Origin of the sequence: Variovorax sp. S12S4 (assembly GCF_023195515.1) — a bacterium.
Lineage (GTDB): Bacteria > Pseudomonadota > Gammaproteobacteria > Burkholderiales > Burkholderiaceae_C > Variovorax.
The window spans coordinates 723,251-778,823 of record NZ_JALPKR020000002.1; the positions used below are offsets into that span (position 1 = coordinate 723,251).

Below are 55,573 nucleotides of genomic sequence, written 5' to 3' on the forward strand. Positions count from 1 at the left end.
CTGCAGTTGGCCGACCTGCACCGTGTTGGTGGAGCCGGCCTGCGTGATCGACACGATGCCGTCGCGGCCCACCGTGAGGCTGGTGGCATTGGCAGGCAGCGTGATGGCCGGCTGCACCGGAAAGCCGCTGGCCGTGACCAGCTGGCCGTCGCGGTCGGTCTGGAAGGAACCGTCGCGCGTGTACGAGGTGGTGCCATCGGGCATCAGCACCTGGAAGAAGCCGCCGCCGTTGATGGCAACGTCCGTGGGCTTGTCGGTCTTGGTGAGGTTGCCCTGCGAGTGGATGCGCTCGGTGGCGACCACATGCACGCCGGTGCCCACCTGCAAGCCCGAAGGCAGGCGGGTCTGGTCCGAAGTCTGGCCGCCGACCTGGCGCAGGTTCTGGTACATCAGGTCCTCGAACACGGCACGGCTTCGCTTGAAGCCCGTGGTGCCGACGTTGGCGAGGTTGTTCGACACCACGTCGAGTTGGGTCTGTTGTGCATCGAGACCGGTCTTGGCGATGTAGAGCGAGCGCATCATGGTGAAAATTCCTTGGGAGTTATGTAGGGCGCAGGCTTCAGCCGTACGCCAGCAGCTTGTTGGCCGACTGCGCGTTGTCGTCCGCGGTGCGCATCGACTTCATCTGCATTTCGAAGCTGCGGGCGTTGGCGATCATGGCCACCATGGCCTCGACGCCGTTGACGTTGCTGCCTTCGACGGCACCGGTGGTCACCGTGACGGCGGCATCGGCTTCGGCGGGCGGCAGGCCCTCGCGCATGCGAAACAGGCCGTCGGCGCCGCGCACCAGATCGACCGTAGGCGGGTTGACCAGCTTCAGCCGGCCCACTTCGGCAATGCCGATGGCCGGATCGCCGGCGCCGCGCGCCGTAACCAGGCCGTTGGCGGCAATGGATACGGCGGAGCCGGGCGGCACCACGAGTGCGCCGGCATCGCCGAGCACTGCGCGCCCGCCCATGGTGGTGAGCTGGCCTTCGGCGTTCACCTGCAGGTTGCCCACGCGGGTGTAGGCTTCGCCGCCGTCAGGCGTCTGCACCACGAGCCAGCCGTCGCCGTGCACCGCCACATCGAGTGCGCGGCCGGTTTCGGTCAGCGGACCATGGCTGAAGTCGGCACCCGGCGTGGTGGCCACCACGTAGGAGCGCGTCGACGCTTCCGGGCCGCCGTCGGTCACGGGCACTGCGCGAAAGCTGTTGATCTGCGCGCGGAATCCGGGCGTGGAGGCGTTCGCCATGTTGTTGGCGACGGAGGCTTGCTGCTCCATCGCCTGCTTGGCGCCGCTCATCGCGACATACAGCATGCGGTCCATAAGCTACTCAGCGGATGTTGATCAGCGTCTGGACGACCTGGTCCTGCGTCTTCACCGTCTGCGCGTTGGCCTGGTAGCTGCGCTGCGCGACGATGAGGTTGACGAGCTCGGAGGTCAGGTCGACGTTGGAGGCCTCGAGCGCGCCCGAAGCAAGCGAACCCTGCTTGGTGCCCGCACCCGGCGTGCCGGTGAGCGGCTGGCCCGAGGCCAGCGTTTCGGCCCAGACGTTCTCGCCCTTGGGCTCCAGGCCGTTGGGGTTGGCGAACGAGGTCAGCACGACCTGCCCCATCAGCGTGGTCTGTTCGTTGGAGAACTTGCCGGTGATGGTGCCGTCGGGGTTGATGGAGAACGAGGTCAGCGTGCCGGAGGTGTAGCCGTCCTGCTTGAGCGCGTTGATTTCGTTGGCGTTGCCGAACTGCGTGGTGCCCGACAGGTCCACCGTGGCATTGAGCGCCACCGAGCCGTTGCCGAAGTTCATCGTCGGCAGGGTGATCGAGCCGCCCGCCGGCGTGAGCAGGTTGCCGTTGCCGTCGAAGGTCATCGTGGAGATCGGCGCGCCGCCGTTGAGCGCGGCGCCGTCGGCCGCGCCGTACACGTTCCAGGCATTGGCGCCGGTTTTCACGAAGAAGACGCCGAGCTCATGCGGGCTGCCGAGCGAATCGAAGATCGGTCCGAGCGCGTTCGAATAGTTGAAGGTGTCCGAATCGGTGGGAGAGAACGGCGTCTTGGTGGGCACCGTGCCGCGCATGTCCAGGTTGAAGCGGGCTTCGATGGCGGTGGTGGCCTTCGGGTTCATGGCGGTGGTCTGAACCTGCAGCGGGCCCGGCGTGCCGCCGTCGAGGCCGCCCGTGGCGGAAACGCCATAGCCGGTGAGGCGCAGGCCGGCGGCATTGACGATGAAGCCGTCCTTGTCGCGCGTGAACTGGCCATTGCGCGAATACATCACCTCGCCGCTCGGGCTGCTGAGCCGGAAGAAGCCGTCGCCGTTGAGGATGGCGATGTCCAGCGGCCGGCTGCTGGTTTGCACCGAGCCCTGGGTGAAGTTCTGCACGATGCCCGACACCGCAACGCCGAGGCCGACGCGCGAGCCCGCATACACGTCCTGGAACGTTGCCGCGCCCGATTTGAAGCCGACGGTGTTGGAGTTGGCGATGTTGTTGCCGATGACGTCCAGGTTGGCGGCGGCTGCGGACAAGCCGCTGATACCTTGGGAAAAGCCCATGATCGAATCCTTGTTTCAGTGCGAGGAAAAAATGGAAGCGGCTCGCGGCGCCAAGGCCGCTGCCAATGAAAAACACATGCGGGAGGTACTCAGAGGAACATGCGCACATCGGCCAGGCCGATGCTGTTGCCCGACATCAGCTCGAGGGTGATGCCGTCGGCGCCTTGCTTGACTGCCGCCACTTGCGAGAAGACCAGCGAGGTGGCTTTCACGTCGGTGCCGTTGTTGCTGGCCGAAACCGTGAAGGTGTACGAACCGGGCGCTGCCACGGTGCCGTCGTCGGCCTTGCCGTCCCAGCTCACGGCGTTGACTCCTTCGGTCATCGAGCCGAGCGACATGGTGCGCACCGTGTGGCCGGCGGCATTGACGATCTTCACTTCGACCTCGCCGGCCGTGCCGGGCAGCTGCACCGCAAAGGGCACGGCCGCCGGCTCTTCGCCGGCCTTCGGTTCGGTGGTGCCGATGGTGTTGCCGGGCGACAGCACGTTGTAGCCGATGAGAGACGCCGCCTGCAGCACCTGGTTGGCACCGGTCTGGTTGACCAGGCCGTTCAGCGCCGTGTTGAGCCGCTCGATGCCGCTCACGGTGCTCATCTGCGCGAGCTGGGAGGTGAGCTCCGCGTTCTCCATCGGGTTGAGCGGGTCCTGGTTGTTGAGCTGCGTCACCAGCAGCTTCAGGAAGCGCTGTTCGCTGTCCACCTCGGAGGTATTGCCCGCGCTGGATGCGGCGGTGGCTGCGTTGAGCCCGGAGATGGAGGAAGTGTCGGAAATGGCCATGGCTTGTGTGTGGGTGTACGGGTTACTGGCCGATGCTCAGCGTCTTGACCATGAGGGTCTTGGCGGTGTTCAGCACCTCGACGTTGGCCTGGTAGTTGCGCGAGGCGGAGATCATGTTGGTCATCTCCTCGACCACGTTGACGTTGGGCATCGACACGTAGCCTTCGGGGTTCGCATGCGGGTTCTTCGGGTCGAAGACCATCTTCAGCGGCGAGGCGTCTTCAACGACGCGCGCGACCTTGACGCCGCCGATGTCCTGCTGCCCGGAGGCGGAAGACCACTTCGAACACGACCTGCTTGGCGCGGTAGGGCTTGCCGTCGGGACCGGCCACGCTTTCGGCGTTGGCGAGGTTGCTCGCGGTCACGTTCATGCGCTGCGACTGCGCGGACATGGCGGAGCCCGCCACGCTGAAGATGTTCATGGATGCGCTGGGATGCGGCATGCGTAGCTCTCCTGTGCTTATTGCGCCGCGGCGAGCAGCGACTTGATCTTGGCGCTGACGACCGTGAGGTTGGTCTCGTAGCGCAGCGCGTTGTCGGCGAAGTTGATGCGCTCGGCATCCATCTCGACGGTGTTGCCGTCGATGCTGGGCTGGCTCGGCACGCGGTACAGCAGGTCGCGGTCGGGCATCGAGGAGGCCTGGCCCTGGATGTGGCGCGACGAGGTAGCGGCCATCTGCACCGACTGCCCTCCGCGCCCCTGCTCTACCGCCTGCGTGAGGCGGCTGGCGAAGTCGAAGTCACGCGCCTTGTAGTTGGGCGTGTCCGCGTGTGCGATGTTGGCGGCCAGCACTTCCTGGCGCTGTGTCCGAAGATTGAGTGCTTCGCGGTTGAAGCGCAGTGCCGCGTCCAGCTTGTCGATCATGTGTTTCCATCATTTGTGGCATCGCGTCCCTGGCGGGCATGGCGACTGATGGAAAGCGAGTCTATGCATGCACTGCTTTCGCAATGGGCCGAACAAAGGGGCATTTGGGGTGCACTTCGAATCTTCGGATCGGGTGCGTCTTCCTAGAATTGCCAGGCACCCATGATGGAAAAACCCCACTCCCACAAGCGCCTCCTGAAGATCGTGCTGCCAGCCTTGGCGGCAGGATTTGCGGCGGCCACATCCGTTGCCGCGGCGCCACTTGAAGGCGACGCGCGCGCCGCCGTGGACAAGTTGCTGCAGGCGCAGACCGCCGGGTTGCCGGGCAAGGTCGGCATCCGCGTGGAGGCTCCGGGCTCCGGCCCGCTGCCGCCCTGCGATGCGCTCGAGGCTTTTCTGCCTCGCGGCGCGGCGGCCTGGGGCCGCGTGTCGGTCGGCCTGCGCTGCCATTCGGACCAGAAGCCATGGACCCGCTTCGTGCTGGCCCACGTCGCGGTCGAAGGGCGCTACTTCGTCGCGCTGCGGAACATCGAAACCGGAAAGGCCCTGGCCGCGGGCGACTTTGCCGCGCGCAACGGCGATCTCACCGCCCTGCCCCGCTCCGTCGTCACGGACGCCGCGGAGCTCGAAGGCGTGGTGGCGGCCAACCGCATTGCATCGGGGGCGCCGCTGCGGCGCGAACTGGTGCGCGGCGTGGCCGTGATCCAGCAGGGCCAGACGGTGAAGGTCGTTGCCGAGGGACCGGGCTACAGTGTCAGTACCGAAGCCCGGGCGATGACCAGCGCCGGGGCGGGCTCCACAGTGCGGGCCAAGACCCTGGACGGCCGCCTGGTCAGCGGCGTGGCCGACGAGGAAGGCCAGATCCGGCTGGCGCAGTAGCCGAATTCACCGCGCAATGCGCCAAGCCCTAAAGTTTTGGCCCGACCTGCCGATACACAAGGCAGCCCTTTGAGGAACCATCTTGAAAATCGATCCATCCGCCCCTTCGGCCACCCTGCTCACCCGAACCAGCAAGGGCGCATCGTCATCGCCAGCCAGCGGCACCGAGGCCGTCCAGGGCGGCAAGGACGTGGTGCAGCTCTCGTCGGGCCAGGTGCATTCGCTGCCCGACGCGCCCAACGCCGACTTCGACGCTGCGCGCGTGGCGGCCATCCGCGAGGACATCCGGGCCGGGCGCTATGAAATTCATCCCGAGCGGATCGCCCGCGGCCTGCTGAGCAGCGTGCGCGAACTGCTGCACGAAAACGGAAAGCTGTGAGCACCATGCTGGTTCACCTGCTGGCGGAGAAGTCCTGCGTGGAGGAATTCCTGGCCCTGCTCGACCAGGAAGCGGACGCTATGAAGAACGGCCGCTTCGCGGAGCTGCCCCAGCTGACCGAACGCAAGACAGGCCTGCTCGACCGCATGGCGGCACTCGACCAGGCCCGCGAGTCGGCCCAGGTCGCGCGCGGATTCGAACCCGGCCGCACGGGCGCCGATGCGGCCGCGGCTGCCGACGGCGAAGCGTCGATCGCCGCGTGGACGGCACTGGTCGAGCTTGCGGAGCAAGCCAGGGCGGACAACCGCCGCAACGGTTCGATGGTGTACAGCCAGCTGGATTTCACGCAGAACGCACTGCACTACCTGCAGGCCAGCGCCCAGCCTTTCTACGGGCCGGACGGCATCCGCAAATCCGCAAGCGGCACGGGAACCCGGCTGGCGGTCGGCTAGCCAGGGACACCAGGCAGCGGCCGCCTCGAGCGGCTCAGCCCTTGCGGGGTTTGCCCGACTTGGGCGCCTCGAACAATTCCGAAAAGAACGATGGGCCCACCTCGCCGGGCGGGTTCGCGGGCGGGCTCGGAGGGCTCGCCTCGCCGGGCGCAAGCTCCTGGAAGTCCGACGACGCGAAGTGCGGCGGAACGTAGACCCCGTGCTCGTCGCGCCTGACCAGGCCGCGGCGTTCCAGGTCCCGCATGGTCTTGTTGACCTGCATCCTGGAAAGCCCTGAATAAGAAGCGATGACCGACTGGGTGATGCGCTTGTCGTAGCCGCCGCCGGTGCCCGGGGCCAGCACCGTGAGCTCATGCAGGATGCGGCTGATAAGCCGCTCGGACGAGGCCGAGGAAATCTGCCGGATCTGCCTGCGCAGCACCGTGGTGCGCTTCATCACCACTTCGAGCAGCCCCATGGTCACGGCAGGGTGCCGCTCGCACAGGGCGCGCAGCTCCAGCGTGGGCACAAGGTAGAGAGAGGTGGGCAATGCCGCAATCAGCATGGCGCCGGGCTGGTAGCGCTCCTCGATGGGGGCGGCATTCAGGAAGAGATCGTCCTGGCGGATGAAGTCGGTGGTGACATCGCCGCTGTCTTCGCTGCCTTGCACCACCACCCGCAGCAGGCCGGTGGCAACGCAGTACACACGGTCGGTCCAGTCATCCGCACCCAGCACGACCTCGTTTCGGCGGTAGGAACGAAGTTCGATGCGCTGGACAAACGCTGCCCGTTCTTCCTGGGGAACGCTGGCAATAAGAGGATGCAAATACATCTATACCGTCCGTGGGCCGTCTTGCCAATGCATGCTCAAGGCAGTTTGCCCAAAATCGTTCTCAAGTGTGAAAAATTACCACTCCAATTAATATATTAACCTAAGTAACATCTTGACACGCAACGCGTAACAATTGTTTCCCTACTGACCTATTTCCGCCAACTTTTCGAGACTGTCCACTGACTTGTAGCGCAGGCCGCGACAAGCACTGCGTAGGTGAGCATCGCGCCATCGCGACCAGAAAAGACCAGCCCGCCCACAAGCGCCAGCACCCCCACGCCGAAGTTGATTGCCCCCTGGACCCACCAGGATGGCGCACCTGCCGCCCGGCGGCCGAAAACCCGGCCCGCCAGCGCGCACATGAACCCGACGGCCAGGGCAGGCGCCACGAAGTTGAGCAGGTGGTTGAGTAGATCCAAGAGGGACATGGAGGGGGAAAGTAAAGGGAGGAGTCGAGGCGAGGACCGCCAGATAAAGCCAAGGGCGCCCGCGGCGCCCTTTCGTGTTGCTGGTTATGCGGCAAACCCCTCGGCAGCCGCGCAGCTCCTGCTGATTTTATAATCAGGAGATATGTCAGTCTGGACCCTCGGGTTGAACCACACGACCGCGCCGCTCGATCTGCGCGGTCGTTTCGCGTTCGCGCTCGATCAGTTGGCCCCCACGCTGCAGAGTTTGCGCAGTTCGTTCGCCTCCGGCCGCCATCCGCAGGTCGAGGCCGCGATCATCTCGACCTGCAACCGCACCGAGATCTATTGCGCCGCCGAGCACGCCGCGCTCGACCACACGGTCGGCTGGCTGGCGGAAAACGGCGGCGTGGCACCGGCGCTGCTGCGCTCGCACTCCTACACGCTGCACGACGACGAAGCTGCGCGCCATGCGTTCCGCGTGGCCAGCGGGCTCGACTCCATGGTGCTGGGCGAAGCGCAGATCCTCGGCCAGATGAAAGATGCCGTGCGCGCGGCCGAAACCGCCGGCGCACTCGGCAGCACGCTCAACCAGCTGTTCCAGCGTTCCTTCGCGGTCGCGAAAGAAGTGCGTACCGCCACCGAGATCGGCGCGCATTCCATCAGCATGGCGGCTGCCGCGGTCCGGCTGGCCGGGCAGCTCTTCGAAGACCTGCACCAGACGCGCGTGCTGTTCGTGGGCGCGGGCGAAATGATCGACCTGGCCGCGACGCACTTCGCGGCCAAGGACCCGAAGTCCATTGCCATTGCCAACCGCACGCTGGAGCGCGGTGAAAAGCTGGCTTCGCGCTTCGGCGGCGAGGCGATGCGGCTGGCCGACCTGCCGAGCCGGCTTGCGGAATTCGACATCGTGGTGAGCTGCACCGCGAGCACGCTGCCCATCATCGGCCTGGGCGCCGTGGAGCGCGCGCTGAAGGCCCGCAAGCACCGCCCGATGTTCATGGTCGACCTGGCGGTGCCGCGCGACATCGAGCCCGAAGTGAAAGCGCTCGAAGACATCTATCTCTACACCGTGGACGATCTCGCCCAGGTGGTGCAGCAGGGCCAGGCCAACCGGCAGGCGGCGGTGGCGCAGGCCGAGGTCATCATCGACGCCGGCGTGCAAAGCTTCATGCACTGGCTACGCCAGCGCGGCACGGTGCCGCTCATTCAGCAGCTCAACGCCCAGACCGACGAGTGGCGCGCCGCCGAGATGGCCCGCGCGCGCAAGCTGCTGGCCAAGGGCGAATCGGTCGATGCGGTGCTCGAGGCCATGTCGCGCGGTCTCACGCAGAAGATGCTGCACGGCGCGCTGGCCGAACTGCATGCGGGCGACGCGGCTTCGCGCGAGCAGACGGCCCAGACGATTTCGCGGCTCTTCCTGCGCAAAGAGCGTTAGCGACGCTTGCCGCCGCCGGCCCGGCCTGGTTGCCGCGGCCATCCCGCGCCTTGCCGCCGCGAGCCGCGCTCCCTCCTTCTTTTTCGGCCCCTCTCGACGTGAAACCTTTTCTGCGCCACCAACTCGAGCGCTACGCGCAGCGCCTCGGCGAACTCGACTTCCTGCTGTCGCGCGAAGACATCATGAGCGACATGGCGCAGTACCGCACCATCTCGCGCGAGCATGCCGAAATCACGCAGATTGCGGGCCGCTTCGAACGCTACAAGCAGCGCGAAGCCGACATTGCCGGCGCGCGCGAAATGCTCGACGACCCCGACATGGCCGAGATGGCGCGGGAAGAAATCGCGGGTGCCGAGGCCGAGCTGACCCAACTCGAGGAAGAACTGCAGCGCCTGCTGCTGCCCAAGGACCCGGACGATGCGCGCAACGCATTCCTCGAAATCCGTGCCGGCACTGGCGGTGACGAATCGGCGCTGTTCGCTGGCGACCTGCTGCGCATGTACACGCGCTATTGCGAGCGCGCCGGCTGGCGCTGCGAGGTGGTGAGCGAGAGCGAAAGCGAGCTCGGCGGCTACAAGGAAGTGGTGATCCGCATCGTCGGCGACGACGTGTTCGGGCACCTGCGCTTCGAGTCGGGCGGCCACCGCGTGCAGCGCGTGCCGGCCACCGAAACCCAAGGCCGCATCCACACCAGCGCCTGCACGGTGGCCGTGCTGGCCGAGCCCGACGAAACGGTGGCGGTGCAGATCAACCCGGCCGACCTGCGCATCGATACCTACCGCGCTAGCGGCGCCGGCGGCCAGCACATCAACAAGACCGATTCGGCGGTGCGCATCACGCACATTCCGACCGGCATCGTGGCCGAGTGCCAGGACGACCGCAGCCAGCACCGCAACAAGGCCAAGGCGCTGCAGGTGCTCTCCGCGCGCATCCAGGAGAAGGAGCGCAGCGAGCGCGCCGCCAAGGATGCGGCCATGCGCAAGGGCCTGATCGGCAGCGGCGACCGCTCGGACCGCATTCGCACCTACAACTTTCCGCAGGGCCGGCTCACCGACCACCGCATCAATCTCACGCTCTACAAGCTGCTGGCGATCATGGAGGGCGACCTCGGCGACGTGCTGGACGCCCTGCGCGCGGCGCGCGAGGCCGAGCAGCTGGCCGAGCTCGAATCGAGCCTGCCGGCGTGACGATGACGACTGCCACCGCGCCGTCCACCGTGGCGCAGGCGCTGGCTGCGGCGGTGGCGCTGGGCATCGACAGGCTCGATGCCCAGTTGCTGCTGCTCCATGCGCTGGGCCGCGCGCCGCACGACCGCGCGTGGCTGCTGGCGCACGACACCGATGCGATGTCCGATGCGGCGTGGTCCATGCTCTCGGAACGGCTGTCGCGCCGGCGGAAGGGCGAGCCGGTGGCCTACCTGCTCGGCGAAAAGGAATTTCACGGCCTCTCGCTGCAAGTGGACGCGCGGGTGCTGGTGCCGCGCCCCGACACCGAAACGCTGGTCGAGTGGGCCCTGGAATGCCTCGAAGGCCGTGATGCCCCGCGCGTGCTCGACCTGGGCACCGGCAGCGGGGCCATCGCGCTGGCGCTGCAGCATGCGCGGCCGGACGCGCAGGTCGACGCGGTCGATGCCAGCGCCGACGCACTGGCCGTCGCCCAGGCCAATGCCGAGCGCCTCGGCCTTCCGGTGCGGTTCAGCCAGGCGAACTGGCTGGAGGGCGCGGCCCACGGCTACACGGTCATTGCCAGCAATCCGCCTTACATCGCCATCGACGATCCGCATCTGCCCGCGCTGCGGCACGAGCCCCCGGCCGCGCTGGTTGCAGGGGCCGACGGGCTCGACGACATCCGCCAGATCGTGCAGAACGCGCCCTCACACCTCGCAGAAGGCGGCTGGCTGCTGCTGGAACACGGCCATGACCAGGCCGCGGCCGTGCGCCAGTTGCTGGAAACACGCGGTTTCGCGGAAGTCCAAAGCCGCGATGACCTTGCCGGCATCGCGCGCTGTTCCGGCGGAATCTGGCGCCCGGTGAAATAATCCCCTCAAGCCCACTTTTTCAGGAGTCCCCATGTCCGACGCTCAACAACGCATCGACGATCTCGTCAAGACCAACGACCTCGTGCTCTTCATGAAGGGCAACGCGAGCTTTCCGATGTGCGGCTTTTCCGGCCGTGCCATCCAGATCCTCAAGGCGGTCGGCGTCGACACCAAGACGCTCAAGACGGTCAACGTGCTCGAAGACGACGGCATCCGCCAGGGCATCAAGGAATACAGCAACTGGCCGACGATTCCCCAGCTCTACGTGAAGGGCGAATTCGTGGGCGGCTCGGACATCATGATGGAGATGTACGAATCGGGCGAGCTGCAGCAAGTGCTGGGCGGCAGCAACCCCGCCTGATTCTTTTCAGGCCCGCCATGAGCCACGACCACGACGGCCACTCGCACGATGGCGCTCCGGCGCCGGCGTGGAAGCACGACGGCGTGCGCGTGGTCGCGGCCAACCAGCTCGACGTCAACACGGCCCAGACGCCCGGCATGAACCGGGCGGCAGCCATCAACTTTGCCCGCGTCGGTGCGCAGAAGCTGTGGGCCGGCACCGTCACCATCCATGCCGATGCCAAGACCGGCGCGCATCACCACGGGCCTCTCGAATCGGTGATCTATGTCGTGCGCGGCCGCGCGCGCATGCGCTGGGGAGAAAAGCTCGAGTTCACGGCCGAAGCCGGACCGGGCGACTTCATCTACGTGCCGCCCTACGTGCCGCACCAGGAAATCAACGCCAGCGCGACCGAGCCGCTCGAGTGCGTGCTGTGCCGCAGCGACGGCGAGGCCGTGGCCGTCAATCTCGACATCGAGCCGGTGGAAAAACCGGAATCGGTGCTCTGGGTCGATCCGACGCACCCGCACGGCGGGATGTAGGCTCTCCCCGGCTGCGCGCACTGCGTGTCGCTTCTCCCTTCCCCTTTCCGGGGGCAACACCGGCGGCCCGGCAAAGCCGGTTCCGCAGTGTTCGCTGGAACGTGCCCGGGCCATGGCACCATGGCACTCTTCGAAGTGCCACCATGACCCTGACCCAAAGCCTGCTCATCATCGTCTTTCTGATCGCGATGAGCGCATTCTTCTCACTTGCCGAGATCACTCTTGCCGCGTCGCGGCGCCTGCGCCTGCGCCAGATGGCCGACGACGGCGACCCGCGGGCCGAGCGCGTGCTGCGCGTGCAGGAGCAGCCGGGCCACTACTTCACGGTGGTGCAGATCGGCCTCAACGCGGTGGCCATTCTCGGCGGCGTGGTGGGTGAGGGCTCGCTCAGCCCGTACTTCGCGCGCTTCTTCGAGAACTGGATGAGTGTGGAAGCCTCGGCGAACGTGGCTTTCCTGTGCTCGTTCGTGATCGTCATCGCGGTGTTCCTGGTTTTCGCCGACCTGTTTCCCAAGCGGCTGGGCATGAGCAACCCGGAGCACATCGCCGTGCGCATGGTCGGGCCGATGCTGCTGCTGATCACGGCGTTCAAGCCGCTGGTGTGGCTGTTCACCCGTTCGACTGACATGCTCTTCAAGGTGCTGGGCATGCCGCTCGTGCGCGACGACAAGATCACCTCGGCCGACATCCTGGCCATGACCGAGGCCGGCGCGCGCGCGGGCGTGCTCGCGGTGCGCGAGCAACAGGTGATCGCCAATGTGTTCGAACTGGACACGCGCCTGGTGAGCAGCGTAATGACGGTGCGCGACAACATCGCCTGGTTTCTGCACGACGACCCGGAGTCGGTGCTGCGCGCGCGCATCGTGGCCGAGCCTTTCTCTGCCTACCCGGTGTGCGACGGCGACATCGACCACGTGCTCGGGTATGTCGATGCGAAGGACATGTTCCAGCGCGTGCTGAGCGGGCAGCCGCTGGCCTTCGACAAGGGGCTGCCGCTGCACAAGGCGTTGGTCATCCCCGACCGGCTGTCGCTCACCGAAGTGCTCGAGCAGTTCCAGCAGGCGCATGAAGACTTCGCGATCATCGTCAACGAGTACAGCCTGGTGGTGGGCGTGATCACGCTGAACGACGTGATGAGCACGGTGATGGGCGATCTGGTGTCGCTGCCGGACGAAGAGCAGATCGTGAAGCGCGACGAGAATTCGTGGCTGATCGACGGCGTGACACCGATCCAGGATGTGCAGCGTGCCTTGCACATCGACGAGCTGCCGCATTCGGACGAATACGAAACCCTGGCGGGCTTCCTGATGGTGATGCTGCGCCGCGTGCCCAAGCGCACCGACAGCGTGAGCTGGGGCGGCTACACCTTCGAGGTGATGGACGTCGACAGCTACCGCATCGACCAGGTGATGGTCACACGCACTTAGCTCGCCCCCAGTCTTCGCGCAGTGATCAGGCGGCTGCGCGGTCTCTCTCCACGAAGGTCCAGAGGCGCTGGTTGGCAAACACGGCGTTGGGGTACGGCGACTTGCCGCGGCTGCCGTTGTAGCGGCCGAGGGTCATGTACAGGTCGCCCTTCTCGCGGTCGAGATAGTGGCGCAGGATGACGCAGCCGAAGCGCAGGTTGGTCTGCATGTGGAACAGCTTGGCGGGGTCGCTGTCGCCGATCACGCGGGTCCAGAACGGCATGACCTGCATGTAGCCCCGCGCACCGGCGCTGGACACCGCGAACTTGCGGAAGTTGCTCTCGACCTGGATGAGCCCCAGCACCAGGCTCACGTCGAGGCCGGAGCGCTTGGCTTCATACCAGACGGTCTGCAGGAACTCCTTGCGCGTGGGCCAGTCGGCAATCTTCTTCTTGAGGCGCTCGCTCATTTCGCCGAGCCAGCGCAGATAGTTCAAGCGGGCTTCGGTGCTCGAAAACTCGGGAACCGGCGGCGCCTTGTTGTGGATGGCCGAACTCAGCGCGGTGCGCACCGAGTCGATCAGCGGCTCTTCGATCTGCGCGCCGGCGTGGGCGGCCTGCGGCAGCGACAGCGCCGCCAAGGCACCCGCCGCCGCGGCGACGCCCAGGCACTGGCGTCGCGAGAGGCCGCCCTCCACGCTCATTTCGCGAGCTTGCCGGTGATGAACTCGGCGATGCCGGCGGCCGGCACCTTGGTGGCCGCGGTGTCGCGTCGATGCTGGTATTCCAGCTGGCCTTCCTTGAGGCCGCGGTCGGAAATGACCACGCGGTGCGGCACGCCGATCAGCTCCCAGTCGGCGAACATCGCGCCCGGGCGTTCGCCCCGGTCGTCAAGCAGCACGTCGACACCGGCTGCGAGCAGCTGCTCGTAGAGTGCCTCGGCGGCTACCTTGACCTCGGGGCTGCGGTCCATGCCGATGGGGCAGACCACCACGGTGAACGGCGCCAGCGCGTCCGGCCAGATGATGCCGCGCTCGTCGTGGTTCTGCTCGATGGCGGCGGCGGGCAGGCGCGTGATGCCGATGCCGTAGCAGCCCATCTCGAGAAACTGCGGCTTACCGGCTTCGTCAAGATAGGTGGCGCTCATGTCCTTGCTGTACTTGGTGCCGAGCACGAACACGTGGCCGACCTCGATGCCGCGCTCGATGGCGAGCACGCCCTTGCCGTCGGGTGAAGCGTCGCCCGCCACCACGTTGCGCAGGTCGGCCACGAGCTCGGGCTCGGGCAGGTCGCGGCCCCAGTTGACGCCGGTCATGTGAAAGTCGATCTCATTGGCGCCGGTGATCCAGTCGGCCATGACGGCAACTTCGCGGTCTGCCACGAGCTTGACGGCCTTCTTGAGGTTCAGCGGGCCCAGGTAGCCGGGCTTGCAGCCGAAGTGGTCTTCGATCTCGGCCAGGGTCGCGAAGCGGAAGCCCTTGTCCAGGCCCGGCACCTTGCTGACCTTGATCTCGTTCATGTCGTGGTCGCCGCGCAGGAGCAGCAGCCACACCTGCGAGCCCTTCAGGTTGCCGGCCTCGTCGACGATGTCGGTTGCCAGCACCAGCGACTTGACCGTGGTCGAGAGCGGCACGCCGAGCAGCTCGGCCACGTCGGCGCAGGTGCTCTTGCCGGGGGTGGACGTTTTCTCGAGCGACTTGGCCGCGGCCGGGCGCGGGCCGGCCGGGGGCAGCGCCTCGGCCTTTTCCATGTTGGCGGCGTAATTGCTCTCGGGGCAATAGACGATGGCGTCTTCGCCGGTGGCGGCAATCACCTGGAACTCTTCGCTCAGGTCGCCGCCAATGGCGCCGCTGTCGGCCGCCACGGCACGGTAGCGCAGGCCAAAGCGGTCGAAGATGCGGCGATACGCATCGGCCATGACCTGGTAGCTGGCCTTGGCGGCGTCCAGGTCGCGGTCGAAGCTGTAGGCGTCCTTCATGATGAACTCGCGGCCACGCATGAGGCCGAAGCGCGGACGGCGCTCATCACGGAACTTGGTCTGGATCTGATAGAAATTCTTCGGCAGCTGCTTGTAGCTGCGGATTTCCTGGCGCGCGATGTCGGTCACCACTTCTTCGCTGGTCGGCTGAATCACGAAGTCGCGGTCATGCCGGTCCTTGATGCGCAGCAGCTCGGGGCCCATCTTGTCGAAGCGGCCGGTCTCCTGCCAGAACTCGGCCGGCTGCACCACGGGCATCGTGAGCTCGACGGCGCCGGCGCGGTTCATTTCCTCGCGCACGATGGCCTCGACCTTGCGGATCACACGCAGGCCCATGGGCATGTACGTATAGATGCCGGTGCCGAGCTTCTTGATCATGCCGGCGCGCATCATGAGCCGATGGCTCGCGACTTCGGCGTCGGCCGGCGCTTCCTTGAGGGTGGAGACAAAAAATCGGGAAGCTTTCATCGGGGATCGCGCTGGTGGATTCAAAGTCGTAGGGAAAACAGGCGCCGGGAGAGACCTCCGGGAACCCGTGAGCCTCGAACTGGCCGCTTGCCGAGCGCAACCCGGCATGCATAATCGACTCAGTTCAAAAATTGGGGTTTGATTATGCTCGACCGGGACGGCTTCAGGCCCAACGTCGGCATCATCCTGCTCAACCAGAGAAACCAGGTTTTCTGGGGCAAACGCATTCGCACGCATTCCTGGCAGTTTCCGCAAGGCGGCATAGACCGCGGGGAAAGTCCCGAACAAGCCATGTTCCGGGAACTGCACGAGGAAGTCGGGCTCCATCCGGAGCACGTGCGCATCGTGGCCCGTACCCGTGACTGGTTGCGCTACGAGGTGCCGGATCGGTTCATTCGCCGTGACGCACGGGGCCACTACAAGGGCCAGAAGCAAATCTGGTATTTGCTGCAATTGATCGGTCACGACTGGGACTTGAACCTGCGTGCGACCGACCACCCCGAGTTCGACGCCTGGCGATGGCACGATTACTGGGTGCCGCTCGATGTGGTCGTCGAATTCAAACGCGGCGTCTACGAGATGGCACTGACCGAGCTCGCTCGCTACCTGCCGCGGCAGGATTTCCGCAACCGTTTTCTGCGCAGCAATGTGCGCGCGCGAGAGTTCGAGCGCCACACGCCAGACGGCGGCGCGCCCGCGGGCCTGGACCTGCCGCCCGGCGGCAGTTTCGATCCGCATCCCGACATTCCTTCAGTGAGCGATGAACCTTCTTCTCCCGACAACAAAGCGCCTTTCCTTCCGTCGCAACGCTGAACGCGCCCTGCTTCTCCTGTGCGTGGCCGTGCTTGCCGGATGCGCATCGGGCAAGCACGACACCGACAACCCCGACTGGGCGCAGTCCGGCATGCCGCCGCCGCCCAAGCGGACCGAGGCGGACACCGAGTGGGCGGAAACCACGGCGCCACCGCCGCCCGCATTCAGCGAGAGCCGTCTGCTGCCGATCGAGATGCCTCCCTACATGACGCTGAAGTTCGGCGTCGATCCGAACACCATCGCCATCACGCCGGACGGCATCGTGCGCTACGTGGTGGTGGCGCAGAACCGCAACGGCGGGGGCGCCAACGCGTTCTACGAAGGCGTGCGCTGTTCGACCGCGGAGATGAAGAGCTATGCCCGCTACAACAACGGGACCTGGCAGGAAACCAAGACGCCCGAGTGGAAGCGCATCGACGACCTGAACTCGCGCTACGCGAAGGCACTGTCGACCCAGGCGCTGTGCCGCGGCAATGCGCCGCGCAATTCGGTCGGGGACATGGTGCGAAACCTGCGCAATCCGGTTCGCGAAGTTCAGTGAAACAGTAACGGGGCCTTGGGCCCCGTTTTTCATCAGCTCGGCATCAACACCATGTTGTCGCGGTGCACCATCTCTGGCTCCGCAACATAGCCCAGCAAGCGCTCGAACTCCGATGAGGGCTTGCGGCACAGCAGGCGGGCTTCGACGCTCGAGTAGTTCGCCAGGCCGCGGGCCAGCTCGACGCCGTCGGTGTCGCGCACGGCAATCACATCGCCGCGCGAAAACTCACCCGAGACGCCCGTCATGCCGATGGGCAGCAGGCTCTTGCCTTCTGCGCGCACCTTGCCCGCGGCGCCGGCATCGACGGTCACGGAGCCGCGCAGCTGCAGGTGGTCGGCCATCCAGCGCTTGCGGGCCTGGTGCTTGGCCGTCTGTGCAACCAGCAGCGTGCCAATCGGTTCACCGCGTGCCAGGCGCAGCAGGGCGTCGGGTTCGCGGCCCCAGGCAATCACGGTGGAAGCGCCGGAGCCGGCGGCGCGCTTGGCCGCCAGGATCTTCGTGATCATGCCGCCGCGGCCGAGGCTGGAGCCCGCTCCGCCCGCCATGGCTTCGAGCGCGGGATCGCCCGCCGCCGCCTCGTGCACGAACTTGGCGTCCGGGTCCTTGCGCGGATCGGCGGTGAAGAGGCCCTTCTGGTCGGTGAGGATGACGAGCGCATCGGCCTCGACCAGGTTGGCGACGAGTGCGCCGAGCGTGTCGTTGTCGCCGAACTTGATCTCGTCGTTGACGACGGTGTCGTTCTCGTTGATGACCGGCACCACGCCGAGCCTCAGCAGCGTGACGAGCGTAGAGCGTGCATTGAGATAGCGCTCGCGGTCGGCGAGGTCGGCATGGGTCAGCAGCACCTGCGCGCTGCCCATTTCGTTCTCGCGCAGCTTGGTCTCGTACATCTGGGCCAGGCCCATCTGCCCGACGGCGGCGGCCGCCTGGAGCTCGTGCACCTCGTGCGGCCGGGTGCGCCAGCCAAGGCGTTTCATGCCTTCGGCAATGGCGCCGCTCGACACCATCACGACCTCTCGCCCATCGCGCACCAGCGCCGCAAGCTGGCGGCACCATTCGCCGATGGCGCCCTCGTCCAAGCCCCGTCCTTCGTTGGTAACGAGGCTCGAGCCCACCTTGACGACGATTCGGCGGGCGTCCCGCAATGCAGTGGATCCGGAATTCGAGGTCATTTGAGGCTGTGGCGGTCGGTCTTGAAAGCTGCTTGTTCTGCTATGTGTGGAAAGCTGGTGTTGCATCGGCCTCGAAGCGGGCATCGGATGCCCGGCGAGGCCGCGCGGCTCTCAGTTTGGATCGGGCGGCAATTCGGTGAAGCGCGGATCGACCTCGGCCGGAACCTGTTCAGCTACCTGCTGCGCCTTGATGTGCTGATACACCGCCTGCACCAGATGCTCGCAGCCCTCGCGCGTGAGCGCGGAGATCTCGAACACCGGACCCTTGAAGCGCATGCGCTTCACGAAGTCCTTGATGCGAGCCGCGCGCTCGTCGCCGGGCACCATGTCGAGCTTGTTGAGCACGAGCCAGCGCGGCTTCTCGTAGAGCGCGGTGTCGTACTTCTTCAGCTCGCCGACGATGGCCTTGGCCTGCGCCACGGGATCGACGGACTCGTCGAACGGTGCAAGATCGATCACGTGCAGCAGCAGGCGGGTCCGCTGGAGGTGACGCAGGAACAGGTGGCCCAGGCCGGCCCCTTCCGAAGCGCCTTCGATCAGGCCGGGAAGGTCCGCCACCACGAAACTCTGCTCCGGGCCCACGCGAACCACGCCGAGATTCGGATGCAGCGTGGTGAAGGGATAGTCCGCAATGCGCGGGCGGGCGTTCGAGATGGCGCTGATCAGCGTCGACTTGCCCGCATTGGGCATACCGAGCAGGCCGACGTCGGCAAGCACCTTGAGTTCGAGCTTGAGGCTTTTCTTTTCGCCGGGCCAGCCAGGCGTTTTCTGGCGGGGAGCGCGGTTGATGGCGCTCTTGAAGCGCATGTTCCCGAAGCCGCCGTCGCCACCCTTGGCAATGGTGATGACTTCGCCTTCTTTCAGCAGCTCATACAGCACTTCGCCGGTTTCGGCATCGCTGATGATGGTGCCGACGGGCATCTTCAGGACGATGTCGTCGCCGGCCGCGCCGAACATGTCGGAGCCCATGCCGTGCTCGCCGCGCTTGGCCTCGTGGCGGCGCGAATAGCGGAAGTCGACCAGGGTGTTGAGGTTGGAATCGGCCACCGCGTAGACATGGCCGCCGCGGCCGCCGTCGCCGCCGTTGGGGCCGCCGAATTCCTTGTATTTTTCATGACGGAACGACACGCAGCCGTTGCCGCCATCGCCAGCGGCGATGTCGATGAAGGCTTCGTCGACGAACTTCATGGGGTATCCAGTGTACAAATGAAGAAGCCCCGGCAAAGCGGGGCTTCGAGCTGATCGAAGTGACCTGGGCTTATGCCGGGGTCACGTTGACCATGTGCTTGTTCAGTGCGCCCTTGACGCCGAACGACACGTGGCCGTCGACCAGTGCGAACAGCGTGTGGTCCTTGCCCACGCCGACGTTCACGCCGGGGTGGAACTGGGTGCCGCGCTGGCGCACGATGATCGAGCCTGCGCTGATCAGTTCGCCGCCGAAGGCCTTCACACCGAGCATCTTGGGCTTGGAATCGCGCCCGTTTCGCGTTGAGCCGCCGCCTTTTTTCTGTGCCATGGAATCTGCTCCTTAGCCGGCGATCGCGCCGATTTGCAGTTCGGTGAACTGCTGGCGATGGCCTTGACGTTTCTGATAGTGCTTACGACGGCGCATCTTGAAGATGCGAACCTTGTCGTGCTTGCCGTGCGACAGTACCGTGACTGTCACCGTTGCGCCGGACACCAGGGGCGTACCGACCTTGATTTCGCTGCCGTTGCCGACTGCGAGAACCTGATCGATCACGATTTCCTGGCCTACATCCGCAGCAATCTGTTCTACTTTAATTTTTTCGCCGGAAGCAACGCGATACTGCTTGCCGCCGGTTTTTATGACCGCGTACATGTGAACCTCTTGGGAAATGAGCTCTACGGCGAATTCCGCAGAGCCCTAGATTCTAGCACGGTTTGCACGCGCTAACATGGTTTGGGCCCAGGCGGGCCTCGGACGGCCGCCGGCTCGTCCCTATAATCTGCGCCTTCCGGCCTTGTGCCGCCGCTACCTTCCGTACTCAGACGCGCCGCGCGCAAACGCCTTGCCAGTTCACGCCGCCGATACCTCCCCCACCGCCACCGTGCTGGATTTGATCGCCGGCGACATGGTCGAAGTCGACCGTGTGATTGCGCGGCGCCTCGATACGGGCGTGCCCCTGGTCAGCCAGGTTTCCAAGTACATCATCTCCGCAGGGGGAAAGCGGCTGCGCCCGGCACTGCTGCTGCTCATGTCGGGAGCCCTTGGGTACACCGGCGAGCAGCGCTTCAACCTGGCGGCGGTGGTGGAGTTCATCCACACCGCCACGCTGCTGCACGACGACGTGGTCGATGAATCGACCCTGCGGCGCGGGCGCCCCACGGCCAACGAATCGTTCGGGAACCCGGCCAGCGTGCTGGTCGGCGACTTCCTGTACTCGCGCGCTTTCCAGATGATGTTGGATGCGAACAACATGCGCATCATGCAAATTCTGGCCGAAGCGACCAACGTGATCGCCGAAGGCGAAGTGTTGCAGTTGATGAACATGCATGACGCCTCGCTGGACGAAGCCGCCTATCTGCGCGTGATCCGCTCCAAGACCGCCAAGCTTTTCGAAGCCAGCACGCGGCTTGCCGCCGTTCTGGCCAGCGCCACGCCCGAAGTCGAGGAGGCCTGCGCCACCTACGGCCAAGCGCTGGGCACGGCGTTCCAGGTCATCGACGACGTGCTCGACTATGCCGGGGATGCGCATGAAACAGGCAAGAACGTGGGCGACGACCTTCGTGAAGGCAAGACCACGCTGCCACTGATCTTCGCCATGCGGCGCGGCAACGCCGAGCAGGCCGCACTGGTGCGCGCGGCAATCCAGGCAGGCGACACGGCCCAACTGGGCAAGATCGTGGAAATCGTCCATAGCACGGGGGCGCTGGAAGCATCGCGTGCCGCCGCCGCCGACGAAGCGAAACGTGCGATTCACGCACTGCGCGACTTTCCGTCCAATTTGCACGCCGACGGTTTGCTACAATTGGCGGCTCAGTTGCTTGAGCGACGTGCCTGAACACCTCACAAGAGTTGGCAAGGACGACTTCTCTCTTTTTGCAACCAATCGGGGTGTAGCTTAGCCTGGTAGAGCGCTACGTTCGGGACGTAGAGGCCGGAGGTTCGAATCCTCTCACCCCGACCAGTCTCTTAGGCTGGCACCAATAATGCCCGTGCCTGTTGCTGTGTAGCGATTTACAGGACGCGGGTGTTCAGCGATGATCGTGAAGCATTTTTTCACATCTTTTGCAATTCGCTGAATGGCTGCCGCCGAACTTCCTGTTAAAGAAAACACGCAAATCGCCCTTCCGGGCCTTGCGCGCGCATTGGTTTCGGCCGGCAAACTCCCTGCAAAGACAGCGGAAGACATCTATCAGAAGTCGCTGAGCAGCCGAACCAGCTTCATTGCCGAACTGACCGGCAGCGGCGCCGTCTCGGCCGCCGACCTGGCCCACACGCTTTCTTCCGCCTTCGGCGCCCCGTTGCTCGACCTGGACGCAATCGACCACCAGCGGCTGCCCAAGGACCTGCTCGACCCGAAGCTGTGCCTTGCATACCGCATCGTGGTGCTCAGCAAGCGCAACAACCGTCTCATCGTTGCAACCGCGGATCCCTCCGACCAGCAGGCGGTGGAAAAGATCAAGTTCGCGTCGCAAATGGGCGTGGACTGGGTCATTGCCGAATACGACAAGCTGTCGCGAATGATCGAGGCCGCCGCTGTCAGCGCGTCGGAAACCCTCAACAATATCGTCGGCGGCGGGGATTTCGAGTTCGACGACGTCACGGCCGATACCTCGGGCGATACGAACGAGCAGGCGGCCATCGCCGAAGTCGAGGATGCCCCGGTCGTCCGGTTCCTGCACAAGATGCTGCTCGACGGCGTCAGCATGCGCGCATCGGACATTCACTTCGAACCCTACGAGCACAACTACCGGGTGCGCTTTCGCATCGACGGCGAACTGCGCGAGATCGCCAGCCCGCCGACGCTCATCAAGGACAAGCTGGCCTCGCGGATCAAGGTCATCTCCCGGCTCGACATCTCCGAAAAACGCATTCCGCAAGACGGGCGCATGAAGCTCAAGATCGGCCCGGACCGCGTGATCGACTTCCGCGTGAGCACCCTGCCCACGCTGTTCGGCGAGAAGATCGTGATCCGTATCCTGGATCCGAGCAGCGCGCGCCTGGGCATCGATGCGCTCGGTTACGACGCGGATGAAAAGGAACGGCTGCTGAATGCAATCGGCCGTCCCTACGGCATGGTGCTGGTGACGGGCCCTACGGGCTCCGGAAAAACGGTGTCGCTCTACACCTGCCTGAACCTGCTGAACCAGCCGGGCGTCAACATCGCCACGGCAGAAGACCCGTCTGAAATCAACCTGCCCGGGGTGAACCAGGTCAACGTCAACGAACGTGCCGGACTCACGTTCGCCGCCGCGCTGCGCGCCTTTCTCCGGCAGGATCCCGACATCATCATGGTCGGTGAAATCCGGGACCTCGAAACGGCCGACATCTCGATCAAGGCCGCGCAAACGGGCCACCTGGTGCTTTCGACGCTGCACACGAACGACGCGCCGACCACGCTCACGCGCATGCGGAACATGGGCATCGCACCGTTCAATATTGCGTCGAGCGTCATCCTGATCACTGCGCAGCGGCTGGCCCGCCGCTTGTGCCATCTCTGCCGTGCGCCGGCCGACGTGCCGCGCCAGGCCTTGCTCGACGCCGGCTTCAAGGAAGAAGAGCTCGATGGCTCCTGGAAGCCCTATCGCCCGGTCGGCTGCTCCGCGTGCAACGGCGGCTACAAGGGTCGCGTCGGCATCTACCAGGTGATGCCGATCTCCGAAGCCATCCAGGCCATCATCCTGCGCGACGGCAGCGCATTGGACATTGCGCGCCAGTCCGAAGCCGAGGGCGTTCGCTCGCTGCGGCAGTCGGGGCTCAGAAAAGTCATGCAAGGGCTCACCTCACTCGAAGAAGTGGTGGCGGTCACCAACGAATAACGAACACACCGTAAGAAATCGGAGATCGAATGGCAACAGTGGCATCCAAGCGCACTTCAAACACACTCAAGGAATCTGTCTACGAGTGGGAAGGCAAGGACCGCAACGGCAAGCTGGTGCGCGGCGAACTCCGTGCCGCCGGCGAGAACCAGGTGCAGGCCGCATTGCGCCGCCAGGGCGTTCTTGCATCCAAGATCAAGAAGCGCCGCATGCGCTCGGGCAAGACGATCAAGCCCAAGGACATCGCGATCTTCACGCGCCAGCTGGCAACAATGATGAAAGCAGGCGTTCCGTTGCTGCAGTCGTTCGACATCGTGGGCCGGGGCAACGCGAATCCCAGCGTTGCCAAGCTGCTGAACGACATCCGCAGCGACGTGGAGACCGGAACCTCGCTTTCGGCGGCCTTCCGCAAGTTTCCGAAGTATTTCGACAACCTCTATTGCAACCTGGTGGAGGCCGGCGAAGCCGCCGGTATCCTGGAAGACCTGCTGGACCGTCTTGCCACCTACATGGAAAAGACCGAGGCGATCAAGTCCAAGATCAAGTCAGCGTTGATGTATCCCACATCGGTGGTGGTCGTGGCGTTTGTGGTGGTCGCCATCATCATGATCTTCGTAATCCCGGCGTTCAAGCAGGTGTTCACTTCCTTCGGTGCGGACCTTCCCGCACCCACGCTCTTCGTGATGGCAATGAGCGAATTCTTCGTCTCGTACTGGTGGCTGATCTTCGGCGGAATTGGCGGCGGCATTTACTTCTTCCTGCAGGCCTGGAAGCGCAACGAAAAAGTGCAGCGGGTGATGGACCGCGCATTGCTGCGCGTTCCGATCTTCGGAACTCTCATTGAAAAATCCTGCGTGGCCCGCTGGACCCGGACCCTGGCCACCATGTTTGCCGCCGGCGTTCCGCTCGTCGAAGCGCTCGACTCAGTGGGTGGCGCCTCGGGCAACACCGTTTACGGAGACGCCACGGCCAAGATCCAGCAAGAGGTCTCGACCGGCACCAGCCTCACCACGGCCATGACCAACGTCAACCTGTTCCCCTCGATGGTGATCCAGATGACGGCCATCGGTGAAGAATCCGGCTCCATCGACCACATGCTGGGCAAGGCCGCCGACTTCTACGAGTCCGAGGTGGACGACATGGTGGCCGGCCTCTCGAGCCTGATGGAGCCCATCATCATCGTGTTCCTGGGCACGATCATCGGCGGCATCGTGGTGTCGATGTACCTGCCTATCTTCAAGCTGGGCCAAGTGGTTTGATGCTGGTTTCGCGGGAGTTCGATGCCGCTTTGGCGGGCGTGCTGGGCCTATTGGTCGGCAGCTTCCTCAACGTGGTGATCTACCGTACCCCGGTGATGATGTACCGCAGTTGGCTAGCGGACGCTGTGGCCAATCTCATGTCGTCCAAGGATGCGCCTTCGCTCTGGACGCTGGTGTTCGGGCCTAAATCAGCGCCTCCCGCAGGGCTCGAAGCAGCGGCCGACAAGGCCGCCTTGGCCATCGAGAACCTGCCGCCTTTCAACCTGGCTCAGCCGGCTTCGCGCTGCGGGGCTTGCGGGCACAAGATCCGGTGGTACCAGAACATTCCGGTGCTGAGCTACCTGGTGCTGCGGGGGCGTTGCGCCGCCTGCAAGACGTTCATCAGCCCGCGCTATCCGCTGGTCGAACTGATCACGGGTGCGCTCTTCGCCCTTTGCGCCTATCGCTTCGGCCTGACACCCACCGGCGCACTCTGGGCAGCGTTCGCGGCGCTGCTGGTGTGCCAGTTCCTGATCGATTTCGATACGCAGTTCCTGCCGGACACCCTCAACTACCCGCTGCTCTGGCTGGGACTCATCGGCGCGGCCATGGGGTGGACTGGCGTTGCATTGAGTTCAGCGGTCTGGGGCGCCGTGTTCGGCTACCTGAGCCTCTGGCTTGTGTACCATGGCTATCGCCTGGCCACAGGCAAGGAAGGCATGGGATATGGCGACTTCAAACTGCTGGCTGCTTTGGGCGCATGGCTCGGGGCCGACTACCTCATCGCCATCGTCCTGGTTTCTTCGCTGGTGGGCGCGGTGATCGGCCTCACGCTGCGGCTTGTCGGCAAGCTGGCGCACAAAGACATTCCGATGGCGTTCGGCCCCTTCCTCGCCGGTGCGGGCCTGGTCTGCCTCGTCGCGGGCCCTGACGTCGTGCGGCAGTGGATTCCTTTCGCCTTCCCGCTCGGCCCATTCATCCGTTGAAAAAGCGCGTGATGCGGCGCATCGGGTTGACGGGCGGAATCGGGAGCGGAAAAAGCACTGTCGCGGCGTTGCTGGTCGCCGAGGGCGCTGTGCTCGTCGACACCGACGCCATCGCGCGCCGCATTGCTGAACCAGGGGGATTGCGATGCCCGCCATCGAAGCCGCCTTCGGCCACTCCGTGATTGCGCCGGATGGCGGCCTCGATCGCGCCGGCATGCGGCAGCTCGTGTTCGCCGACAGCGGCGCCAGGAAGCGCCTCGAGTCGATCCTCCACCCGCTGATCGGCGCCGAAACGGAACGCATGGCCACGGCCGCAGGGCAGGCCCCCGTCGTCTTCGACGTTCCGCTCCTGGTCGAATCCGGCCGGTGGCGCGCCAACGTCGACAGGGTGCTCGTGATCGATGCGACCGAGGACACGCAGCTGCGCCGCGTCATCGCGCGCTCGGGCTGGACGCCTGACGCCGTGCGCGCCGTGATCGCCCAACAGGCTCCGCGCAAGCTGCGCAGAGAGGCCGCGGATGCGGTCATTTTCAACGAGTCGCTCTCCCTGGAGGAACTCGGCCGAGAGGTACGGAGTCTCTGGAAGCTGTGGGCTTCGCCCGGCACGCGATAATTCGAGACTTGCCGCAGCAGCGGCTGCACAACGATCAAGACAGAGAAGGCGCCACCGGGGTGCCATTCCCCGCGATGCTTTTCAACTCGTATCCCTTTATTTTTGTCTTCTTTCCGCTGGTCCTGATCGGTTTCTTCCTGATCGGCAAGCGCAATGCCCGGCCCGCCGCCGGATTTCTCGCCCTGGCATCGCTGTTCTTCTACGGCTGGTGGAGCGTCAAGGCCCTTCCGCTGCTGCTGACGTCGATCTGCATCAACTATTGGTTCGGCCTGCGCCTGACGCCCGCCCCAGGGCGCGACGAGCGCAAGCGAAAGTCCCTGCTGATCATTGCGCTGGTGGTCAACCTCGGCGTGCTCGCGATCTTCAAGTACGCCAATTTCTTCGTTTCGAACGTGAACGACGGACTGGCCGCGGCGGGCCTCTCGCAGATCCCGCTGCTGCACATCGTGCTGCCGATCGGCATCTCGTTCTATACCTTTACCCAGATCGCCTTCCTGGTCGACTGCTGGCAGGGCAAGGTGCATGAGCGCAGCTTCATTCACTACGTGCTGTTCGTCACCTACTTTCCGCACCTGATCGCCGGCCCGGTGCTGCATCACGCGCAGATGATGCCGCAGTTCGGCAACCCGGCTACCTACCGGGTGAACGCGCGCAACATCGCGCTCGGCTTGGGCATCTTCACTTTCGGCCTGGCCAAGAAGATGCTGATTGCCGACCCGCTCGGGCAGTACGCGGACATGATGTTCAAGGGCGTTCACGAGGGTGTGTTGCCCTCGCTGTACACCGCATGGCTCGGTGTGCTTGCGTATACGCTGCAGATCTATTTCGACTTCTCGGGCTATTCGGACATGGCGGTCGGCCTGTCGCTGTGCATGGGCGTGCAGCTGCCGCTCAACTTCCGCTCACCGTACAAGTCGACCAACATCATCGAGTTCTGGCGCCGCTGGCACATCTCGCTCTCGAATTTTCTGCGCGACTATCTCTACGTGCCGCTCGGCGGCAACCGGAAGGGCCCGGCCCGGCGCTACCTGAACCTGTTCCTCACCATGCTGCTGGGCGGCCTGTGGCATGGCGCCGCATGGACCTTCGTGATCTGGGGCGCGCTGCACGGCCTCTTCCTCATGGTCAACCATCTCTGGAACGCCACGGTCCGGCGCGGCAAGACAAGCTCGTCGCGCCTCGGCCGCGCGCTCGGGTGGTTCATCACCTTCCTGTGCGTGATGATTGCGTGGGTGGTGTTCCGCGCCGACAGCATGACGGCCGCCATCGAGATCTACAAGGGCATGCTGGGCATGCACGGTGTGATTCCCAGCGCTTTCGGCGAGTTCAAGGTGCCGTTCCGCAAGCCCGAGTTCTTCCAGACCATGCTGGCCGGCCTCGTCATCTGCCTGGCGCTGCCCCCGACCATCACGCTCGACCGCTGGATTCCATCCGTCGCCGCGCTGGCCGGGCGCCCCGCGCTCAACCGCATTGCAACAGCGCTGACGGCGTTGGGATGCGTTTTCCTCTTCGGCCTGTGCGTGTCGAAATTCGGCAACTACAGTCCCTTCCTCTATTTCCAGTTCTGACATGGAAGACACGAAACCGGCCCGCATGTGGCTCGCCATCTTCGCAGCAGGCTTTCTCGTCTGCTGCGTGCTGCTGGTCATCAGCCTGCTGTCCCCGATTCCCTATGGCGACCTGACTCGCATCGGGCGAATTTCCGAGCGCGAATTCGGGTGGCGCCATCCGCCCCCGCCCATTCCGGACGCCAACATCAAGGCTTTTCCGATCCAGGAAGCCGATGTGCTCGTGATCGGCGACAGCTTTTCTGTCCGCTATGCCTGGCAGTCGGAGCTGGTCGGCGCCGGCTACCGCGTTGCGACCACGCATTGGGACAAGACCGGGCCGATGTGCAGCGACTTTTCGGACTGGGTGCGCAAGTCCGGCTTCAAGGGCAGGGTTGTCATCATCGAAAGCATCGAGCGCCTGCTCCAGGGGCGCATCGAGGAGTCCAAGGAATGCGCAAGCATGAAGCGCCCGTTCGTGCCTTCGCCTCCTCCGTTCGAAAACCCGTCCAAGCCTGCTCTTACCGGCTTTCGTCTGAATTGGGACGCGGAACTGCTGAGAGGCTGGCTGACCTATCGCAATACCCGAGCCATTGAACGCTCCGAGAGCTGGACCAACACACCCGACCGCTGGGGCCCTCTCATCGATGCACGCACGGTGCCCGACGGCTGCAAGCAATTCAGCCACGTCGCCTGCAACAAATTGCTCATGACCGCGGAAGACCGGTTGATGGACCCGCTCACCGCGGACTCCGCCACCTTCATGGCAAAGTTCACCGAAAAAATGGCGCCATCCCTGCGCGTCATCTGGATGGTCGTGCCCAACAAGAGCACGGTGTACCTTGACCAGAACCATGCCGCCGCGTTCCGCAGCACGTTCAACGACCTGAAGATCGGGCCGGATCTTTTTACACTGTCCGAGCAGAACCGCTTCAAAATCACGGACTTGTATCCTGCCAACGAAACGCACGTCTCCACCGCCGGCTATCTGCTCTTCGGTCAGCGTATGCTGGAGGCTGTACGTGAAGTGCAGCCCACCCCGGCGGCCGCGAAATCGCCTTGAACTCGTCCCTCACATGAACCCGAACGCGTGATCCTCTACGAGTACCCATTCAACGAGCGCATCCGGACCTACCTGAGGCTGGAGCATCTGTTCCGCCGCCTCGGCGAACTGGTGCCCGCCGAATCCGCGCTCTCCCATCATTTCGCCCTGGTCACGATTTTCGAGATCATGGACGTTGCCGCGCGCGCCGACCTCAAGGCCGACGTGATGCGCGATCTCGAAAAGCACAAGAACGTCTTCAACAGCTACCGTGGCAACCCGGCGATCGCCGAGGCGGCGCTGGACCAGGTCGTCACCCAACTCGAGCGCAATTTTGCGGCGCTCAACAGCGTCTCCGGCAAGGCCGGCCAGGCGCTGACCGAAAACGAGTGGCTCATGAGCATCCGCAGCCGTGCCGGCATTCCGGGCGGCACTTGCGAGTTCGACCTGCCCGCGTACTACGCCTGGCAGCACCGCAGCACGGCAAGCCGGCGCACGGACCTGGAGCGCTGGTCGGGCACGCTCGCGCCGCTCGCCGAATCGATCTACCTGCTCCTCAAGCTGCTGCGCGAGGCCGACGTGCCCTACAAGGTGATCGCCACCCACGGGCAGTTTCAGCAGAACCTCCCGCAGGGGCGCAGCTTCCAGCTGCTGCGCCTGCGGATCGACTCCGGCACTCGGGCTGGTGCCCGAAATCAGCGGCAACCGGCTCATGGTTTCGGTGCGAATGATGCGCCACGAGGCCGACGACCGCCTGCACCAGAGCACGGAAGACGCCGCCTTCGAACTCACGCTCTGCGCCTGAGCGCAGCAGCGCGCCAAGACACACACGCCATGAGCAACGGCAGGACCCACAACGACATCGGCGAGCGGATCGTCCGCTGCCCGGCCTGCGGCGGCGACAGCATCTACGCCGCCAGCAACCCCTATCGGCCCTTTTGCAGCGCGCGTTGCAAAGGCATCGACCTCGGCGCATGGGCCAACGAAGAATTCAGGATGCCCGCCGAAGAGCCGCCGGACGACGAACCCTTCGGCGATCCAAAGCTGAAGCAGTAGCTGGCTGCGGCGGCCGCCGCGCTATTTCTTCAGCGCTGCGCTGCCGTCGCTCAGCAACGCGCGGTCCATGTAAGTCGCGAAGGAGCGCGTGTACTTGGGCCGCAGATGGCCGGCGTCCTTGTATGCGGGAGCGCCATCGGGCATGGTGCGCAGGCACTGGCCATCGGCCGTGCACAGGTTGGCGACCGCATCAATCACCTCCACGCCGCTCGCAATGCCTATCTGCCGCAGCTTGTCGTTCAGTTCGCGCTGGTCCTGCAGTATCGGCAGCGTCGGCATCGAGCTCGTCACCTTCATGGATGCGAGCCGGCTGCCTTCCAGCAGACGCTTCGGCTCGAAATCGGGGCTCACGGGAATGTCGAGCAGCAAATAGACCTTCTTGCCCTTGCTCGACAGTTCGCGCAGCAGCTGGCCGAGCGAGTCGAATGCCAGCGCCATGCCGTCGCCGCCGCGGAACTGATGCGCCGCGCCGCTCGCATCACGGAAGTAATAGCCCGGCGCGCCGCCGGCGATGAAGTAGCAGTTCCAGCACCCGCCGATCACCACCGTGTCGATCTCGGGGCTGCGGGCAAATTCCAGCACCGCGGTGCGCCGCTCGGCGCAGCCTATGTTCGCGTCGGCATAAACACCGGGAATCGGCGGGCAAGACCCCTGCGTCGCGAAGTAGATGGTGTTGGCCTTGTCGGGCACCGTGCGCGCGAGCTCCTCAGCGCGAGGACCATATTGCTGCACATGGCTGTCGCCGATCAGCAGGCTCTTGCGTGGACCCTTGCCCACCCGGTAGAGCAGATGCCGCCCGATTTCGTAGTTCTTGAAATCGTCGTAGTAGCCCACGTCCGCGGCTGCCTCCGATATCTGCTGCAGACGAATGTCGTGATGGCGCGGCTGCAGCACGCCAGAGAACACCACCAGGCCCAAGACCACGAGCGCAATGCCCAAGCCAGCAAGCCAGCGCAGCAGACCGGGGCTGGTGCGCGTACGCGTGTAGCGCTCGACGAACCGATAGGTCAACCAGGCCAGCACCACGCTCGCGACGACCGCCCCCGCGCGTACTGGCAGCGACGGCATTCCATCGCTCAGGATGCGCGCATAAGCGAGCAGCGGCCAATGCCACAGATAGAGCGGATAGCTGATGAGCCCGATCCACACCATCACGCGGTTCGAGAGCAGGTACTTGTTCAGGAAGCCCGTGGGGCCGGCCGCAATGCAACTCACCGCCCCCAGCGTGGGCAGCAACGCCCACCAGCCGGGAAAGGCCTTGTCGCCGCGGATCATCACAAGCCCCAGTCCGAGCAGGCCCACACCGACGAAGGACTGCACATGGCTGCGCAAGCGGCTCGGCGCAGCGGGCTTCAGACGCATGCACGCGAGAATGCCGCCCACCATCAGCTCCCAGAAGCGCGAAGCCGGCGAATAGAAAGCCGCGGTGCGAAACGGATGGATCGTGAGCACATTGACGAGAAATGACACCACCGCAATCGCGAGGATCACGCGGATCATCGGCCAGCGGCGGCGCTAAGCCACGCCCAGCAGCACTGGCCAGAAAATGTAGAACTGCTCTTCGATGCCAAGCGACCACAGATGCAGCAGCGGTTTGGTTTCCGCAGCGGTATCGAAATAGCCCGCATCCGCCCAGAACACGAAATTGGCAAAGAAGGCCGCGCCACCCGTGACCTGCTTGCCCAGCTGCGCGAACTCGTCGGACAGCAGCATGTACCAGCCGAAGCACAAGGTGGCCAAGAGCACCAGGATCAGGGCTGGGAAGATGCGCCGGATACGCCGGGCGTAGAAGTCGCGATAGCTGAAGTCGCCGGCCACCTGGCTCTGCAGGAGGATGGTCGAGATCAGGAAGCCCGAGATCACGAAGAAGATGTCGACACCGATGAAACCGCCGGGCAGCACACCCGGAAACGCGTGATAGATCACCACGGAGGCCACGGCAATGGCACGCAGGCCGTCTATGTCCGGTCGGTACTTGGGATGTAGCATCTATTGGAGTCGTTGAACGCGCTGTGGCGGTTCTGATTGTTTTGGGCAGGCCTACGCGGCCGACCCGGCGGCATGAGGAAGTCCGCGCTCCTCGGCCAGCCATTCAAGCACCGGCATCGCGCCGGGCAGCACGGGCGTCACGTCCAGCGGCAGCTGCTGCCAGCGCATTTCCTGCCCTTCGCGCATTTCGAATTCACCGCTCCAGGCCGTCACCTTGCACCAGTGCAGCCGCACCAGCGCATGCGGGTAGTCGTGCTCGGTGATCTTCCAGACCTCGGCACCCCCGATGGTGATGCCGAGTTCTTCCTGCAGCTCGCGCCGCAGCGCCTGCTCGACCGTTTCGCCCGCCTCGATCTTGCCGCCCGGAAACTCCCAGAAGCCGGCGTATGCCTTGCCCTCGGGACGAGTCGACAGCAGCAGCGCGTCGTCGGCCACGCGGATCAGCACGCCGACGGCCACCTCGGTGTGCTTGCGGCCCCCGGGTTGCGGCTGCGCGCTCATGCGCTGGCCCGTCCGGCGTAGTCGCGCGCGAACTGGTAGGCCACGCGGCCGCTGCGCGAGCCGCGCTCGAGCGCCCAGACCAGCGCCTCGGGGCGTGCCGCCTCGATGGCAGCCTGGCCCACACCGAAGGACGACAGCCACTGCGCAACGATGGCCAGGTATTCGTTCTGGCTGAATGGGTAGAAGCTGACCCATAGGCCGAAGCGCTCCGACAGCGAAATCTTCTCTTCGATCACCTCGCCCGGATGCACTTCGCCGTCCTCGGTGTGGGTGTACGAAAGGTTGTCCTTCATGTATTCGGGCAGCAGGTGGCGCCGGTTGCTGGTCGCGTAGATCAGCACGTTGGGCGTGGCCGCCGCAATCGAGCCATCCAGGATCGACTTCAGCGCCTTGTAGCCCGGCTCGCCTTCGTCAAAGCTCAGGTCGTCGCTGAACACGATGAATTTCTCGGGCCGCTGCGACACCACCTCGACGATGTCCGGCAGGTCGGTCAGTTCGGCCTTGTCGACTTCGATCAGGCGCAGCCCCTGCGGCGCATAGGCCTGGAGGCATGCGCGAATGAGCGACGACTTGCCCGTGCCGCGCGCGCCGGTCAGCAGCACGTTGTTGGCCGGCTTGCCTTCGACGAACTGGCGCGTGTTGCGCTCGATCTTTTCCTTCTGGACGTCGATTTCCTTCAGTGAATCGAGCGCCATTGCGGCCACGTGCTTCACCGGCTCGAGCACGCCATGGCCCGAGCTGCGGCGCCGATAGCGCCAAGCGATCGACGCGTTCCAGTCGGCAGGTGCAGCCAGCGGCTGCGGCAAGATCGATTCGATGCGGCCGATCAGCTGCTCGGCGCGCTCGATCAGCTTCTGGAACTGCTCATTCATGACCTGTAGTCGGCGTTGATGGTCACGTAGTCGTGGCTCAGGTCGCAGGTCCACACCGTTTCGCTCGCGTTGCCGCGGCCCAGGCCGATGCGCACCGTGATCTCGCTCTGCTTCATCACGCGCTGGCCGTCTTCTTCGCGGTACGACGGGTTGCGCCCGCCTTTCACCGCCACGTGCACGTCGTCCAGGAACAAGTCGATGCCTGTCTGATCCAGGTCGGCAATGCCGGCATAGCCCACGGCCGCCAGGATGCGACCCAGGTTCGGGTCGCTCGCAAAGAAAGCGGTCTTCACCAGCGGCGAATGCGCCACGGCATAAGCCACTTGCCTGCACTCTTCCGGATTGCGGCCGCCCTCAACCTGGATGGTGATGAACTTGGTGGCGCCTTCGCCGTCGCGCACGATGGCCTGAGCCAATTGGCGCGCCACGTTCTGCATGGCAGCCACGAGTGCCTGGCCCTCTGCCGATTCCAGCGAGGTGATGGTTGCGTGCGCAGCCTTCTGCGTCGCGATGACCACGAACGAGTCGTTGGTCGATGTGTCGCCGTCGATGGTCACGCGGTTGAACGAAGCGTCTGCCAGACGCTTGGCCAGCGGCTGGATCAGCGACGGGTCGATCTTTGCGTCGGTGGCCATGAAGCCGAGCATGGTCGCCATGTTCGGGCGGATCATGCCGGCGCCCTTGCTGATGCCGGTGATGGTGACCGTGGCACCGCCGACCTGGACCTGCTGGCTGAACGCCTTCGGAATCGTGTCGGTGGTCATGATGCCTTCGGCCGCACGCGCCCAGTGGTTCTCCGAAGCGTCAGCCAGCGCGGCGGGCAGGCCGGCTTCGATGCGATCCACCGGCAGCGGCTCCATGATCACGCCGGTCGAGAACGGCAGGATCTGCTCGGGCGCGATTTCGAGGTGGCGCGCCAGTGCGATGCAGGTGGAGCGCGTGCGCATCAAGCCGTCTTCGCCCGTGCCGGCGTTGGCGTTGCCGGTGTTGATGACCATGGCGCGAATGCCGTAGTTGGCCGCCAGATGGTCGCGGCAGACCTGCACCGGCGCCGCGCAGAAACGGTTCTGGGTGAACACGCCTCCAACCGCCGAGCCTTCGTCGATCAGCACGACGGTCAGGTCCTTGCGGTTGGCCTTGCGCACACCCGCTTCGGCCACGCCGATGCGGACGCCGGGCACCGCGAACAAGGCGGCAGGATCAGGAGCGGACAGGTTCACGGGCATGGAGGTTTCTCTTCCGGAGTTTTCTGGGTCAGCTGAGCTTGCCGTGGCACTGCTTGTACTTCTTGCCACTGCCGCAGGGGCACGGGTCGTTGCGGCCGACGCGCGCAAAGGCAGCCGCCTCGGCGCTGAGCGTGCCCAGCCCCAAGCCCGCGGCCGCGATGCGGCGCTGGTTTTCTTCGTCGAGGCGAACCTCGACTTCGCCGGTTTCGGTCGGCGCGCTGTAGGTGATGTTCGAAACGTTTTCGCCGCGGCTCTCGAGCGCGTCCGCCGCCTGCTCGAGCTGCTCGCCCGACTGCACGCGCACCGTCATCAGCTGGCGCGTGACTTCGTTCTTGACCGAATCGAGCAGCTGGCCGAAGAGCTCGAAGGCTTCGCGCTTGTATTCCTGCTTGGGCTGCTTTTGCGCATAGCCGCGCAGGTGGATGCCCTGGCGCAGGTAGTCGAGCGAAGCCAGGTGCTCGCGCCAGTGCGTGTCGATGCTCTGCAGCAGCACCATGCGCTCGAACTGGGTGAAGTTCTCCTGGCCGATCAGCGCCACCTTGGCGTCGAAGGTGTCGTTGGCGGCCTTCACCACCTTTTCAACGATGTCTTCGTCGCTCACGGCCTCGGCGGCCTCGACTTCGCTCTTCAAGGGCATGTCGATGCCCCACTCGTTGAAGAGCGTCTTCTCCAGGCCCGCCAGGTCCCATTGCTCCTCGACCGATTCGGCCGGCACGTACTGGCGCACCAGGTCGACAAAGCAGCCCTCGCGCAGCGCCGCGATCTGCGCCGTGAGGTCGGCTGCGTCGAGGATGTCGTTGCGCTGCTGGTAGATCACCTTGCGCTGGTCGTTCGACACGTCGTCGTATTCGAGCAGCTGCTTGCGGATGTCGAAGTTGCGCGCCTCGACCTTGCGCTGCGCGCTTTCGATGCTGCGCGTGACAATGCCCGCTTCGATGGCTTCGCCGTCGGGCATCTTGAGGCGATCCATGATCGCCTTCACGCGGTCGCCCGCAAAGATGCGCATCAGCGGATCGTCCAGGCTCAGGTAGAAGCGCGAAGAACCCGGGTCGCCCTGGCGGCCCGAACGGCCGCGCAGCTGGTTGTCGATGCGGCGCGACTCATGGCGCTCTGTCGCGATGATGCGCAGGCCGCCGAGCGACTTGACGAATTCATGGTCCTTGGTCCACTCGGCGCGGATGCGTGCCACTTCGGCCTGCTTGGCAGCTTCGTCGAGCGACTCGTCGTTCTCGACCGCCTCGATCATCTTCTCGATGTTGCCGCCCAGCACGATGTCGGTACCGCGGCCCGCCATGTTGGTCGCGATGGTGATCATCTTCGTGCGGCCGGCCTGCGCCACGATGTCGGCTTCGCGCGCATGCTGCTTGGCGTTGAGCACCTGGTGCGGGAGCCCCGCCTTGGTGAGCAGGCCGTCGATGATTTCGGAGTTCTCGATCGACGATGTGCCCACCAGCACCGGCTGGCCGCGCTCGTAGCATTCGCGGATGTCCTGGATGGCCGCTTCGTACTTTTCGCGCGTGGTCTTGTAGACGCGATCGAGCTGGTCTTCGCGCTTGCTGATGCGGTTCGGCGGAATGATGACGGTCTCGAGACCGTAGATTTCCTGGAACTCGTAGGCCTCGGTGTCGGCCGTGCCGGTCATGCCGGCCAGCTTGCCGTACAGGCGGAAGTAATTCTGGAAGGTGATCGAGGCGAGCGTCTGGTTCTCGGCCTGGATCTGCACGCCTTCCTTGGCTTCGACGGCCTGGTGCAAGCCGTCGCTCCAGCGGCGGCCCGTCATCAGGCGGCCGGTGAATTCGTCGACGATGACCACTTCGCCCTGCTGCACCACGTAATGCTGGTCGCGGTGATACAGGTGCCGTGCGCGCAGCGCGGCGTTCAGGTGGTGCATCAGCGTGATGTTCGCCGGGTCGTAGAGCGAGGCGCCTTCGGGCAGCAGCTTGAATTCGCTCAAGAGCTGCTCGGCCTTCTCGTGGCCGTCTTCGGTCAGGAACACCTGGTGCGTCTTCTCGTCGACCGTGAAGTCGCCCGGCACCGTGACGCCTTCGCCCGTGCGCGGATCGGCTTCGCCTTCCTGCTTGGTCAGCAGCGGCACCACCTTGTTGATGGCCAGGTAGAGCTCGGTATGGTCTTCGGCCTGGCCGCTGATGATCAGCGGCGTGCGCGCCTCGTCGATCAGGATGGAGTCCACCTCGTCGACGATGGCGTAGTTCAGCGCGCGCTGAACCCGGTCGCCCGGCTCGTACACCATGTTGTCGCGCAGATAGTCGAAGCCGTATTCGTTGTTGGTGCCGTACGTGATGTCGCTCGCGTAGGCCTGCTGCTTTTCCTCGCGCGGCATCTGCGGCAGGTTGATGCCCACCGTAAGACCCAGGAAGTTGTACAGGCGGCCCATCCACTGGGCGTCGCGGTTGGCGAGGTAGTCGTTCACCGTGACCACGTGCACGCCGTTGCCCGACAGGGCATTCAGGTACACGGGCAGCGTGGCGGTCAGCGTCTTGCCTTCGCCGGTGCGCATTTCGGCGATCTTGCCGTTGTGAAGCGCCATGCCGCCAAGCAGCTGCACGTCGAAATGGCGCATCTTCATGACGCGCTTGGAGCCTTCGCGCACCGTGGCAAAAGCTTCGGGCAGCAGGGCATCGAGGGTTTCGCCCTTGGCGATGCGGTCCTTGAATTCCTGAGTCTTGGCGCGCAGCCCGTCGTCGGTGAGCTTCTCGAATTCGGGTTCCAGCGCATTGATGCGCTCCACCGTCTTGCGATACTGCTTGAGGAGCCGGTCGTTGCGACTGCCGAAAATCTGGGTCAGGAAGTTGGTTGCCATTGGCGTGGAGATGGGCGTGCACCTGACACAACAGGCACTGCGACCGGATTCCCTAAGATATGGTGAAAGCAGTTGGGCGCGCCTTCTTCGAATGCAAGCCTCGAAGAAAGCAAGCGGCTCCAGACCGGATCTGCCGGCGCAAGCGTCGGCAAACCGGGCATTTTAGCTGCCCTTGTTCCACCCTCCGGATTACCCATGAATCGCCGCTCCGTCCCGCCCGTCACGCTGCACCAGGCCGCCGAAGGTTCGCCGACCCTGGCGAGCCTGATTGCGCGCGCGCGCGACTCCGGCGACCGACTGCGGGCGGTCGAGGGATTGATCCCGCCGGCCATGCGCCCGGCCGTGCAGGCCGGCCCGGCCGAGGGGGATGTGTGGTGCTTGCTGGTCAACGGCAGCGCCGCGGCCGCCAAGTTGCGCCAGCTGTCGCCCATGCTGGTCACCCGGCTGCGAAACCGGGGCTGGGACGTGAACACGATCCGGATCAAAGTCCAATCCGGGCGCTGAAAGAAAAAGGCGGCCGACCGGGCCTCCGCCGCCCAGGCCATCCCCATCGCGTCTATTGCGGTTGAAGCCCGATGTCGTGTGCCACCTTCTGCCAGCGCTCGGCCTCCGCACGCATGAAAGCACGCAACTCGCCCGTGGTGGAACCCTTCAGTTGCACGCCGAGGGACGTCATGCGCTCCCTCACCGACGGATGGTCCAGCGCAGCGATGGCTTCGCGCCGCAGCCGCTCGATCACTTCCAGTGGCGTGGTAGCGGGCGCAACCAGTGCCCACCACTGGTCGATCTCCATCCCCTTGAGTCCGCTTTCCGCCAGCGCGGGCACCTCCTTGAGCCCCGGAAGGCTCACACGTTGCGCGCTCGTCACCAAAAGCGGGCGGATCCGGTTGGCACCCATCAAGATGGAGCCGCTGGCCAGCGTTGCGAAGTGCCCGCCCACCGTACCCGCCGCCACGTCGGTAAGCGCCGGCGCCGATCCGCGGTACGGAACCATGTTGAACTTGATCTTGGTGCGGCTCGCCAGCAGCTCGGCCGCCAGATGGCTCACCGTGCCGGCTCCGCTGTGCGCAATGGCCGGCGGCATCGGTCGGGCAGCAGCCGTCTTGATGAAGGTCTTGAAGTCGCGACTGTCGTCGTCCATGCCCGCAAAGAACACGAGCGGGGAGGTGCCGATCATCGTCACCGGCGTGAAGTCGCGCAGCAGGTCGTAGGGCAACCGCGCCGTTACCGCGGGCGCAATGGCGTGCGGCAACTCGACAATGGCCAGCGTGTAGCCGTCGGGCGCGGCCTTGGCCGCCGCCTCGGTGCCGATCTGGCCGGCCGCTCCGGGCCGGTTGTCGACGATCACCGTGCTGCCGAGCGTCTGGCTCATGCGCTGCGCCATGGCGCGCGCAATGGCGTCGGTGCTCCCGCCCGCCGCCCACGGCACGATCAGCTTGATGGGCTTGTCGGGAAAGGCCGCCCAGGCGCGCTGCGCCGTGGCGCTGAAGAGAGCGGCCGAACCGGCAGCCAGGAAGGCGCGGCGTTGCATTGCTTGCATGGTTTCGATTCCTTTGGGTAACTAGGGAGCTCAGGCGGCCTCGTCCGGCCAGCTTGGGTCGCGCGAGGCGTTGGCGGTGAGCATCAGCACCACGTGGGCATCGCCCGCAATGGCGCCGCCTTCGCGCAGTTGGCGAACGGCGTCCAGTCCGCCCGCGGCGCAGAGCTCGGCACTCACGCCGGCCGCCGTGAGCTTCTGCCGCGCAGCGCGGGCTTGGTCGTCGCTGACCACCACCGCGCCTCCCCGGAGGCGACGGCCGCCTGCCACTGCAAAAAGGTCACGGTGGAGCCGGCGGTGGAAAACTGCGCGGTGTGGCCGGGATACGCGCCATTGAGTGCGCCGCCGGCCAGCACGCGCGAGAGGCGCGCAAACGGCTCCACCAGCCAGAGTCGCGGCAGGCGCGCAATGCGCCCGGCGGCCAGCAGGTCGCGAAAGCCCGCGTAGATACCCCACGCCAGGTCGCCGCGCGCCGTCGGAATCACGATGTGATCGGGCAGGCCGCCCTCGTTCAGGCACTCCAGGGCGATGGGCTTGTAGCCTTCGATTGCCAGCGGCGCGCTGCCCAATGCGGGCAGGCGGTAGTTCGTCAGCGCGAAATAGCCCGCATGCTGTGAGCGCTCACGCACAAACGCCCAGCGGCCAGCGTTGTCTGCAAAGGTGTAGCGCCGGGCACCGAGGGCGTCGAGCTGCCCTGCATAGGCTGCCGGCAGGCCTTCGTAGGTTGCCACTTCGCAGCCCAGGCCCGCAGCCCACGCATAGTGCGCCGCGGAAATCGCGGCATTGCCCGACGAGGCCAGCACCAGCGTGTGGGCACCGAAGTCCAGCGCTTGGGCCACGCCCACGGCCGTCATGCGGTCCTTGTGCGAGCCGGTGGGGTTGGACGATTCGTCCTTGAGCGCAAGGCGCGCCACGCCGAACTCGCGCGCCAGGTCCGGCATCTCCAGCAGCGGCGTGCCGCCCTCGCCCAGCGTGAAACCTGGCGTGTAAGGCATGGGCAGCGGGCCGCCGCTGTCGGGCAGATAGCTGGCACGCAAGCCGGCGTGGACGCCCGTGGCACGGCAGGCCGGGCAGCCGTCGTTCGCCAGGGTGAGCGAATAAGGAGCCTCGCAGCGCAGGCAACGAAAGCCCTGCAAGCCAGGGTTTCTCACCGGCTGCGGCGGTCGCGCCCGCGCGGTGCCCGGCGAATCGGTGGGCGGCTCGGAAGGCGAGGCGAACTTGAAGTGCATTACGGGCGCGGGCATGTGTCAGGCGGTCTTGGGTAGGAAGTCGTGCCTAAATCTTAGGCATCTGCAAATAAAATCATCTAGCTTGAAATACTCAAGCGATAAGAAAACTTATCGATGCGCTTCGCCGAAATAGAGACCTTCCGCGCCCTGATGCGCGCCGGCTCCACCCGCAAGGCCGCGGCGCTGCTGCATGTGACGCAGCCCGCCATCAGCCAGTCGCTCAAGCGGCTCGAGGCGCAGGCCGGCATGGTGCTGTTCCAGCGCACCGGGGGCCGGCTGGTGCCCACGCCCGAGGCACGCGCGCTGTTGACGGAAGTCGAGCGGGTCTTCATCGGCATGGAAGCCATCGAGCACCGCATGCGCAGCCTGCGCGACTTCGGCACCAACCAGCTTGAACTCAGCTGCTATCCGGCATTTGGGCTGGGCTTCATGCCGCGTGCGCTGGAGCGCCTGAAAGCGCAGCGCGGCGACAGCCCGTGGCCGCAGGTGTCGCTGCAGGTGCTCAGCTCCAAGGACGTGCGCGACCGCGTGGCCAAGGGTATTTCAGACTTCGGCCTGATGGCCGACGAACTGTCGCTCGAAGGCATCGACCATTCGACCTTCGCGCGCTTTCCCGGTGTGGTCGTGATGCCGCAGGGCCATGCACTGGCGCGCTTCAAGCGCATCGAGCCGGAGCAGCTCGCGCAAGTGCCTTTCCTGGCGCTGAACCCCGAAGACCCTTCGCACCGCGGCCTCGAAGCCGCGCTTGCCGAACGCGGCGTCGCGCTCCGGGTGATGGTGCAAACGCCCTACGCGGCCAGCGTGTGCGAGATGGCTTTGCGCGGCTTGGGCGTGGGGCTCGTCAACCCGATCACCGCGCTCGACTACGCCGAACGCGGCCTCGTGGTGCGCCGGCTCTCGGTCGACGTGTTCTTTTCATGCGTGCTGGCCATGCCCGCGGGCAAGGTGCTTTCGACCACCGCCCGCGACTTTCTGTCACTCATGCGCCGGCAACTGGCGGAAGACGAAAAACGCATCCAGCGCTACCTGCGCTGACCCAGGCCGGCTACTTACTTCCAGCCAAACTCGTGGTTCAGCCCCACGACGAAGCCGTTCACGCCGCGGGAGCCCGCCCCCGTCCTGGAAGCGCTCACGTCCAGGCTGATCAGCGGCGTGAGGCCGAAGCGCCATCCGATGCGCGAAGTCCACACGCCCGATGCGCGGCTGCGCTCCGCGATCAGCGAGACCTTTTCATCGAGCGCCCACTCCGCCGCCAGCCCGCCGCGCGGCGTGCGCACGCCGGTGCCCGTGGCCCAGTCGGCGCCGATGTTGGCGTGGAACTGCAGGCCATCCGCTGGGCGCCACGTGACCGGCAGCACCAGTTGCCCGCCCGCCCGGCCGCCGCGCGTCACGTCGAACACGGCGCCGAGCGAAATTGCCGCGCTCAGCGGCGCACCGGCCGCCGGCCCGAAGAAGTTCCATTTGAGCTGCGGCCCCACGGTCACCGAATGCATGCCCTCCGCCGAGAGCCTGTCGATGTTCAACCCCAGCTCGACGGGCCCCACACGGCAGGACGGGCCGGCGTGCAGCACCGTCACCGGCTCTGAGCCGGTACGGCCCCACCAGGCTTCGTACTGGCATCGGCCCGCGTCGAGCGTGCCGGCGTCGTCGACGTCGAAATGGCCTGCAGCCTGGACACCCGCGCTCGCCAGGGCGCAGGCTGCCAGGAGCAGCCAGGCGAGCCGAGGCCGTCGAATCGTTGTTGTGAGTCTGTTCTTCTTCATCGCCTGCATCCCGGGGATCGGGCATTCTAGGGACGGCGAAAGTCGCCGCGGTGACGCGGCAGCGCCCCGGCCGATTGCCTCAGATCTCGAACTGCGGCTGCAGCTCGCGGATGCGTTTGATGGCCACGCCGGCAGCGGCGGTGCGGGTTTCGACGCCGAGCTTCACGTACACCCGCTCCAGGTGCTTCTTGGCCGTGGCAGGGCTGCTGCCGAGAATTTCGCCGATGTCCTTGTTGGTCTTGCCCTTCACCACCCAGTAAAGCACCTCGGCCTCGCGTGCCGTGAGCTTCAGGCTCAGGCTCATGGCCTCGATCACGCCCGTGTCCGAAATCTCGCGCATGACGATCATCCATTCGTCGCCATCGTCGTCCTGCCCGGTCTGCCGATGCAGGCGAAGGCTGAGACTGCTTGCGCTTGAGGTGGCCCCGGCGCTCTTCACGATGGAAAGCGCCGGCGGCTCGATGCCCCGCTCCCTCGCGTCGGGCGCATGGCGGCGTAGCCACTCGAGCACCTCGGGCGGTGTTTCGGGCGCGCGGGTGTCGCAATAGCGCTGCAGCAAGTCGCGCGCGAGCGCCGTCTGCCAGATCAGCCGGCCCTCGGGCAGCCGCACGGTAATGCTGGCATAGCCGAACGCATCGAGCGCATTGCGCGCCTGCCCGGCCTGGCGCGCGTCCTGCCGGGCGCGGCGGGCGCCCTGCAGATGCACGTTCATGCGCGCCAGCACTTCCTTGGGCTTGATCGGCTTGGTGACGTAGTCGACCCCGCCCGCTTCGAGCGCGGCCACCAGGTGCTCTGTTTCGGTGAGCCCGGTCATGAACACGATGGGAATGTGCGCCGTTGCGGCATCGGCCTTGAGCCGGCGCGCCACCTCGAAACCGTCGATGCCCGGCATCATCGCGTCGAGCAGCACGATGTCGGGGCGGGCCTGCGCGGCGCGCTGCAGCGCCTGTTCGCCGTTGGTGGCAATGAGCACCGTGTAGCCGGATTCGTCCAGCGCGTCGTGCAGCACCGCGAGGTTGTCGGGCACGTCGTCGACGATCAGCACCAGGTCGCTGTTGGCGCCTTGGTCGCGCAACGTTTTCGCAAGCGGTGTGGTTTCCATGGGGTTGATGTTCGCCGCAATTTTCAGGCCGCACTCACGGCCGCGGCAAGCGCGCGGCCCATGGCCTCGAACTGGAACTGGCGGGCCAGCACGCGCTGCGCCTCGGTCCATGCCCTGCATTCGGGCTCTTCGGCATCGATCTCGTCGAGCTGGTTCATGATGCCGCGAAAGTAGCCCAGGCTCACGGCTTCGTCGAGTGCGCGCAGCCTCGAAAGCGAAGGCGCCTGCACGGCGCGCGGCGCGGCGGCGGGCAACGGCTTCGCAGCCGTGTCCGTCCACTGCAGGCCGAGCCGCCGCTCGAGCCAGTCGAGCAGCTCCGTGTGCCGCACCGGCTTGACGAAGAAATCCTCGGGCGCGATGCCCACGTCGTTCTCCAGTCCCTTGTCGAAGGCATTGGCCGAAACGATGGCCACCGGCGCATCGACCAGGCCCAGCTTGCGCGCACGGCGGATCGTCTCCCAGCCGTCGATGCCCGGCATGGCCAGGTCGACGAACATCGCGTCCGGCCGGTAGCCGGCTGCGATGAGGTCGAGCGCGTCGTGCCCGCTCGCGGCGGTGCGCAGGCCAAAGCCGAGCGGCGCCAGCACATGGCCGAGCAGGTCGCGGTCGGCCTCTTCGTTGTCGACCACCAGCAGTTGCCGCCGGCGCCCTTCGTAGCCGCGCCGCGCGCGTTGCGCCGGCGCAGCGCGGCCCAAGGCGCCTGCGGTCTCGTGCACGCGCGGCAGGAAGAGCCGCACGCAGAACAGCGAGCCCTCCCCGGGCGTGCTGCTCACCTTCATCTCGCCGCCCATCAGGTCGGTCAGCATCTTCGCGATGGTGAGGCCCAGCCCCGCACCGGGCGTTGCGGCCGCGGCCGCATCGCCGCGCGTGAAGGGCTCGAAGATGCGTTCGATGTCTTCGGCCGTCATGCCCGGCCCGGTGTCTTCTATTTCGACCGAGGCGAACTCGCGTGCGTATGAAAGCCGCAGCGTCACCTCGCCCGCGGTGGTGAACTTGATCGCGTTGCCCAGCAGGTTGATGAGGATCTGGCACACCCGCTTTTCGTCGGCGCGTACCACCTCGGGCAAGGTTCCCGCCGTCTCGAACCGGAAGCGCAGGCCCTTCTCGGCCGCCTGCAGTTCGAACATGTCGGCCAGCTCGCGCAGGGTGTCGGCAAAGCGCATCGGCCTGGCATGCAGCGTGAGCTTGCCGGCCTCGATGTGCGCAATGGCCAGCGTGCCTTCGATGAGCGACAGCAGATGCTCGCCGCCGCGCTTGATCACCGCCACCGCCTGCTGGCGGTGCGGCGGCACCGATGCGTCTTCGCCCATGAGCTGCGCATAGCCAAGAATGCTGTTGAGGGGCGTGCGCAGCTCGTGGCTGATGGCGCTGATGTAGCGGCTCTTGGCCTGGTTGGCCTGGTCGGCGGCGCGGCGGGCCTCTTCGGCCGCGAGCTTGGCCTGCTCCGCGACTTCGCGCGCCTCTTCCGCAGTCTGCTTGGCCGACTGCAGCGCGCGGTCGGTGGCGCGGTGCAGCTCGATCTCGCGCATCAGCAAGTGCGTTTGGCGGTTCGATTCTTCCTGCGCCACCTTGCGGCTCTGGTGCGCCAATACCAGCCACCAGGCCACGACGCCGGCAATGACCAGCAGCGCCATGTATGCCTTGAGAAAGCCGGAGCGCAACGACGACTGCTGCACGCCCGCCAGCGCTTCGGCGAGTTCCGACTGCGACGCGAGCTGCAGCGCGCTTTCGCCCAGCGCGCGCAGTTCCTGCTGGTAGAGCACGCCGAACACCACAGCCAGCACCGGCACGATGATCAGCATCAGCAGCAGGAAGTGCCCCAGCCCCGTGTCGAGATAGCGCCAGCTGAGGCGCGGCAGCAGCCAGCGAAGCACCGACGACCACTGAGACGAAAGGCTCGCGTGCGGCTTGCACAGATCGCCGCAGCGCGCATCGAGCGTGCAGCACAGCGAGCAGATCGCCCCCTGGTAGGCCGGACAATGGGCCATGTCCGGGCCCTCGTATTCGCGCTCGCAGATCACGCAGTGCTGCACCTTGAGGCGCTGGTAGCTGCCATCGGCACCGCGCTCGTCCACATCGTTCTCGACGCGCGCCCAGCGAACCGCCCGCGGGCCCTCGGCCGGTGCAAAGGCGACCGCGCCATTGCCGACCGAACCGCGCGCCAGGTAGTACTTGCCGCCGGTCGCCCAGGCGATCAGCGGCGAAACCACCAGCGCCGTGCCAAGCGCAATGAGCGCCGAGAAAGCCTGCGCCAGCGGCCCGAAGACGCCGAGATGCGCGGTGATGGAAAGCAGCGAAGCCAGCGCCATCGCACCCACGCCCACGGGGTTGATGTCCCACAGGTGCGCCCGCTTGAACTCGATGCCCGGCGGCGACAGGCCCAGCGGCTTGTTGATGACCAGGTCGGCCACCACGGCCATCATCCAGGCGATGGCGATATTGGCGAACAGCCCGAGCACATCGCCCAGCGCCTCGAACACGTTCATCTCCATCAGCATGAAGGCGATGAGCGCGTTGAACACCACCCAGACCACCCGCCCCGGGTGGCTGTGCGCCACGCGCGAGAAAAAATTGCTCCACGCCAGCGAGCCCGCGTAGGCGTTGGTCACGTTGATCTTGAGCTGAGAAATCACCACGAACAGCGCGGTCGCGGCCACGGCCCAGCCGTAGTTGGGAAACACGTACTCGTAGGCCGCCAGGTACATCTGGTTCGGATCGACCGCGCGCTCGACCGGCACCATGTGCGTGATGGCCAGGTAGGCCAACAGCGCGCCGCCCAGCATCTTGAGCACCCCCAGCACCACCCAGCCCGGCCCGCCGGCCAGCACCCCCGCCCACCAGCGCCGGGCGCTCACGGCCGTGCGCGCGGGCATGAAGCGCAGGTAATCGGCCTGCTCCCCCATTTGGGTGATCAAGGCAATGCCGACAGTCAGCGCAGCGCCAAACAGGTGCAGATCGAATCCCTTCGCACCCGTTTTCACACCGTTGTAGTGCACGATGCCCGCGAATGCACCAGGATCGCGCGCCAGCACGAAGACGAACGGCACCACCAGCATCACCAGCCACAGCGGCTGGGTCCACAGCTGCAGCCGGCTGATGGCCGATACCCCGTGGGTGACCAGCGGAATCACCACCAGCGCACACACCAGGTAGCCCCAGACCGGCGGCACGCCGAGGGCGAGTTCGAGCGCATAGGCCATCACCGCCGCCTCGAGCGCAAAGAAGATGAAGGTGAACGACGCGTAGATGAGCGAGGTGAGCGTGGAGCCGATATAGCCGAAGCCCGCGCCCCGCGTGAGCAGGTCCATGTCGACGCCGTAGCGGGCGGCATACACGCTGATCGGCAGGCCCGCCAGGAAGATGATGAGGCCCGTCACCACGATGGCCCAGAACGCGTTGGCAAAGCCGTACTGCACCAGCAGCGTGGCGCCCACCGCCTCCAGGATGAGGAACGACGCCGCGCCGAAGGCCGTGTTGGCCACCCGCCATTCGGACCATTTGCGAAAGCGCTGCGGCGTGTAACGCAGCGCGTAGTCCTCGAGCGTTTCGCTCGCCACCCAGCTGTTGTAGTCGCGCCGCACCTTGACGATGCGCTGCGGCGCGTCGTCGGGGGTGGTGGAAGTCTCGGCGGGGCTCACACCGTTTCGGTGCAGCTTTCGTGCCATCCATACGTCTTTTGGCGAACAGCGGCACGACTGTTGCAAAGCCGAAGCCTGCCCAATAATGGCCGACCTCCACGCACCCGACGCCGCCCCCTCATGGAACTGACCCCGCGCGAAAAAGACAAGCTGCTGATCTTCACCGCAGCATTGCTGGCCGAACGCCGCAAGGCGCGGGGCCTGAAGCTCAACTACCCGGAAGCCGTCGCGCTGATTTCCGCCGCCGTAATGGAAGGCGCGCGCGACGGAAAGAGCGTCGCGGCGCTCATGAGCGAGGGCCGCACCGTGCTCACCCGCGCCGACGTGATGGACGGCATCGCCGAGATGATCCCGGACATCCAGGTGGAGGCCACTTTCCCGGACGGCACCAAGCTGGTCACCGTCCACCAACCCATCGTCTGACTCTTTTCCAGAACAAGAAAGCCCTGTCATGCGCCACAACGTTTCCAAGACCCTTGCCCTCATTGCGATGCTGCTGCCACTCGCGGCCAGCGCCCACACCGGCGCCGACGGCGGCGTGCACCACGGCTTTGCCACCGGTTTTCTGCACCCGCTGACCGGCGCCGACCACCTGGCAGCCATGGTGGCAGTCGGGCTTTGGAGTGCGTTGGCCGCACGCCGCGCCTGGCCCGATCTGCTGTGGGCGCCACTGGCTTTCGCGGGCATGCTGCTGGCCGGCGCGCTGATGGGCCTGGCGGGCGTGCAGTTGCCGGCGGTCGAGCCGATGATCGCGGCCTCGCTGCTGGTGCTGGGCCTGCTGGTTGCAACGCGCACCCACCTGCCGGCCGCGGCAGCCGCGGCGGTGGTAGGCGTGTTCGCCATCTTCCACGGCGTGGCGCACGGGCACGAACTCGCGAGCGAGCAAGGCGCCGCGCTGACGCTGGCGGGCATGGTGGGCGCCACCGTGCTGCTGCACCTGGCGGGCATCGGGCTCGGCTGGGCACTGCGCCATGCCAATGCCTGGCTGCCGCGCGTGACAGGCGCCGCGGTGGTGGCGCTGGGCGCGACGCTGCTCTCGCAGGCCGTCTGATCAAAGGCGCCGCGACACCATGATTCCCGGCGAACTTTTTACCGACGACGGCGAGCACACGCTCAACCCCGGCCGCCGCACACTCACGCTGGTGGTGCAGAACACCGCCGACCGGCCGATCCAGGTCGGTTCGCACTATCACTTTGCCGAGACCAACGGCGCGCTCGGCTTCGACCGCGAAGCCGCGCGCGGCATGCGGCTCAACATTGCCTCTGGCGCGGCGGTGCGCTTCGAGCCGGGCCAGCAGCGCACCGTCGAGCTGGTCGATTTTTCGGGCGACCGCGTCGTCTACGGCTTTCGCGGCCTCGTTCAAGGAAAGCTCTAAGCCATGGCAACGATCGGAAGGCGTGCATACGCCGAGATATTCGGCCCGACCGTGGGCGACCGGGTTCGTCTTGCGGACACGGACCTGCTGATCGAGGTGGAAGCCGACTACACACTGCGCGCCGGCGGCTACGGTGAAGAAGTGAAGTTCGGCGGCGGCAAGACCATTCGCGACGGCATGGCGCAGTCGCAGCGCACGCGCGACGGCAAGGGCAGCGGCCCCACGGCCGGCGGCGCCGTCGACACCGTGCTGACCAACGCGCTGATCCTCGACCACTGGGGCATCGTCAAGGCCGACATCGGCCTGAAGGGCGGCCGCATCGCCGCCATTGGCAAGGCCGGCAACCCCGACGTGCAACCGGGCGTGGACATCGTCATCGGCCCGGGCACTGAGATCATCAGCTGCGAAGGCAACATCGTCACCGCCGGCGGCATCGACAGCCACATTCACTTCATCTGCCCGCAGCAGATCGAGGAAGCACTCGCTTCCGGCGTGACCACCATGCTGGGCGGCGGCACCGGCCCGGCCACCGGCACTTTCGCGACCACCGCCACCCCCGGTCCCTGGCACATCGAGCGCATGCTGCAGGCGGCCGATGCGTTTCCGATGAACCTGGGCTTCCTGGGCAAGGGCAACGCCAGCCTGCCCGATGCGCTGCACGAGCAGATCGAAGCCGGCGTCATAGGCCTGAAGCTCCACGAAGACTGGGGCACCACGCCCTCGGCCATCAGCAACTGCCTGGACGTGGCCGACGCCACCGACACGCAGGTGGCGATCCACAGCGACACGCTCAACGAGTCGGGCTTTGTCGAAAACACCATTGCCGCTGTGGGCGGCCGCTCGATCTGCGCCTTTCATACCGAAGGCGCGGGCGGCGGGCATGCGCCGGACATCCTGCGCGTGGTGGGCGAGGAGAACTTCCTCCCCTCCTCCACCAACCCGACCATGCCCTACACCGTGAACACGCTCGACGAACACGTCGACATGCTCATGGTGTGCCACCACCTGGACGCCGGCATTGCCGAGGACCTGGCCTTTGCCGAGTCGCGCATCCGCAAGGAAACCATTGCCGCCGAAGACGTGCTGCACGACCTGGGCGCCATCAGCATGTTCAGTTCCGACAGCCAGGCCATGGGCCGCGTCGGCGAGGTGGTGCTGCGCTGCTGGCAGACGGCGCACAAGATGAAGCTGCAGCGCGGCAAGCTGCCGGAAGACAACGAGCGCAACGACAACTTCCGCGCCAAGCGCTACGTGGCCAAGTACACGATCAACCCTGCCATTGCGCACGGCATCGCGCACGAGGTGGGCTCGCTCGAAGTGGGCAAGTGGGCCGACATCGTCATCTGGAAGCCCGCCTTCTTCGGCGTGAAGCCCTTCACCCTCATCAAGGGCGGCACCATTGCGATGGCAGCCATGGGCGACCCCAACGCGTCCATTCCCACGCCGCAGCCGGTGCACTACCGTCCGATGTTCGGCAGCTACGGCGGCTCGCTCGCCAAAAGCTCGCTGACCTTCGTTTCGCAGGCCGGGCTGGCCGCAGGCATCAAGGAACGCTACGGCCTTGCCAAGCATCTCAGCCCGGTAAAAAACATCCGCGACGTGCGCAAGAAGGACCTGATCCACAACAGCTACGCGCCGAAGATGGAAATCGACGCGCAGACCTATGCCGTGCGCGCCGACGGGCACTTGCTGACCTGCGACCCGGCGGTGCAACTGCCTCTGACGCAGCGCTACTTCCTGTTCTGAGCGGAGCGCTCAGGGTCTTGCACAAGAGGCCCGGCGCCCGCTTGACAGGCTGCGTATCCTCAAGGGTATCCATCCTGTCGTTTCACGCCTTTGGCGTTCCATTCGCACCATGCTCACCGCCAACAAACTCATGCCCCAGGGCCGCGGCCTTGCGCCCGTGCTGCTGAAGCGCGCCGCCACCATCGAACTCGACTGGGACGTGCGCCAGAAAAGCCGTTTCGACGCCACCGATTCGCTGGGCCGGCAGATCGGCGTGTTCCTGCCGCGCGGCACGGCGGTGCGCGGCGGCGATGTGCTGGTGGCCGAAGACGGCTCGCTGCTCCGCGTGATCGCCGCGCCGCAGCCGGTGCTGCGCATCACGCATTGCACGGCTCACGGCACTCCGTTCGACCTGACGCGCGCGGCCTATCACCTGGGCAACCGGCATGTGCCCATCGAGCTCAAGCCCGACCACCTGAAGATCGAGCCCGACCATGTGCTCGCCGACATGCTGCGATCGATGCACCTCATCGTCGTCGCGGTCGAGGAAGCGTTCGAACCGGAGGGCGGCGCCTATGGGTCGCATGAGCATTCGCATGGTGGTGCCCATGACCATTCGCATGATCATGGTCATTCGCATTCCAAGGGTCCGAAGCCGCTGGTGCTTGCACCTGAGCTGCTCGATGACCATGGCTGATTCGGGGCGCGCACCCGCCGACGGGGTACCTTTCTCCGCGAATGTCCCCCGGCCTACGGCCTCCTCCTTTATTTCGCTGCGCAAGGCACCCCATCGACGTGTGCGTGATGAACGGCGGTCGTTGATCGGCTGCTCACCAGCAGCGCGTCCATGTGCACAGGCCATCGGGTACTCCCCGCAGCGAAATAAAGGAGGAGCCGAAGGCGGGGGACATTCGCGGAGGGGGAGTACCCGATGGCCTTTGCACTCGCCCTGAACAGCGGCGCGCCACCAAGCAGCGCCAAACGAACAGCTGACATGCCCGACGCACAAAGCCTCCTGCAGCTCATCTGGCTAGCATCCCCGGCCCTCCCCGTGGGCGGCTTCTCCTATTCCGAGGGTGTCGAAGCAGCCGTCGAATGGGCTGGCATCGATTCGGAAGTCAAAGCCATCGAGTGGCTCTCCGACCAGCTCTACCTGAGCTTCGCGCGCGGCGACCTTGCACTCGTGGCCCAAGCCATACCCGCCTGGCGCGGAGGCGATGCAGCACGCATCCGCCAACTCAACGAGTGGGTCATGACCACCCGCGAATCGGCCGAGTTCTTTTTGCAGACTGAGCAGATGGGCCGCTCCTTCGTCGAATGGCTCAAGCTGCACCACGACGACACCGCCGCCGTTTTTTCCGACCTGCCCGCGAGCTACCCCGTCGCGTTTGCCTTTGCCGCAAGCCGAACCGGAGCTTCGGTGCACGACGGCTGCCTTGCGTTCGCCTTCGGCTGGGCCGAAAACATGGTCGCCGCGGCGGTCAAGGCCGTGCCGCTTGGCCAGAGCGCGGGCCAGCGCATTCTTGCGCGGCTTGCGAGCGAAATTCCCACCGCCGTCGAACGTGCCATGCAGCTCGGCGACCACGAACGCCAAGCCTTTGCCCCCTTTTGGCCGTGTTGTCGGCACGCCATGAAACACAATACTCGCGCCTCTTCAGAAGCTGACCGAACCGGACCTTTGCCATGACCTCCGCCCTGCACCACATTCCCCATCGCACCAAGAAACTGCCGCCGCTGCGCGTGGGCATCGGCGGCCCGGTCGGCTCGGGCAAGACCACCCTGCTTGAAATGCTTTGCAAGGCGATGCGCGACAAGTACGACCTGGTCGCCATCACCAACGACATCTACACCAAGGAAGACCAGCGCCTGCTCACCGTGTCCGGCGCCCTGCCCGCCGAGCGCATCATGGGCGTGGAAACCGGCGGCTGCCCGCACACCGCCATCCGAGAAGACGCCTCCATCAACCTCGAGGCCATCGACCGCATGCTCGAGGACTTTCCCGATGCCGACGTGGTGTTCGTCGAATCGGGCGGCGACAACCTCGCAGCCACCTTCAGCCCCGAACTGTCGGACCTGACCATCTACGTGATCGACGTGGCGGCCGGCGAAAAGATTCCGCGCAAGGGCGGCCCCGGCATCACCAAGAGCGATTTGTTCGTCATCAACAAGACCGACCTGGCGCCGTACGTGGGCGCGAACCTCGACGTGATGGAGCAGGACACGCAGCGCATGCGCCGCCAGCGGCCCTACGTGATGACCAACCTCAAGACGCATACCGGCGTGGCCGAAGTGGTCGCCTTCATCGAGAAGCGCGGCATGCTCACAGCCGCCTGAGCCCCTTCGGCATTCGCGCATCTGTGCCATTCCGGGCCGAGCCTTGCGTCGGCATCGGATGACACGCGCATGCGCCCAACTTCCTCATGGCGCCGGCTTTCGGCCGCCTACGGTGGTGCTTTCTATTTTCGAACCACGCGAACCCCGCGAACGAACAACGGAGAGCAACCAAGCCATGACCACCACCGACGAACACGCCAAGCTCTGGGACCTGATCAAGGACACCCGCTACGGCATGCTGACCCATCGCCACGCCGACGGCCAGCTGCACAGCCATCCGCTCACCACGCAGAGCAAGAACATCGAAGAAGGCTCGACGCTCTACTTCTTCGTGCCCAAGAATGGCGACATTGCGCGCCATGTGGCAAGCGACCCCAGCGTGAACATCGCCTACGCCAACACCGACGCCGACAGCTATGTGTCCGTGACCGGCCGCGCCACGCTGCGGGAAGACCAGGCCAAGAAGGAAGCTCTTTTCAATCCCGCAGCCAAGGCCTGGTTTCCCGGCGGTGCGACCGATCCGAACCTGGCATTGCTTGCAGTCGAAATCATCGGCGCCGAATACTGGGACGTGAAGGAAAGCAAGATGGTGCAGTTGCTGAAGATGGCCAAGGCGGCCATCACCGGCGATCAGCCGCCGTCGCTGGGCGAACACAAGAAGCTGGATATCGGCTGAGAACGGGCGAAGGAGCATCGCTGTTCCGTCGCTTGCGATTAGAGGCAACCGCCCAGCTCCCTGGCTTGCAGGCCCTCGTGCCGGGTACTAGACTGGACTGTGAAGGCACCCGCAGTGCCGGGGGCCAAGGAGCAGGCCATGTACAAGCGCATCCTCGTCGCAACCGATGGCTCTTCACTCTCCGACAAAGCGGTCGACGCCGCCATCGACCTGGCCTTGCTGGCGCGGGCCGAACTGGTGAGCGTGACCGTCACGCACCTGCTGCCCTATGGCTACTTCGAAGGCTCGATGGTGATGAACCAGCGCGAAATCGAAGCCTCGCAGGAGCAGGTGGACAACGACGCCCAGCGCCTCGTCGATACGGTGCGGACCACCGCGGCGGCCAAGGGCGTTCGCAGCGCGCAAGCCATTGTGATCAAGTCCAACCAGGTGGCCGAGGCCATCATCTCGACGGCCAAGAACCAGCAATGCGACCTGATCGTGATGGCCTCGCACGGCCGGCGCAGCCTTGCGCGCCTGCTGATGGGCAGCGAAACTCTGCATGTGCTGACGCATTCGCACATTCCGGTGCTTGTGCTGCGATAGAGGCGATTGCGATTTTTCGGCAACAAAGCACAAGTTCACAGTTCGACTTGATCGTTTCCGGGCCATTGCCTGCACCGCTGCTACCCTTGCCGCTCCAAGGCCAATCCTGGCCGATCAAGGGAGTAGGTAATGAGTCTTTTGTGGTTTCTGGTTGTGGGCCTGGTCGCCGGCTGGCTGGCCGGCATTCTTGTCAAGGGTGGCGGCTTCGGCTTGGTGGGCGATCTCATTGTGGGTGTGATCGGTGCTTTTCTTGGAGGCTTTTTGTTCAGCACGTTCGGCGTGTCGATGGGTGGCGGCCTTGTCGGCAGCCTGATCGTTGCCACCGTCGGTGCCGTCGTGCTCCTGTTCATCGTTCGCCTGATCAAGCGCGCATAGCGTTTTCTATTGAAATCAAAAATCCCACGCGTTGCCGCCTGGACCCTGCTTCTCCTTCTGGGCCTGGCGGCCATTGGCATCGCACTTGTCCTGAGCCTTGACTGGAATCGTGCGCGGCCATGGATCAACCAACGCGTGAGCGAAGCGACCGGGCGCCCGTTTGCCATACGCGGCGACCTGGTCTTGCAGTGGAACAACCCCGAGACTGAAACAGGCTGGCGCCGCTGGGTGCCCTGGCCGAGGCTGAGCGCGCACGACATCACCCTGGGCAATGCAGACTGGAGCAAGACCGGCCCGCACCTGGCAGAAATCAGGCAACTGACTTTCTCGCTGAACCCGCTCTCGCTGCTGGATCACACGATCCGCATCCCCACGCTGGAACTCGCGGGCCCCGTTCTTTCGCTGGAACGCACCGCAGACGGCAAGAACAACTGGACGCTGGCCTCCGACAACACGGCGCCATCGGCCTGGAAGCTCGACCTGCAGCGGCTGGTGCTGAACCACGGCACCGTGAAGCTTGCCGATGCGCAGGCAAAGCTCAATCTCAAGATCGATGTCGAAAGCCTGCCGCGCGAAACCGCGGAGGGCTACGGCATCGGCTGGAAACTCGGCGGCACGTTTCGCCAGACTCCGCTGCACGGCAGCGGCCGGGCTGGCGCGGTGCTTTCGCTGCAGCAGGACAAGAAGCCCTACCCGCTGCAGGCAGGCGTGCAGATCGGCACCACGCGCATCGACATGGCAGGCACTTTGACCAAGCCCGATGCGCTCGCGGCGCTGGACCTGCGGCTGAAGCTTTCGGGCGCGAGCATGGCGCACCTGTACCCGATCACCGGCATCACCCTGCCCAACACGCCGCCCTTCAGCACCGAAGGCCACCTGGTCGGCAAACTCGACAAGGCCGGTGGACGATGGCTGTACGAACATTTCAAGGGCAGCGTGGGTGAAAGCGACATTGGCGGCACGCTCGAATACATCTCGCAGCAGCCGCGGCCTTTGCTGCGCGGGCAGGTGCAATCCAACCAGTTGCGGCTCGAAGACCTGGCACCGCTGATCGGCGCGGACTCCAACGCCAGCAAAGCCAAGCGGGGTGCCGCCGCCGTCCAGCCGACGGACAAGGTGCTGCCGGTGGAAAAGTTCGACACGGCAAGCTGGGGCAGCATCGACGCAGACGTGAAATTTGCCGGCCGCAAGATCATCCACGCCAAGGACCTGCCAATCGACAGCCTGGTGGCGGATTTGCATCTGAAAGACAGCGTGCTGTCGCTCACGCCGCTGAGCTTTGGCGTGGCGGGCGGCACCCTGGCCGCCACCGTCAAGCTCGACGGCAGGCAAAACCCGATTCGCGCGGATGTGCGGTTTTCGGCGCGCCGCCTGAAGATCAAGGAGCTTTTTCCAACGCTGAACACCATGCAGGCCAGCCTGGGTGAAGTCGGCGGCGATGCGGCATTGTCCGCGGTCGGCAACTCGGTTGCGAGCTTGCTGGGCACGTCGAACGGAGAAGTGAAGGCGCTGGTCAGCAAGGGCACCATGAGCAAGTTCCTGCTCGAAGCCATGGGGCTGAACATCGGCAACGTGGTGGCAACCCAGATCTTCGGCGACAAGCAGGTTCAGCTGAACTGCCTGGCAAGCGACTTCAAGGTCACGCAGGGCGTGATGCAAACGCGATCGTTTGTGCTGGACACCGATGAATCGATCATCAACGTGACAGGGCAAATCAACTTGTCCAGCGAGCAGCTGGCACTGGAGATCCAGCCGCGGAACAAGGCGCTGCGCGTGCTCTCGCTGCGCTCGCCGCTCTATGTGAAAGGCACGTTCAAGAACCCCGATGTCGGCGTCGACAAGGGCGCGGTTGCGCTCAAGCTGGGTGCCGCAATTGCGCTGGGTGCCGTGGCTCCCGCCGCTGCATTGCTGCCGCTGCTGAACGTGGGGGCCGAGGAGTTTGCAGGCTGTGCGCCGCTGGAGGCCGCTGCAACGAAGAAGCCGCAGGCACCCGTTGCAAAGGCCCCGTCGCGCTGACAGCGCGAGAACGCGTTGGCAGCTCGTGGCCCGTTATTTCTGCGTATTGGCGCGTGCTGCGTGCGCCGCCCGGCACGCCTCCGTTGCGCGATACGAAGCCAATGCAAAGCAGCGCGCCTCGGCCTCGCGCGCAAGCGCCTCCAGCGAGCGGCGCTCTTCGGCCGCATCCACCTGAAATTCGACCAGCCACTTCATGATCATTGCCATGACGATGAGCAGGCCGATGAGGGCGGCCATCAATGTGCCGCGCCAGTTGCGGATGCGCAGGACCGAAGATTCCGAGTTATTCATTGCTGTGGGTGTGCAAGCCGGCAAGTTCAAAAGTTGCCCTGTTTGGCTTGGCCACGAAGATACGTGGTGCGCCCGAATTCCCACAGGAAATGTTTCACGTTCGGGATTGGTTACGTGTAACACCGCAACTAGGGTACAACTCTGTCCAGTACGCCACACACCCTTCGGCGAAGTTCTCGCCGCGCGGGAATTCGGCGTT

54 protein-coding genes, 1 tRNA gene and 5 pseudogenes (1 of these 60 only partly in view) are annotated in these 55,573 nt (G+C 65.4%); 34 read left to right on the forward strand and 26 right to left on the reverse strand.

The features are described from left to right. The 6 genes and pseudogenes from flgG to flgB form a co-directional block, all read right to left on the reverse strand. On the reverse strand, positions 1–522 hold the 5' portion of the coding sequence (flgG, locus tag M0765_RS03825) for a flagellar basal-body rod protein FlgG (RefSeq protein ID WP_126746958.1). It extends 261 nt beyond the left edge of the window; the window shows 522 of its 783 coding nt (coding positions 1–522); it begins with the start codon at positions 520–522; the stop codon falls past the left edge of the window. A 37-nt stretch (positions 523–559) separates the two neighbouring features. Beyond that, positions 560–1,309: a flagellar basal body rod protein FlgF gene (locus M0765_RS03830; protein WP_258502134.1), complete on the reverse strand. Its 750-nt coding sequence runs from the start codon at positions 1,307–1,309 to the stop codon at positions 560–562. 7 nt (positions 1,310–1,316) lie between these two features. Further along, positions 1,317–2,531 (reverse strand): flagellar hook protein FlgE, encoded by a 1,215-nt coding sequence (gene flgE, locus M0765_RS03835; protein WP_258502135.1) that lies wholly within the window; start codon positions 2,529–2,531, stop codon positions 1,317–1,319. An 89-nt stretch (positions 2,532–2,620) separates the two neighbouring features. Beyond that, on the reverse strand, positions 2,621–3,307 hold the full coding sequence (locus tag M0765_RS03840; RefSeq protein ID WP_258502136.1) for a flagellar hook assembly protein FlgD: 687 nt from the start codon (positions 3,305–3,307) through the stop codon (positions 2,621–2,623). 22 nt (positions 3,308–3,329) lie between these two features. Then, a pseudogene (gene flgC / locus M0765_RS03845) lies at positions 3,330–3,729 on the reverse strand (flagellar basal body rod protein FlgC). Positions 3,730–3,767: 38 nt separating this feature from the next. Further along, complete coding sequence (gene flgB, locus M0765_RS03850; protein WP_258502137.1) at positions 3,768–4,172, reverse strand: flagellar basal body rod protein FlgB; 405 nt, start codon at positions 4,170–4,172, stop codon at positions 3,768–3,770. Positions 4,173–4,337: 165 nt separating this feature from the next. On the opposite strand from flgB, the gene flgA reads away from it, so the two are divergent. The 3 genes from flgA to M0765_RS03865 all read left to right on the forward strand — a co-directional run bounded on the left by flgA (position 4,338) and on the right by M0765_RS03865 (position 5,882). Continuing rightward, positions 4,338–5,051, forward strand: coding sequence for a flagellar basal body P-ring formation chaperone FlgA (gene flgA, locus M0765_RS03855; RefSeq protein ID WP_258502138.1), 714 nt, complete (start codon positions 4,338–4,340; stop codon positions 5,049–5,051). Positions 5,052–5,133: 82 nt separating this feature from the next. After that, positions 5,134–5,430 carry a flagellar biosynthesis anti-sigma factor FlgM gene (flgM, locus tag M0765_RS03860; RefSeq protein ID WP_157615518.1) on the forward strand — a complete coding sequence of 99 codons (297 nt, stop codon included), beginning with the start codon at positions 5,134–5,136 and terminating at the stop codon, positions 5,428–5,430. A gap of 5 nt (positions 5,431–5,435) precedes the next feature. Then, entirely contained in the window at positions 5,436–5,882 is a 447-nt protein-coding gene (locus M0765_RS03865) for a flagella synthesis protein FlgN (protein WP_258508109.1), read from the forward strand. 34 nt (positions 5,883–5,916) lie between these two features. On the opposite strand, the gene M0765_RS03870 is transcribed toward M0765_RS03865, so the two are convergent. Both M0765_RS03870 and M0765_RS03875 read right to left on the reverse strand, forming a co-directional pair. Beyond that, on the reverse strand, positions 5,917–6,693 hold the full coding sequence (locus M0765_RS03870; RefSeq protein ID WP_258502139.1) for a Crp/Fnr family transcriptional regulator: 777 nt from the start codon (positions 6,691–6,693) through the stop codon (positions 5,917–5,919). A 149-nt stretch (positions 6,694–6,842) separates the two neighbouring features. Next, entirely contained in the window at positions 6,843–7,121 is a 279-nt protein-coding gene (locus tag M0765_RS03875; protein ID WP_258502140.1) for a hypothetical protein, read from the reverse strand. 142 nt (positions 7,122–7,263) lie between these two features. Between M0765_RS03875 and hemA the strand changes: the two genes are divergently transcribed. The 6 genes from hemA (at position 7,264) to M0765_RS03905 (ending at position 12,882) form a co-directional block, all read left to right on the forward strand. After that, positions 7,264–8,535 (forward strand): glutamyl-tRNA reductase, encoded by a 1,272-nt coding sequence (gene hemA / locus M0765_RS03880; protein ID WP_157615526.1) that lies wholly within the window; start codon positions 7,264–7,266, stop codon positions 8,533–8,535. Between the two features lie 98 nt (positions 8,536–8,633). Then, complete coding sequence (prfA, locus tag M0765_RS03885) at positions 8,634–9,722, forward strand: peptide chain release factor 1 (RefSeq protein WP_258502141.1); 1,089 nt, start codon at positions 8,634–8,636, stop codon at positions 9,720–9,722. 2 nt (positions 9,723–9,724) lie between these two features. Next, a complete protein-coding gene (gene prmC, locus M0765_RS03890) occupies positions 9,725–10,573 on the forward strand; it encodes a peptide chain release factor N(5)-glutamine methyltransferase (protein WP_258508112.1) in 849 nt (282 codons plus the stop codon). A 31-nt stretch (positions 10,574–10,604) separates the two neighbouring features. Continuing rightward, positions 10,605–10,934 carry a Grx4 family monothiol glutaredoxin gene (gene grxD, locus M0765_RS03895; RefSeq protein WP_124960760.1) on the forward strand — a complete coding sequence of 110 codons (330 nt, stop codon included), beginning with the start codon at positions 10,605–10,607 and terminating at the stop codon, positions 10,932–10,934. Positions 10,935–10,951: 17 nt separating this feature from the next. Then, a complete protein-coding gene (locus M0765_RS03900) occupies positions 10,952–11,455 on the forward strand; it encodes a cupin domain-containing protein (RefSeq protein ID WP_258502143.1) in 504 nt (167 codons plus the stop codon). A gap of 143 nt (positions 11,456–11,598) precedes the next feature. Continuing rightward, positions 11,599–12,882, forward strand: a complete 1,284-nt coding sequence (locus M0765_RS03905; protein ID WP_258502144.1) for a hemolysin family protein — start codon at positions 11,599–11,601, stop codon at positions 12,880–12,882. Between the two features lie 25 nt (positions 12,883–12,907). On the opposite strand, the gene M0765_RS03910 is transcribed toward M0765_RS03905, so the two are convergent. After that, complete coding sequence (locus M0765_RS03910) at positions 12,908–13,564, reverse strand: lytic transglycosylase domain-containing protein (RefSeq protein ID WP_258502145.1); 657 nt, start codon at positions 13,562–13,564, stop codon at positions 12,908–12,910. Further along, positions 13,561–15,306 (reverse strand): proline--tRNA ligase, encoded by a 1,746-nt coding sequence (locus M0765_RS03915; protein ID WP_258502147.1) that lies wholly within the window; start codon positions 15,304–15,306, stop codon positions 13,561–13,563. Before M0765_RS03915 ends, M0765_RS03910 begins: the two co-directional genes overlap by 4 nt. A 144-nt stretch (positions 15,307–15,450) precedes the next feature. On the opposite strand from M0765_RS03915, the gene M0765_RS03920 reads away from it, so the two are divergent. Continuing rightward, positions 15,451–16,119, forward strand: a complete 669-nt coding sequence (locus M0765_RS03920; protein ID WP_126747149.1) for an RNA pyrophosphohydrolase — start codon at positions 15,451–15,453, stop codon at positions 16,117–16,119. Further along, the gene (locus tag M0765_RS03925; RefSeq protein ID WP_258502148.1) at positions 16,067–16,660 is read left to right on the forward strand and encodes a CNP1-like family protein; all 594 of its coding nucleotides are present in this window, start codon (positions 16,067–16,069) and stop codon (positions 16,658–16,660) included. Before M0765_RS03920 ends, M0765_RS03925 begins: the two co-directional genes overlap by 53 nt. Before the next feature lie 32 nt (positions 16,661–16,692). Here M0765_RS03925 and proB read toward each other — a convergent pair whose 3' ends face one another. The 4 genes from proB to rplU form a co-directional block, all read right to left on the reverse strand. Further along, the gene (gene proB, locus M0765_RS03930; protein WP_258502150.1) at positions 16,693–17,832 is read right to left on the reverse strand and encodes a glutamate 5-kinase; all 1,140 of its coding nucleotides are present in this window, start codon (positions 17,830–17,832) and stop codon (positions 16,693–16,695) included. A 111-nt stretch (positions 17,833–17,943) separates the two neighbouring features. Beyond that, a complete protein-coding gene (gene cgtA, locus M0765_RS03935; RefSeq protein WP_258502151.1) occupies positions 17,944–19,020 on the reverse strand; it encodes an Obg family GTPase CgtA in 1,077 nt (358 codons plus the stop codon). Between the two features lie 70 nt (positions 19,021–19,090). Next, entirely contained in the window at positions 19,091–19,348 is a 258-nt protein-coding gene (gene rpmA / locus M0765_RS03940) for a 50S ribosomal protein L27 (protein ID WP_015866991.1), read from the reverse strand. Between the two features lie 12 nt (positions 19,349–19,360). Then, entirely contained in the window at positions 19,361–19,672 is a 312-nt protein-coding gene (gene rplU / locus M0765_RS03945) for a 50S ribosomal protein L21 (RefSeq protein ID WP_028259151.1), read from the reverse strand. A gap of 190 nt (positions 19,673–19,862) precedes the next feature. Between rplU and M0765_RS03950 the strand changes: the two genes are divergently transcribed. The 10 genes and pseudogenes from M0765_RS03950 (at position 19,863) to M0765_RS03995 (ending at position 29,318) form a co-directional block, all read left to right on the forward strand. Then, positions 19,863–20,855 (forward strand): polyprenyl synthetase family protein, encoded by a 993-nt coding sequence (locus tag M0765_RS03950; protein ID WP_258502152.1) that lies wholly within the window; start codon positions 19,863–19,865, stop codon positions 20,853–20,855. Positions 20,856–20,904: 49 nt separating this feature from the next. Beyond that, positions 20,905–20,981 (forward strand) — tRNA-Pro (locus M0765_RS03955). 115 nt (positions 20,982–21,096) lie between these two features. Continuing rightward, positions 21,097–22,836, forward strand: a complete 1,740-nt coding sequence (gene pilB, locus M0765_RS03960; RefSeq protein WP_258502153.1) for a type IV-A pilus assembly ATPase PilB — start codon at positions 21,097–21,099, stop codon at positions 22,834–22,836. Positions 22,837–22,865: 29 nt separating this feature from the next. After that, positions 22,866–24,095 (forward strand): type II secretion system F family protein, encoded by a 1,230-nt coding sequence (locus M0765_RS03965; RefSeq protein WP_157615544.1) that lies wholly within the window; start codon positions 22,866–22,868, stop codon positions 24,093–24,095. After that, positions 24,095–25,060 carry a prepilin peptidase gene (locus M0765_RS03970; protein ID WP_258502154.1) on the forward strand — a complete coding sequence of 322 codons (966 nt, stop codon included), beginning with the start codon at positions 24,095–24,097 and terminating at the stop codon, positions 25,058–25,060. Before M0765_RS03965 ends, M0765_RS03970 begins: the two co-directional genes overlap by 1 nt. A gap of 11 nt (positions 25,061–25,071) precedes the next feature. Then, positions 25,072–25,673, forward strand: a pseudogene (gene coaE, locus M0765_RS03975) (dephospho-CoA kinase). 74 nt (positions 25,674–25,747) lie between these two features. Next, positions 25,748–27,241, forward strand: a complete 1,494-nt coding sequence (locus M0765_RS03980) for an MBOAT family O-acyltransferase (RefSeq protein WP_274708861.1) — start codon at positions 25,748–25,750, stop codon at positions 27,239–27,241. A gap of 25 nt (positions 27,242–27,266) precedes the next feature. Then, positions 27,267–28,283: a hypothetical protein gene (locus M0765_RS03985; protein ID WP_258502156.1), complete on the forward strand. Its 1,017-nt coding sequence runs from the start codon at positions 27,267–27,269 to the stop codon at positions 28,281–28,283. A 27-nt stretch (positions 28,284–28,310) separates the two neighbouring features. Next, a pseudogene (zapD, locus tag M0765_RS03990) lies at positions 28,311–29,067 on the forward strand (cell division protein ZapD). Between the two features lie 29 nt (positions 29,068–29,096). Next, entirely contained in the window at positions 29,097–29,318 is a 222-nt protein-coding gene (locus M0765_RS03995; RefSeq protein WP_258502157.1) for a DNA gyrase inhibitor YacG, read from the forward strand. Positions 29,319–29,339: 21 nt separating this feature from the next. Here M0765_RS03995 and M0765_RS04000 read toward each other — a convergent pair whose 3' ends face one another. The 6 genes from M0765_RS04000 to secA are packed head-to-tail and all read right to left on the reverse strand — an operon-like array spanning position 29,340 to position 36,727. Continuing rightward, positions 29,340–30,818 carry an acyltransferase family protein gene (locus M0765_RS04000; RefSeq protein WP_342455964.1) on the reverse strand — a complete coding sequence of 493 codons (1,479 nt, stop codon included), beginning with the start codon at positions 30,816–30,818 and terminating at the stop codon, positions 29,340–29,342. Between the two features lie 15 nt (positions 30,819–30,833). Further along, entirely contained in the window at positions 30,834–31,307 is a 474-nt protein-coding gene (locus M0765_RS29145; RefSeq protein WP_342455965.1) for an acyltransferase family protein, read from the reverse strand. A 51-nt stretch (positions 31,308–31,358) separates the two neighbouring features. Then, positions 31,359–31,808: a (deoxy)nucleoside triphosphate pyrophosphohydrolase gene (locus M0765_RS04005; RefSeq protein ID WP_258502158.1), complete on the reverse strand. Its 450-nt coding sequence runs from the start codon at positions 31,806–31,808 to the stop codon at positions 31,359–31,361. Then, positions 31,805–32,680 (reverse strand): ATP-binding protein, encoded by an 876-nt coding sequence (locus M0765_RS04010; protein ID WP_258502159.1) that lies wholly within the window; start codon positions 32,678–32,680, stop codon positions 31,805–31,807. The genes M0765_RS04005 and M0765_RS04010 overlap by 4 nt, the downstream gene beginning before the upstream one ends. Beyond that, positions 32,677–33,906: a bifunctional glutamate N-acetyltransferase/amino-acid acetyltransferase ArgJ gene (argJ, locus tag M0765_RS04015; protein ID WP_258502160.1), complete on the reverse strand. Its 1,230-nt coding sequence runs from the start codon at positions 33,904–33,906 to the stop codon at positions 32,677–32,679. The genes M0765_RS04010 and argJ overlap by 4 nt, the downstream gene beginning before the upstream one ends. Before the next feature lie 28 nt (positions 33,907–33,934). Beyond that, the gene (secA, locus tag M0765_RS04020; protein WP_258502161.1) at positions 33,935–36,727 is read right to left on the reverse strand and encodes a preprotein translocase subunit SecA; all 2,793 of its coding nucleotides are present in this window, start codon (positions 36,725–36,727) and stop codon (positions 33,935–33,937) included. 195 nt (positions 36,728–36,922) lie between these two features. On the opposite strand from secA, the gene M0765_RS04025 reads away from it, so the two are divergent. After that, positions 36,923–37,231, forward strand: coding sequence for a hypothetical protein (locus M0765_RS04025; protein ID WP_126746989.1), 309 nt, complete (start codon positions 36,923–36,925; stop codon positions 37,229–37,231). Between the two features lie 52 nt (positions 37,232–37,283). On the opposite strand, the gene M0765_RS04030 is transcribed toward M0765_RS04025, so the two are convergent. Both M0765_RS04030 and M0765_RS04035 read right to left on the reverse strand, forming a co-directional pair. Further along, positions 37,284–38,267 (reverse strand): Bug family tripartite tricarboxylate transporter substrate binding protein, encoded by a 984-nt coding sequence (locus M0765_RS04030; RefSeq protein WP_258502162.1) that lies wholly within the window; start codon positions 38,265–38,267, stop codon positions 37,284–37,286. Positions 38,268–38,297: 30 nt separating this feature from the next. Continuing rightward, positions 38,298–39,508 (reverse strand): annotated as a pseudogene (locus M0765_RS04035) (pyridoxal-phosphate dependent enzyme). A gap of 99 nt (positions 39,509–39,607) precedes the next feature. On the opposite strand from M0765_RS04035, the gene M0765_RS04040 reads away from it, so the two are divergent. Continuing rightward, the gene (locus M0765_RS04040) at positions 39,608–40,528 is read left to right on the forward strand and encodes a LysR substrate-binding domain-containing protein (RefSeq protein WP_258502163.1); all 921 of its coding nucleotides are present in this window, start codon (positions 39,608–39,610) and stop codon (positions 40,526–40,528) included. A 14-nt stretch (positions 40,529–40,542) separates the two neighbouring features. On the opposite strand, the gene M0765_RS04045 is transcribed toward M0765_RS04040, so the two are convergent. The 3 genes from M0765_RS04045 to M0765_RS04055 form a co-directional block, all read right to left on the reverse strand. Further along, complete coding sequence (locus tag M0765_RS04045) at positions 40,543–41,256, reverse strand: hypothetical protein (protein WP_258502164.1); 714 nt, start codon at positions 41,254–41,256, stop codon at positions 40,543–40,545. Positions 41,257–41,335: 79 nt separating this feature from the next. Further along, positions 41,336–42,358 carry a response regulator transcription factor gene (locus M0765_RS04050; RefSeq protein ID WP_258502165.1) on the reverse strand — a complete coding sequence of 341 codons (1,023 nt, stop codon included), beginning with the start codon at positions 42,356–42,358 and terminating at the stop codon, positions 41,336–41,338. A 23-nt stretch (positions 42,359–42,381) separates the two neighbouring features. Beyond that, positions 42,382–46,023: an ATP-binding protein gene (locus M0765_RS04055; protein ID WP_258502166.1), complete on the reverse strand. Its 3,642-nt coding sequence runs from the start codon at positions 46,021–46,023 to the stop codon at positions 42,382–42,384. A 93-nt stretch (positions 46,024–46,116) separates the two neighbouring features. Here M0765_RS04055 and M0765_RS04060 point away from each other — a divergent pair, with 93 nt between their 5' ends. The 11 genes and pseudogenes from M0765_RS04060 to M0765_RS04110 all read left to right on the forward strand — a co-directional run bounded on the left by M0765_RS04060 (position 46,117) and on the right by M0765_RS04110 (position 55,083). Then, a complete protein-coding gene (locus M0765_RS04060) occupies positions 46,117–46,419 on the forward strand; it encodes an urease subunit gamma (RefSeq protein ID WP_015867014.1) in 303 nt (100 codons plus the stop codon). A 28-nt stretch (positions 46,420–46,447) separates the two neighbouring features. Then, entirely contained in the window at positions 46,448–47,047 is a 600-nt protein-coding gene (locus M0765_RS04065; protein ID WP_258502167.1) for a HupE/UreJ family protein, read from the forward strand. Positions 47,048–47,066: 19 nt separating this feature from the next. Next, positions 47,067–47,372 carry an urease subunit beta gene (locus M0765_RS04070; RefSeq protein WP_126746995.1) on the forward strand — a complete coding sequence of 102 codons (306 nt, stop codon included), beginning with the start codon at positions 47,067–47,069 and terminating at the stop codon, positions 47,370–47,372. A gap of 3 nt (positions 47,373–47,375) precedes the next feature. Beyond that, positions 47,376–49,118: an urease subunit alpha gene (gene ureC / locus M0765_RS04075; protein WP_258502168.1), complete on the forward strand. Its 1,743-nt coding sequence runs from the start codon at positions 47,376–47,378 to the stop codon at positions 49,116–49,118. Between the two features lie 109 nt (positions 49,119–49,227). Next, positions 49,228–49,794 carry an urease accessory protein UreE gene (ureE, locus tag M0765_RS04080; RefSeq protein WP_258502169.1) on the forward strand — a complete coding sequence of 189 codons (567 nt, stop codon included), beginning with the start codon at positions 49,228–49,230 and terminating at the stop codon, positions 49,792–49,794. A 297-nt stretch (positions 49,795–50,091) separates the two neighbouring features. Beyond that, positions 50,092–50,762, forward strand: a pseudogene (locus tag M0765_RS04085) (urease accessory protein UreF). A gap of 18 nt (positions 50,763–50,780) precedes the next feature. After that, positions 50,781–51,431 (forward strand): urease accessory protein UreG, encoded by a 651-nt coding sequence (gene ureG, locus M0765_RS04090; protein ID WP_258502171.1) that lies wholly within the window; start codon positions 50,781–50,783, stop codon positions 51,429–51,431. A gap of 175 nt (positions 51,432–51,606) precedes the next feature. Then, positions 51,607–52,107: a pyridoxamine 5'-phosphate oxidase family protein gene (locus M0765_RS04095; RefSeq protein ID WP_258502172.1), complete on the forward strand. Its 501-nt coding sequence runs from the start codon at positions 51,607–51,609 to the stop codon at positions 52,105–52,107. 138 nt (positions 52,108–52,245) lie between these two features. Continuing rightward, positions 52,246–52,692 (forward strand): universal stress protein, encoded by a 447-nt coding sequence (locus M0765_RS04100; protein ID WP_126747000.1) that lies wholly within the window; start codon positions 52,246–52,248, stop codon positions 52,690–52,692. 129 nt (positions 52,693–52,821) lie between these two features. After that, positions 52,822–53,067, forward strand: a complete 246-nt coding sequence (locus M0765_RS04105) for a GlsB/YeaQ/YmgE family stress response membrane protein (RefSeq protein ID WP_126747001.1) — start codon at positions 52,822–52,824, stop codon at positions 53,065–53,067. Positions 53,068–53,088: 21 nt separating this feature from the next. After that, on the forward strand, positions 53,089–55,083 hold the full coding sequence (locus M0765_RS04110; protein WP_446751589.1) for an AsmA family protein: 1,995 nt from the start codon (positions 53,089–53,091) through the stop codon (positions 55,081–55,083). 33 nt (positions 55,084–55,116) lie between these two features. Here M0765_RS04110 and M0765_RS04115 read toward each other — a convergent pair whose 3' ends face one another. Continuing rightward, positions 55,117–55,374, reverse strand: coding sequence for a general secretion pathway protein GspL (locus tag M0765_RS04115; RefSeq protein ID WP_258502175.1), 258 nt, complete (start codon positions 55,372–55,374; stop codon positions 55,117–55,119). Positions 55,375–55,573 lie beyond the last annotated feature (199 nt).

Coding starts and splice junctions, on each gene's coding strand:
- M0765_RS03830 (WP_258502134.1), bottom strand. CDS start 1,309: ATGGACCGCATGCTGTATGTCGCGATGAGCGGCGCCAAGCAGGCGATG.
- flgE (WP_258502135.1), bottom strand. CDS start 2,531: ATGGGCTTTTCCCAAGGTATCAGCGGCTTGTCCGCAGCCGCCGCCAAC.
- M0765_RS03840 (WP_258502136.1), bottom strand. CDS start 3,307: ATGGCCATTTCCGACACTTCCTCCATCTCCGGGCTCAACGCAGCCACC.
- flgB (WP_258502137.1), bottom strand. CDS start 4,172: ATGATCGACAAGCTGGACGCGGCACTGCGCTTCAACCGCGAAGCACTC.
- flgA (WP_258502138.1), top strand. CDS start 4,338: ATGGAAAAACCCCACTCCCACAAGCGCCTCCTGAAGATCGTGCTGCCA.
- M0765_RS03865 (WP_258508109.1), top strand. CDS start 5,436: ATGCTGGTTCACCTGCTGGCGGAGAAGTCCTGCGTGGAGGAATTCCTG.
- M0765_RS03870 (WP_258502139.1), bottom strand. CDS start 6,693: ATGTATTTGCATCCTCTTATTGCCAGCGTTCCCCAGGAAGAACGGGCA.
- M0765_RS03875 (WP_258502140.1), bottom strand. CDS start 7,121: ATGTCCCTCTTGGATCTACTCAACCACCTGCTCAACTTCGTGGCGCCT.
- hemA (WP_157615526.1), top strand. CDS start 7,264: ATGTCAGTCTGGACCCTCGGGTTGAACCACACGACCGCGCCGCTCGAT.
- prmC (WP_258508112.1), top strand. CDS start 9,725: ATGACGACTGCCACCGCGCCGTCCACCGTGGCGCAGGCGCTGGCTGCG.
- grxD (WP_124960760.1), top strand. CDS start 10,605: ATGTCCGACGCTCAACAACGCATCGACGATCTCGTCAAGACCAACGAC.
- M0765_RS03900 (WP_258502143.1), top strand. CDS start 10,952: ATGAGCCACGACCACGACGGCCACTCGCACGATGGCGCTCCGGCGCCG.
- M0765_RS03905 (WP_258502144.1), top strand. CDS start 11,599: ATGACCCTGACCCAAAGCCTGCTCATCATCGTCTTTCTGATCGCGATG.
- M0765_RS03910 (WP_258502145.1), bottom strand. CDS start 13,564: ATGAGCGTGGAGGGCGGCCTCTCGCGACGCCAGTGCCTGGGCGTCGCC.
- M0765_RS03915 (WP_258502147.1), bottom strand. CDS start 15,306: ATGAAAGCTTCCCGATTTTTTGTCTCCACCCTCAAGGAAGCGCCGGCC.
- M0765_RS03920 (WP_126747149.1), top strand. CDS start 15,451: ATGCTCGACCGGGACGGCTTCAGGCCCAACGTCGGCATCATCCTGCTC.
- M0765_RS03925 (WP_258502148.1), top strand. CDS start 16,067: ATGAACCTTCTTCTCCCGACAACAAAGCGCCTTTCCTTCCGTCGCAAC.
- proB (WP_258502150.1), bottom strand. CDS start 17,832: ATGACCTCGAATTCCGGATCCACTGCATTGCGGGACGCCCGCCGAATC.
- cgtA (WP_258502151.1), bottom strand. CDS start 19,020: ATGAAGTTCGTCGACGAAGCCTTCATCGACATCGCCGCTGGCGATGGC.
- rpmA (WP_015866991.1), bottom strand. CDS start 19,348: ATGGCACAGAAAAAAGGCGGCGGCTCAACGCGAAACGGGCGCGATTCC.
- rplU (WP_028259151.1), bottom strand. CDS start 19,672: ATGTACGCGGTCATAAAAACCGGCGGCAAGCAGTATCGCGTTGCTTCC.
- pilB (WP_258502153.1), top strand. CDS start 21,097: ATGGCTGCCGCCGAACTTCCTGTTAAAGAAAACACGCAAATCGCCCTT.
- M0765_RS03965 (WP_157615544.1), top strand. CDS start 22,866: ATGGCAACAGTGGCATCCAAGCGCACTTCAAACACACTCAAGGAATCT.
- M0765_RS03970 (WP_258502154.1), top strand. CDS start 24,095: ATGCTGGTTTCGCGGGAGTTCGATGCCGCTTTGGCGGGCGTGCTGGGC.
- M0765_RS03980 (WP_274708861.1), top strand. CDS start 25,748: ATGCTTTTCAACTCGTATCCCTTTATTTTTGTCTTCTTTCCGCTGGTC.
- M0765_RS03985 (WP_258502156.1), top strand. CDS start 27,267: ATGTGGCTCGCCATCTTCGCAGCAGGCTTTCTCGTCTGCTGCGTGCTG.
- M0765_RS03995 (WP_258502157.1), top strand. CDS start 29,097: ATGAGCAACGGCAGGACCCACAACGACATCGGCGAGCGGATCGTCCGC.
- M0765_RS04000 (WP_342455964.1), bottom strand. CDS start 30,818: ATGATCCGCGTGATCCTCGCGATTGCGGTGGTGTCATTTCTCGTCAAT.
- M0765_RS29145 (WP_342455965.1), bottom strand. CDS start 31,307: ATGCTACATCCCAAGTACCGACCGGACATAGACGGCCTGCGTGCCATT.
- M0765_RS04005 (WP_258502158.1), bottom strand. CDS start 31,808: ATGAGCGCGCAGCCGCAACCCGGGGGCCGCAAGCACACCGAGGTGGCC.
- M0765_RS04010 (WP_258502159.1), bottom strand. CDS start 32,680: ATGAATGAGCAGTTCCAGAAGCTGATCGAGCGCGCCGAGCAGCTGATC.
- argJ (WP_258502160.1), bottom strand. CDS start 33,906: ATGCCCGTGAACCTGTCCGCTCCTGATCCTGCCGCCTTGTTCGCGGTG.
- secA (WP_258502161.1), bottom strand. CDS start 36,727: ATGGCAACCAACTTCCTGACCCAGATTTTCGGCAGTCGCAACGACCGG.
- M0765_RS04025 (WP_126746989.1), top strand. CDS start 36,923: ATGAATCGCCGCTCCGTCCCGCCCGTCACGCTGCACCAGGCCGCCGAA.
- M0765_RS04030 (WP_258502162.1), bottom strand. CDS start 38,267: ATGCAAGCAATGCAACGCCGCGCCTTCCTGGCTGCCGGTTCGGCCGCT.
- M0765_RS04040 (WP_258502163.1), top strand. CDS start 39,608: ATGCGCTTCGCCGAAATAGAGACCTTCCGCGCCCTGATGCGCGCCGGC.
- M0765_RS04045 (WP_258502164.1), bottom strand. CDS start 41,256: ATGAAGAAGAACAGACTCACAACAACGATTCGACGGCCTCGGCTCGCC.
- M0765_RS04050 (WP_258502165.1), bottom strand. CDS start 42,358: ATGGAAACCACACCGCTTGCGAAAACGTTGCGCGACCAAGGCGCCAAC.
- M0765_RS04055 (WP_258502166.1), bottom strand. CDS start 46,023: ATGGCACGAAAGCTGCACCGAAACGGTGTGAGCCCCGCCGAGACTTCC.
- M0765_RS04060 (WP_015867014.1), top strand. CDS start 46,117: ATGGAACTGACCCCGCGCGAAAAAGACAAGCTGCTGATCTTCACCGCA.
- M0765_RS04065 (WP_258502167.1), top strand. CDS start 46,448: ATGCGCCACAACGTTTCCAAGACCCTTGCCCTCATTGCGATGCTGCTG.
- M0765_RS04070 (WP_126746995.1), top strand. CDS start 47,067: ATGATTCCCGGCGAACTTTTTACCGACGACGGCGAGCACACGCTCAAC.
- ureC (WP_258502168.1), top strand. CDS start 47,376: ATGGCAACGATCGGAAGGCGTGCATACGCCGAGATATTCGGCCCGACC.
- ureE (WP_258502169.1), top strand. CDS start 49,228: ATGCTCACCGCCAACAAACTCATGCCCCAGGGCCGCGGCCTTGCGCCC.
- ureG (WP_258502171.1), top strand. CDS start 50,781: ATGACCTCCGCCCTGCACCACATTCCCCATCGCACCAAGAAACTGCCG.
- M0765_RS04095 (WP_258502172.1), top strand. CDS start 51,607: ATGACCACCACCGACGAACACGCCAAGCTCTGGGACCTGATCAAGGAC.
- M0765_RS04100 (WP_126747000.1), top strand. CDS start 52,246: ATGTACAAGCGCATCCTCGTCGCAACCGATGGCTCTTCACTCTCCGAC.
- M0765_RS04105 (WP_126747001.1), top strand. CDS start 52,822: ATGAGTCTTTTGTGGTTTCTGGTTGTGGGCCTGGTCGCCGGCTGGCTG.
- M0765_RS04115 (WP_258502175.1), bottom strand. CDS start 55,374: ATGAATAACTCGGAATCTTCGGTCCTGCGCATCCGCAACTGGCGCGGC.